This window comes from Serratia sp. T13T92 (assembly GCF_047530105.1).
GTDB lineage: Bacteria > Pseudomonadota > Gammaproteobacteria > Enterobacterales > Enterobacteriaceae > Chania > Chania fonticola.
On record NZ_JBLJAK010000044.1, the window covers coordinates 1 to 40897 of the forward strand.

34 protein-coding genes and 1 rRNA gene are annotated in these 40897 nt (G+C 55.5%); 12 read left to right on the forward strand and 23 right to left on the reverse strand.

Annotated elements, in window-relative coordinates:
* Positions 1 to 6 precede the first annotated feature (6 nt).
* Positions 7 to 122: ribosomal RNA gene (gene rrf, locus ACMV5I_RS24650) — 5S ribosomal RNA — on the forward strand.
* 345 nt (positions 123 to 467) lie between these two features.
* Here rrf and ACMV5I_RS24655 read toward each other — a convergent pair.
* The 5 genes from ACMV5I_RS24655 to trxC form a co-directional block, all read right to left on the reverse strand.
* Positions 468 to 800, reverse strand: a complete 333-nt coding sequence (locus ACMV5I_RS24655; protein ID WP_202728906.1) for a YfiM family lipoprotein — start codon at positions 798 to 800, stop codon at positions 468 to 470.
* A 237-nt stretch (positions 801 to 1037) separates the two neighbouring features.
* A complete protein-coding gene (gene pssA, locus ACMV5I_RS24660) occupies positions 1038 to 2393 on the reverse strand; it encodes a CDP-diacylglycerol--serine O-phosphatidyltransferase (RefSeq protein WP_414825495.1) in 1356 nt (451 codons plus the stop codon).
* Between the two features lie 153 nt (positions 2394 to 2546).
* The gene (locus ACMV5I_RS24665; RefSeq protein ID WP_414825496.1) at positions 2547 to 5198 is read right to left on the reverse strand and encodes a bifunctional acetate--CoA ligase family protein/GNAT family N-acetyltransferase; all 2652 of its coding nucleotides are present in this window, start codon (positions 5196 to 5198) and stop codon (positions 2547 to 2549) included.
* 55 nt (positions 5199 to 5253) lie between these two features.
* Positions 5254 to 5958, reverse strand: a complete 705-nt coding sequence (locus ACMV5I_RS24670; protein WP_414825497.1) for a tRNA-uridine aminocarboxypropyltransferase — start codon at positions 5956 to 5958, stop codon at positions 5254 to 5256.
* A 116-nt stretch (positions 5959 to 6074) separates the two neighbouring features.
* Positions 6075 to 6494, reverse strand: coding sequence for a thioredoxin TrxC (trxC, locus tag ACMV5I_RS24675; protein ID WP_024484851.1), 420 nt, complete (start codon positions 6492 to 6494; stop codon positions 6075 to 6077).
* Positions 6495 to 6690: 196 nt separating this feature from the next.
* Here trxC and ACMV5I_RS24680 point away from each other — a divergent pair, with 196 nt between their 5' ends.
* Entirely contained in the window at positions 6691 to 7782 is a 1092-nt protein-coding gene (locus ACMV5I_RS24680) for a tRNA/rRNA methyltransferase (protein ID WP_121607650.1), read from the forward strand.
* Between the two features lie 99 nt (positions 7783 to 7881).
* Here ACMV5I_RS24680 and ACMV5I_RS24685 read toward each other — a convergent pair whose 3' ends face one another.
* The 6 genes from ACMV5I_RS24685 to ACMV5I_RS24710 form a co-directional block, all read right to left on the reverse strand.
* Complete coding sequence (locus ACMV5I_RS24685) at positions 7882 to 8319, reverse strand: hypothetical protein (protein WP_414825498.1); 438 nt, start codon at positions 8317 to 8319, stop codon at positions 7882 to 7884.
* A 219-nt stretch (positions 8320 to 8538) separates the two neighbouring features.
* On the reverse strand, positions 8539 to 10074 hold the full coding sequence (gene emrB / locus ACMV5I_RS24690; protein ID WP_024484848.1) for a multidrug efflux MFS transporter permease subunit EmrB: 1536 nt from the start codon (positions 10072 to 10074) through the stop codon (positions 8539 to 8541).
* Between the two features lie 17 nt (positions 10075 to 10091).
* Positions 10092 to 11264: a multidrug efflux MFS transporter periplasmic adaptor subunit EmrA gene (emrA, locus tag ACMV5I_RS24695; RefSeq protein ID WP_121607648.1), complete on the reverse strand. Its 1173-nt coding sequence runs from the start codon at positions 11262 to 11264 to the stop codon at positions 10092 to 10094.
* A gap of 21 nt (positions 11265 to 11285) precedes the next feature.
* Positions 11286 to 12737 carry an efflux transporter outer membrane subunit gene (locus ACMV5I_RS24700; RefSeq protein WP_202673257.1) on the reverse strand — a complete coding sequence of 484 codons (1452 nt, stop codon included), beginning with the start codon at positions 12735 to 12737 and terminating at the stop codon, positions 11286 to 11288.
* Positions 12738 to 12759: 22 nt separating this feature from the next.
* Entirely contained in the window at positions 12760 to 13281 is a 522-nt protein-coding gene (gene mprA, locus ACMV5I_RS24705) for a transcriptional repressor MprA (RefSeq protein WP_021178983.1), read from the reverse strand.
* Between the two features lie 393 nt (positions 13282 to 13674).
* On the reverse strand, positions 13675 to 14874 hold the full coding sequence (locus ACMV5I_RS24710; protein WP_202673256.1) for an MFS transporter: 1200 nt from the start codon (positions 14872 to 14874) through the stop codon (positions 13675 to 13677).
* 103 nt (positions 14875 to 14977) lie between these two features.
* Between ACMV5I_RS24710 and ACMV5I_RS24715 the strand changes: the two genes are divergently transcribed.
* Complete coding sequence (locus ACMV5I_RS24715) at positions 14978 to 15856, forward strand: LysR family transcriptional regulator (protein WP_024484844.1); 879 nt, start codon at positions 14978 to 14980, stop codon at positions 15854 to 15856.
* Positions 15857 to 15889: 33 nt separating this feature from the next.
* On the opposite strand, the gene proX is transcribed toward ACMV5I_RS24715, so the two are convergent.
* From proX to ACMV5I_RS24740, 5 genes are all read right to left on the reverse strand, one after another.
* Complete coding sequence (gene proX / locus ACMV5I_RS24720) at positions 15890 to 16891, reverse strand: glycine betaine/L-proline ABC transporter substrate-binding protein ProX (RefSeq protein WP_121607646.1); 1002 nt, start codon at positions 16889 to 16891, stop codon at positions 15890 to 15892.
* 72 nt (positions 16892 to 16963) lie between these two features.
* Positions 16964 to 18073 (reverse strand): glycine betaine/L-proline ABC transporter permease ProW, encoded by a 1110-nt coding sequence (proW, locus tag ACMV5I_RS24725; RefSeq protein WP_024484842.1) that lies wholly within the window; start codon positions 18071 to 18073, stop codon positions 16964 to 16966.
* Entirely contained in the window at positions 18066 to 19268 is a 1203-nt protein-coding gene (gene proV / locus ACMV5I_RS24730; protein ID WP_021807606.1) for a glycine betaine/L-proline ABC transporter ATP-binding protein ProV, read from the reverse strand. The genes proW and proV overlap by 8 nt, the downstream gene beginning before the upstream one ends.
* Positions 19269 to 19611: 343 nt before the next feature.
* A complete protein-coding gene (locus tag ACMV5I_RS24735) occupies positions 19612 to 20412 on the reverse strand; it encodes a DeoR/GlpR family DNA-binding transcription regulator (protein WP_024530699.1) in 801 nt (266 codons plus the stop codon).
* Between the two features lie 36 nt (positions 20413 to 20448).
* A complete protein-coding gene (locus tag ACMV5I_RS24740; protein ID WP_261445956.1) occupies positions 20449 to 21345 on the reverse strand; it encodes a sugar kinase in 897 nt (298 codons plus the stop codon).
* 235 nt (positions 21346 to 21580) lie between these two features.
* Between ACMV5I_RS24740 and yihU the strand changes: the two genes are divergently transcribed.
* The 8 genes from yihU to ompL all read left to right on the forward strand — a co-directional run bounded on the left by yihU (position 21581) and on the right by ompL (position 31872).
* Entirely contained in the window at positions 21581 to 22471 is an 891-nt protein-coding gene (yihU, locus tag ACMV5I_RS24745) for a sulfolactaldehyde 3-reductase (RefSeq protein WP_414825499.1), read from the forward strand.
* Positions 22472 to 22519: 48 nt separating this feature from the next.
* The gene (locus ACMV5I_RS24750; RefSeq protein ID WP_021807611.1) at positions 22520 to 23383 is read left to right on the forward strand and encodes a class II fructose-bisphosphate aldolase; all 864 of its coding nucleotides are present in this window, start codon (positions 22520 to 22522) and stop codon (positions 23381 to 23383) included.
* Between the two features lie 47 nt (positions 23384 to 23430).
* The gene (locus tag ACMV5I_RS24755) at positions 23431 to 24474 is read left to right on the forward strand and encodes an aldose epimerase family protein (RefSeq protein ID WP_024484837.1); all 1044 of its coding nucleotides are present in this window, start codon (positions 23431 to 23433) and stop codon (positions 24472 to 24474) included.
* Positions 24475 to 24498: 24 nt separating this feature from the next.
* The gene (locus ACMV5I_RS24760; RefSeq protein WP_414825500.1) at positions 24499 to 25845 is read left to right on the forward strand and encodes an L-fucose/L-arabinose isomerase family protein; all 1347 of its coding nucleotides are present in this window, start codon (positions 24499 to 24501) and stop codon (positions 25843 to 25845) included.
* A 54-nt stretch (positions 25846 to 25899) separates the two neighbouring features.
* Entirely contained in the window at positions 25900 to 27927 is a 2028-nt protein-coding gene (locus tag ACMV5I_RS24765) for an alpha-glucosidase (RefSeq protein ID WP_202728900.1), read from the forward strand.
* Positions 27928 to 28007: 80 nt separating this feature from the next.
* Positions 28008 to 29405 carry an MFS transporter gene (locus tag ACMV5I_RS24770; RefSeq protein ID WP_414825501.1) on the forward strand — a complete coding sequence of 466 codons (1398 nt, stop codon included), beginning with the start codon at positions 28008 to 28010 and terminating at the stop codon, positions 29403 to 29405.
* A 206-nt stretch (positions 29406 to 29611) separates the two neighbouring features.
* Complete coding sequence (locus ACMV5I_RS24775; RefSeq protein WP_414825502.1) at positions 29612 to 31048, forward strand: MFS transporter; 1437 nt, start codon at positions 29612 to 29614, stop codon at positions 31046 to 31048.
* Positions 31049 to 31191: 143 nt separating this feature from the next.
* Positions 31192 to 31872 carry a porin OmpL gene (gene ompL / locus ACMV5I_RS24780; RefSeq protein WP_414825507.1) on the forward strand — a complete coding sequence of 227 codons (681 nt, stop codon included), beginning with the start codon at positions 31192 to 31194 and terminating at the stop codon, positions 31870 to 31872.
* Positions 31873 to 32000: 128 nt separating this feature from the next.
* Here ompL and ACMV5I_RS24785 read toward each other — a convergent pair whose 3' ends face one another.
* Both ACMV5I_RS24785 and ACMV5I_RS24790 read right to left on the reverse strand, forming a co-directional pair.
* On the reverse strand, positions 32001 to 32687 hold the full coding sequence (locus ACMV5I_RS24785; RefSeq protein WP_024484831.1) for a response regulator: 687 nt from the start codon (positions 32685 to 32687) through the stop codon (positions 32001 to 32003).
* A 17-nt stretch (positions 32688 to 32704) separates the two neighbouring features.
* Positions 32705 to 34297: a sensor histidine kinase gene (locus ACMV5I_RS24790; RefSeq protein ID WP_024484830.1), complete on the reverse strand. Its 1593-nt coding sequence runs from the start codon at positions 34295 to 34297 to the stop codon at positions 32705 to 32707.
* Between the two features lie 343 nt (positions 34298 to 34640).
* On the opposite strand from ACMV5I_RS24790, the gene ACMV5I_RS24795 reads away from it, so the two are divergent.
* A complete protein-coding gene (locus tag ACMV5I_RS24795; protein ID WP_414825503.1) occupies positions 34641 to 35993 on the forward strand; it encodes a 2-hydroxycarboxylate transporter family protein in 1353 nt (450 codons plus the stop codon).
* Between the two features lie 66 nt (positions 35994 to 36059).
* Here the strand turns inward: ACMV5I_RS24795 and nrdF are convergent, their stop codons facing one another.
* From nrdF to ACMV5I_RS24820, 5 genes are all read right to left on the reverse strand, one after another.
* Positions 36060 to 37019 (reverse strand): class 1b ribonucleoside-diphosphate reductase subunit beta, encoded by a 960-nt coding sequence (gene nrdF / locus ACMV5I_RS24800; RefSeq protein ID WP_414825504.1) that lies wholly within the window; start codon positions 37017 to 37019, stop codon positions 36060 to 36062.
* An 8-nt stretch (positions 37020 to 37027) separates the two neighbouring features.
* Positions 37028 to 39172 carry a class 1b ribonucleoside-diphosphate reductase subunit alpha gene (nrdE, locus tag ACMV5I_RS24805; RefSeq protein WP_414825505.1) on the reverse strand — a complete coding sequence of 715 codons (2145 nt, stop codon included), beginning with the start codon at positions 39170 to 39172 and terminating at the stop codon, positions 37028 to 37030.
* Positions 39154 to 39555, reverse strand: a complete 402-nt coding sequence (gene nrdI, locus ACMV5I_RS24810; RefSeq protein WP_202673248.1) for a class Ib ribonucleoside-diphosphate reductase assembly flavoprotein NrdI — start codon at positions 39553 to 39555, stop codon at positions 39154 to 39156. Before nrdI ends, nrdE begins: the two co-directional genes overlap by 19 nt.
* A gap of 8 nt (positions 39556 to 39563) precedes the next feature.
* On the reverse strand, positions 39564 to 39800 hold the full coding sequence (gene nrdH, locus ACMV5I_RS24815; RefSeq protein ID WP_024484825.1) for a glutaredoxin-like protein NrdH: 237 nt from the start codon (positions 39798 to 39800) through the stop codon (positions 39564 to 39566).
* Positions 39801 to 40067: 267 nt separating this feature from the next.
* Positions 40068 to 40499 carry a carboxymuconolactone decarboxylase family protein gene (locus tag ACMV5I_RS24820; RefSeq protein ID WP_414825506.1) on the reverse strand — a complete coding sequence of 144 codons (432 nt, stop codon included), beginning with the start codon at positions 40497 to 40499 and terminating at the stop codon, positions 40068 to 40070.
* Between the last annotated feature and the right edge of the window lie 398 nt (positions 40500 to 40897).

Consider the following 40897-nt stretch of genomic DNA (forward strand, 5'->3'; position numbering starts at 1 on the left):
AATTTGCCTGGCGGCAATAGCGCGGTGGTCCCACCTGACCCCATGCCGAACTCAGAAGTGAAACGCCGTAGCGCCGATGGTAGTGTGGGGTCTCCCCATGCGAGAGTAGGACACTGCCAGGCATCAATTAAGCCAAGAGGCCATCCGCAAGGATGGCCTTTTTGCTATGCGCAGAAAACAGGAAATAACAGTGAAAACCCCTCACCCCAGCCCTCTCCCAGAGTACCCACCGAGAACATCCTGAACCCCCGTGTGAGGGAGAGGGAGCTGTCCGGCATCGTGGGTGAGCCTGTGCGGCTTCGGAAAGTCGGAACCTTTGATTAGCCCATGCCGTTTCGGCAGTGATGAGTAAGCAGAAAGATGGGTATTTCTGAGGAATATCAGCGGACTCGATCGGTTCCCTCTCCCTGTGGGAGAGGGTTAGGGTGAGGGGGTCATTACTCGATCTGGCTTAAATTAACTGACCCTCAACGGGCCAGATGATAAATACTGTACCCTGTCGCAGCCCCTGCCACATCCCAGGCAAAATCCTTCCAGCTCCAGCCCGTACCGCCTTCCCGGCTGTCATACAGCTCTTTCGCCGCGCCCAAGCCTATCGAAAATAGCAGGCCAAAACTGCGGCTACGTGCCTCATTCCAGTTCTGGTGATCGCCATAGGCCGCGCCAGCGGCCGCAAATGCTGCGGAAGCGACAAAGTGTTGAGCCTTGTCTTTGCCGGTCCAGCTATCATTGGCCATGTGGGTACAGCCACTGGAGAACAACAGTACCGGAAGGAGGAGAAGCGGGCGGAGTGGGCGCATAGTGAAAACATCCCGTCTCAAAATGTACAAAAAAGCCCGGCATTGCCATACCCGTCGCCTTTCAAGCTGCAGCGTTGTTACCTGCGTGCGTGAACCCCAGTCACTTACTAAAGTAAGCTCCTGGGGATGCACGCACTTGTCGCCTAGCTGTGCTGTACAGGGATGTACGAATGCCACGAGCGCATGGATGCGCAAGAGCGGCCAACTTGAAATTCATAGGGTATCTGTGACATGAAATTACAATATACGGCTAATCAAGCGATCGATACGGATCCGACGCAGACGACGGATCAGCTTGCGCACCTTGACCGGATATTCCTGAATGCTTTGCAATTCGAGATAGTGGCCCACCACCGTGGTATGGGTGCGGATCGTTTCCAACTCTTTATGCCGCTGTTCCTGCATTTCGTGCTTGGGATCGTGGAACAGAATGGCGTTTTCCAGATCCAGCCTCCAGGCGCGCGGGTTGAGGTTGTTACCGGTGACCAACTGCCACTCGTCATCGACCCACATCCCTTTCAGGTGATAGCTGTTATCGCCGTCTTTCCACAGGCGCACAATCAGCTGCCCGGTATCAACATAGCGTTGCAGGCGGCTCAGGAAGCGGCGCAGGTTGATTTCGTAAAGATAAGGCAACGCACCGATAATCTTGAACGGCTGATCTTCAGGGATGTAGAAGTCATTGGCCGTCTTGTCACCCACGATGATCTCTACCTGTTTCCCTTGGCGCAGCAGATAAATGATATTGCGCACCAGCAAGGCTGGCAGGTTGAAGTAAGGCGTGCACAGCGTCAGTTTCTGATCGGTGCAGGACATCAGGTGGTGGATCGTTTTGTTCAGAATGCTCTGTTTACCCAGGCCGACTAATGGGGTGACGGCCAGCTCATCATTACTGGCATTCCCCTGAAATTGATAGGCGGCACGGCGTAGGGCAAAGCGGAACAGGCGGATTTCGTTTTTGATCTCGAGGCTTTTGGGTCTGTCATCACGATCAAGGCGCTGCACGGCACCGGCGGTTAACAGATGCTGTTTGATGTAATCGCACAGGGTCACCGCCAACAGATTATTGGTGATCAACTGATAGCGATCGTAACGATACTTCTCATGCTGATGCAGATAGACATCATTAATGCTGGCACCACTATAGAACACCGTATCGTCAACGACAAAGCCCTTCAAATGCAGTACGCCCAGCGCTTCGCGAGTATTGACCGGAACGCCGTAAATCGGCACCGAAACCTGCGGGTGCTGTGCAGCCATAGCGCAGTACCAGTCGGCATTGGTATTGGCCGCTGCCGCACCAATACGCCCACGTTGAGCGCGATGCCAGTCAACCAACACGCAGATCTCCAGCTCAGGGCGCTGCTGCTTGGCTTGATAGAGCGCATTGAGGATATCGCGGCCCGCATCGTCATGCTCCAGATAGAGCGCTACCAGATAAATACGGGTTGTTGCGTTAGCGATCGATTCCAGCAGCGTTGCACGGAAATCTGCCGGCGTATAAAGGGTACGGACATCAGCAACCGTCTGGGGGAGTTTGGGCAGTTGTGCAAGGTGTTGTTGATGTTTGCTACGTTTAAATTTTGACAACATCACAGTGCGCTTCTTCTCTCATATTTGGATGGCCGGAACGCCACTTCCATGAATAAAATGCTTCGAACAATCGGGCGATAATACCACTAGTTGTCTCGATTGTGCGTATGTTTTGGCGTTAACTAGTGGATTCGTATTACATTGCGACAGCGGTCACGGCGTCGCTCCATCCTGTAGCGGCAGGGTTAAATTGACAATCCCCTCGTCAATTTGCACATCGACCTTGAACCCCAGCTTTTGTGCCAGCGTGACCATTCCGCGGTTATTCGGCATGGTAATGCCTGTCAAGCGGGTCAGGCCCTGCGCTCGCGCATAGCCAATCATTTTCAGCAAGAGCTGTCGGCCCAGACCCAGGCCTTTCAGATCGGAACGTACCAGTACGGCGAACTCGGCGTCAGTGTTGTCCGGATCTGACAAGGCACGCGTCACGCCGATGATCTCTTCACCATCGCGTACCGCTACGAAAGCCATTTCTCGATCGTAGTCGATTTGGGTCATGTTAGCCAAATCGTCGTGGCTAAACTCGTTGATCTCACTAAAGTAGCGGTAATAGAGATCTTCCTTGGTGACGCGGTCGATAAAGTGCTTCAGCGCCGGTTCATCCTCCGGCAGGATCGGGCGGAACAGGCATTGTGAACCGTCTTTTAATTCAATGGTTTCTTCCAGTTCATGGGGATAAGGGCGGATCGCCAACCGCGCCTGTGGATCGCCACTGAAAGGCGTTAACTGCATGGAAACGTCCAGCAGGGTAAATTCGCTGCCGGAGGCTAACACCGGATGAATATCGAGGCGTGAGATCTCCGGGCAGTCGAGGATCAGGTTGGAAACCTGCACCAACAGGCGGCTTAAGCCGGGGATATCAAGCGGCCGCAGTGCGCTGCGCCCACGGATTTTGCCTCCTTTCACTGCCTGCAACACCAGATAACGCGCCAGAGCCATATTCAGTGGCGGCAGGGCAACGGCGACCTGGTTTTCCTTGCGCCATTCGATGCCGCCTTCGCCGAGCATTATCAGCGGGCCGAAGGTCGCGTCCTGTTCAACGGCAATCCGCAATTCTTGTGCTCCGGCACGGTTGGCCATGCTTTGCACTAACAGACCGTGGATGCGCGCCTGCGGATAAGTACGCTTCACCCGATCGAGGATCGCTTCCGCCGCACGCTGCACCTCGGTGGCGGTACGTAAATAAAGCATGACCCCCTGAACTTCGGATTTATGCGAGATATCTGGAGAGCGCAGTTTCAGCGCCACCGGGTAGCCAATCTGTTCGGCAATGTGCACTGCTTCGGCGCTGTCACTGGCAATCCAGGTTGGCAGGGTGCTGAGGCCGTAAGCCTGCAGAATCGGCTGGACTTCATGGGTATCCAACTGGCTCGCCCCTTCGGCCAATGCCTGATGGATTAACTGGTGCGCGGCAGCGGTATTGGCCGTAAGCCCAATCGGTAGCGCCGGGGTTTCCTTCAGCTGCTTCTGGTTACGGCGGTATTCCACCATATGCATAAACGCGGTGACCGCGCCTTCTGGCGTGCGATAAGTTGGGATACCGGCCTCGGTAAACAGGCGCCGGGCCTCCTGAGAGGAGTATTCACCACACCAGTTGGTTAACAGCGTAATGCGTTTCCCACGGGGGTGCTGGCGGATGGCCTCGATCAGCCGTTCGGCGGTCTCAGTGCCCGGAGAGGCTGCGCTAGGGGCATGGATCAGCAGCAGGGCGTCATAGTCGTGGCTGTCGAGCAGCGGTTGCAGAGCTGCCAGATAGCGCTTGGGGGTTGCATCATCACGCAGATCGATAGGATTTCCTGGCCGGATAAACTCCGGCAGGGCAGCGCTCAGCTTCTCCTGAGTCTCATCTGTCAACGTTGCCAGCTTACCGTTGCGGGAGAGTAATTGGTCCAGCGCCATGGCTGCGGGGGCCGCGCCGTTGCTGATAATCATTAGCCGCTCACCGCGCAGCGGGTGCATATGGCTTAAGGTTTCCACGGCGGAAAACAGCTCGTGAGTATCCTGCACGCGCAGCAAACCGGCGCGTTGGATGGCTGCATCGTAGGCGGCGTCTAATCCCTGCTGGCTGTTGAGTAGCTGCTGTGCCTGTTGGCTCCGGCCACTTTTGATCACCAGGATCGGTTTATTGCGTGAGGCACTGCGGGAGGCGGAAAGGAAACGCCGCGCGTCGTTGATGTTTTCCAGATACAGCAGAATTGCGCTGGTTTTGCTGTCGCGGGCCAGGAAGTCGAGCAAATCGTCGACGTCGATATCCAGGCTATCCCCTAACGCGATGAAGTAGGAGAAGCCAACTTCCCGTTGTTGCGCCCAGTCCAGAATGGTGTTCGCCACGGCGGCAGACTGGGAGATAAACGCCAGCTTGCCTTTCTGAATGGGGACCGGCGAAAAGCTGGCGTTGATACCTTGCCAAGGCGCCAGTAAGCCCAGGCTGTTTGGCCCCAGCAGACGCATTGAGTAACGTTGTGCGGTGGCCTTCAGCTCGGCGAATTGTTCCACGGGGGAGGAAAGTACGATGGCGGTTTTGCAGCCGCGCTCACCTAGGGCTTCGATCAGTGCCAGGTTACGCTGGGCATTGGTACACAGCACGGCCAAGTCGGGAGTTAACGGCAGGCTGGCCACGTCGGGATAGGCCATTACGCCGCAGACTGCCTTGTAGCGGGGTGTGACCGGCAGTATCGGGCCGGTAAACCCGCCAGCCAGCAGATTGCGCATCATCAGGTAGCCAGCCCGGCCAGGCTGTTGCGAAGCGCCGAGCACGGCAATCGATTTGGGACGTAATAGCGCTTCTAACCCTCTCTGGCTCATGTGCGGCTCCTGCTCCTGATCGGTTTGCCTGAAAGAGGCAAATTATCGTCTGATTCTAGGCGCTTTGTGGCAGATTTGCTGTGACCGGTGCCTCTGGGCGGTGAGGTTTCCCGGCCAGATACTGTTCACGGAAGTAATTGAAATGTTGGCTCAGCCCGGTCGCGGCCTGTTCATCCCCCGCCTGTTGCAGCAGGGCGGCAGCGACTTCTGCCGTACAGTGCTGTTCGGGGCGGCTGGCAACACGTAGCAAATAGTCCGATGAGGCCAACACGTTCAGTGAAAAGACCGGGAACTGATTCAGATAGGGGCTTTTACGGAACATTTTGCGCGCTTCCGACCAGGTACCGTCGAGCATGATAAATAAAGGCGGCTTGCCACCTACGGGCAGGCTGCTAACCACCGGGCGATCCGCATCGGCATAAGAGGCCGGGAATACCACGTAGGGCTGACGAGTGGGATCGTTGATGGCTGCCAGCAGGCCCGGATCGATTTCGGTGCGTGACCAGGTATACGCCTGGGTATCAGGCAGGATATCGGCGATCAGGCGGCCGGTATTGCTGGGCTTTAACGGCTCTGCGCCGAACATGATCAGGCAAAAGCGGCTGTTGGCCTGCTGCGGTTTGATGGTGGCACACAGGCAGTTTTGCTGCGGCAGCAAACAACCCTGACAGCGTACGGCGCGGCTACCTCTGGCCAGAAACGGGCGGGTGGCGCGGTCTAAACGGTCTTGGCGCAGACGAAGTACGGCGTTGTCAGTCATAACGATCCTGAAAAACCGCCATTGTAGCGCAGAAAAAAGCCCGGCGGGAGAGGCGCACGGGCTATCTAGGCGATGTTATGCCGACAACAACTGGCGGCATAGTAAGCGCTTTTGCGTTAAACTAGCTCGTCAAGCCAGTTATCGAACGGCGCTTTCGGCATCGCGCCGTTGAGCATATCGACCATCTTGCCTTCACGGAACACCATGATGGTAGGGATGCTGCGAATGCGGAAGCGGGCGCTCAACTCGGGTTCGGCTTCGGTGTTGACCTTCACGAAACGCACCTTGCCAGCACGCTCCTGTGCCACGTCTTCAAAGATCGGCGCGAAGCTGCGGCACGGGCCACACCACGGGGCCCAAAAATCGACCACGATCGGCAAGTCGTCTTGCAGGAGCTGGTCCAGCGTGGCGGCGGTGGCGTTAATCACTTCACCGTCGAACAATTCATGGCCGCAGCGGCCACATTTAGCGCCGTCCGCCAGACGTTCTTCCGGCACGCGGTTGGTGGCATTACAAGCTGCACAAACTGTATTCATGGTTACCTCTGGGGCTGACGCAGCATGTTAGCCGCGTATATGTATCCTTAATGTTGCTTATTATCGGTAAAAGCGTGGCATTCGACCAAGTGATTTGTTCGATGAATTTGATAGATGCCAGCTTTTAGCGCAAGTTGGTGGCTTAGCGCACCAACATCAGGTAATCTTCGCGCCCTGCGCGTTGGTGGAGAAGACAATGAACGATTCATTTAGTGGCAAGAACGGTAAGGTTAAAGTGATGTTCGTCCGTAGTGACGACGATAGCGGCGACAACCGTAACAAGAATAAACGACCTGACGGCAAAGGCCGCCCGGCTGACAATGCACGCTCTGGCCGTGCCGGTCAGGATAAGGCGCGCGGTGGCGACCGTCGGGGTACCGATCCCCGTCGCAGCAGCAGTGAAAGCGATCGTCCTCGCCGTCCGGCGCGCACCGAAGACAGCGGTGGTTATGAATCACCGTGGAAAACCGTGTCCCGTCCTCCGCAAGAAGAACCGGCGTTCGATCATGGTGGCATCAGTGGCAAAAGCTTTATCGATCCCGAGCAGTTGCGCCGCCAACGTGCGGAAGAAACCCGTGTTTACGGCGAGAACGCCTGTAAAGCCCTGTTCGCCAGCCGTCCAGATGCCATCGTCCGTGCCTGGTTTGTGCAATCCGTAACCCCACGTTTCCGTGAGGCACTGCGTTGGATGGCGGCTAACCGCAAGGCTTACCATGTGGTGGATGAAGAGGAACTGGCCAAAGCGTCCGGTACCGAACATCACGGCGGCGTGTGCTTCCTGATTAAAAAGCGTCAAGGTCTGGATGCGCAGGCTTACCTGCAGAATGCACCGGCCAAAGATTGCGTGCTGGCACTGGAAGAAGTGGGCAACCCACACAACCTGGGTGCGATCGTTCGTTCTTGTGCTCACTTTGGCGTGAACGGCGTATTGCTTCAGGATCCAGCGGTGCTGGAGTCTGGTGCCGCGGTGCGTACGGCTGAAGGCGGGGCGGAACACATCAAGGCAATCAATGCCGATGATTTCCTCTCCGTGCTGGATACGTTCCGCAAAGCGGGTTACACCATCGTCACCACCTCCAGCCATAAAGGCACGCCGTTGGCGCAGGCTAAACTGCCAACCAAGATGGTGCTGGTATTGGGCCAGGAACGTGATGGCCTGAGTGACAGCGCTTGGCAACAGGGTGATATGAGCGTGTCTATCGGCGGGACCGGCAAAGTAGAAAGCCTGAACGTCTCGGTAGCTACCGGTATTCTGTTGGCCGACTGGTGGCGTCAGAATCAGGCGTAATCTGTTACGCAATAAAAGCTCGTTCGATTGCTGACAAAGCCCTGGCCGTAAGGTCAGGGTTTTGATCTATGTGACTAAATATGTCTGCAACTCTAGCCCTTAAAAATCAGCTTTCCCAGTTTTCTCAACTTTCATGTTGTCGGAAAATTTCTTTTGTGTCGCATAAAAGCTGCCAAGGGTAAAAGCTTTCAGCTGTTGATCCGTATCAGCCCGGCACGAAGCGCTGTCGCAAGCAGCATTGATTATCCCAAAAGTTACGGCCTTTTGTTTCATATCAAATTTGGCCTCTTCTAGACTGTTTTTTCCCATAGCGATCACACATCCAGTCACAATGGCCTGAGCTTTTTGCTCGTTCATGCGCAGTATCGTGTCATTGACGAGCTTGCTGTACCCATCATTGTTATACACATCGACGGCGAACTCGCGGCATTCATCATAATACGGACTGGCTTTGACTTCTGCGTAGGCAGGTATTTTCATGGCAGCACAACCCACCATACCAAGGCTTAAGGCTGCAATCAGCGTTTTTTTTATCATGCTTTAGCCCAGAGATTCCCTGTTAGAAAAGTTTATAAATTCAACTAATATCCATTCTGGCACTGCGGCATTATTGTTGTCTTTTATGTACCCAAAATCCACAAAAATAGGTCGATGGGGAAAGCATCATTCAATTCTATGAGGCGGTCCATCTTTGAACCGCCCCATATCACAGAAGCTCTTTAGCCACTTCCATTGGAGTTTATGGACGTGACTCGATCAGTGGGCTCCGCCCCCACCGCCCCCGGAACTGAACGGTGGTTTGGCGAACCAGACCAGCGCCAGCAATATCAGAAACACCCCCGCCGAAAGCCAGAATATCTCGTTGGCCGAGATGATCAGCCCCTGCGCGGTGATCTCGTTGGCGATATACGCCGAAGCCTGCTGCTTGCTCATGCCTAGCTGCTCCAGCTTGCTGTACATCTCCTGCGACTGCGGGTTGAACGGATTCACAAACTCGGTCAGGTGCGAGTGGTGCATCGCCTCTCTGCTGGTCCACAAGGTGGTGGTGATCGAGGTGCCGATAGAACCCGCCAAGGTACGGGTAAAGTTCGACAGGCTCGATGCTGCCGCTATGCGCTCCGGAGGCAACCCGGACAGGGTAATGGTCGTCAGCGGCATAAAGAAGCAGGCGATGGCAAAGCCCTGGAAGAATTGCGGCCAGGCGGAAGCACCAAAATCCATCCCCGGTTCAAACGTGTAGGCGCGCCAGTAGAAGCACACGGCATACATGATGAAGCTGAAGGTGACCAACCGGCGCATATCCAGACGGTTACCGAAGCGGCCGATAATCGGTGACAAGATCACCGGCAGCAACCCGATCGGCGCAGACGCCAAGCCGGCCCAGGTGGCGGTGTAGCCATATACCTCCTGTAGCAACTGTGGCAACAGCACGATCGCCCCGAAATACAGCATGTAGGCCAGGCTGATACACAGACAGCCGATGGTAAAGTTGCGCGATTTGAACAGCGACAAATCCACCACCGGGTGATCGTCCGTCAGCTCCCACACCACCAGGAACACCAACGCCACCACGGCCACGACGGTCAGGACAATGATCTCGGTCGAGTTGAACCAGTCCAGCTCCTTGCCCTGATCGAGCATGATCTGCAGCGCACCGATGCCAACCACCAGCAGCACCAGCCCGACGGTATCGATAGGTTTGATCTCGGTTTTGGTCTCCCGGCCTTTCAGCGTCGACATTGCAATCAGGATCACGAACAGCCCAATCGGGATGTTGATAAAGAAGATCCAGCCCCAGTGATAGTTATCGCTGATATAACCGCCCAGGATCGGCCCGAAAATCGGCGCGACGATCACGGTCATCGACCATAGCGCCAGGGCCATCGATCGTTTGGCGGGGGGATAGTTATTCAGCAACAAGCTCTGCGACAACGGGATCAGCGGCCCGGCGACGATGCCCTGGATCACGCGGAAGAAGATCAGCATGCCCAGACTGTTGGAGATACCGCACAGCCAGGAGGCCAGGGCGAACAGCGCCGTGGACCACAGGAACAGGCGAACTTCACCTACGCGTTTCGCCAACCAGCCGGTGATCGGAATGGAGATGGCGTTGGCCACCCCAAACGAGGTGATCACCCAGGTGCCCTGCGAGTTGGAAGACCCGAGGTTACCCGAAATGGTCGGTATCGCCACGTTGGCAATGGTGGAGTCCAGCACCTGCATAAAGGTCGCCATGGCGAGCGCGACCGTCATCCAGGCGAGCTGGGCACCTTCAAGCGGTTTCTGTGCCAAGGTAGCCTCCCGCTCGCTTAACCGGCGTTTGCATGGATCACATCGGCGATCATCTGATTCACCGGCGCCAGATCCAGCGTCAGCGCGCTGGTTTCAAACAGCGGTTTTTGTCGTACCGTATCGGAGAGCACCAGGCCGTCCAGATTGGTGGTGTCGACTTTGACCAGCGTAGAAAGACCGATACGCAGAGGATGCTCAGCAACCTGTTGCGCATCCAGTTCGATACGCACGGGTAAACGCTGCACCACTTTGATCCAGTTGCCGGTAGCGTTCTGTGCAGGCAGCAATGAGAACGCGCTGCCGGTACCCATATCGATACCCACGACCTTACCCTTGAACACCACGTCGCTACCGTACAGGTCACTCACCACGGTGGCCTCTTGGCCGATACGCATGTTGGCGATCTGCGTTTCTTTAAAGTTGGCATCCACCCAGACATGGTCTGGTGCCACTATGGCCATCAGAGGCGTCCCAGGGGAGATCTGTGCCCCCACCTGCACGCTACGGCGTGAAACGAAGCCGGTGATTGGGCTGACGATACGGGTACGCTGCAGCGCCATCCAGGCGTCGCGCATCTGTGCGGCGGCTTGCAGCACGGCGGGCTGTTTATCCAACGGGGTATTCAGCACCATCGCCTGATTGGCATTGTATTGTTGCACCGCGACTTCCAATGCCGCTTTGGCATTGTCTACCGCGTCACGCGCATGTTGCAGCTCTTCGCGGCCAATGGCATCGGCGTTGCCCAGCACGATACGACGCTTGAGATCGTTTTCTACCTTGCTAAGCTCGGATTTGCGCAGCGCAATGTTAGCCTGATACTGCTTACCGTTGATCACCAACTGATGCGTTTGGCGCACGCTGTTGGCCAGCGCGGTTTTGGCCCGCTCAAACGCCTGTTCGGCGTCGGTAGGATCCAGCGTTAACAGCACATCGCCTTTGCGGACAAAGTCGGTGTTATCGAAGGTAACGCTGTTCACGCTACCGGAAACCTGGGCCATGATCTGCACCTGATTGCCGGCCACGTAAGCATCGTCGGTTTCTTGGTGATGACGCAGCACCAGGAACCAATAGACTAAATAGGCCACCCCAATAATCACAAAAATAAACGTCAACAGCAGCAGCCAGAATTTACGCTGCCGTTTTTTGCCAGCCGGTTGCTGCGGGGTTTGAGTTTCCGCGCTTGCACTCATGGTCTTCTCCACGCTCTAAAATTATGCTTTAGGTTCCGCTGCCGCCGGGGCCTGGTAGCCACCCCCCAACGCGCGTACCAATGCTATCTTCGCCTGCATCAAGTTGCTGCTGGCATTCAGTTGTGCCTGTTGCTGCTGTAATAGCTGCGTCTGGCTGGTCAACAGTTCATCACGCCCAATAATCCCTGCCTGGTATTTGGCGTTGGCGACCCGGTACACATCCTGCATGGATTGGGAGGCAGAGGTTGCCTGCAGCAGCTGCTTGCTACTGCTCTGTTGAATGGTGATGGCGTCGGCCGTTTCCTGTAACGCATTGACGAGCGTTTGGTTATAGGAACCCACCGCCTGATCGTAGAGTGCGGACTCTTCACCCAGCTTGCTGCGTAGCGCACCGGCATGGAAGATAGGCAGGGAAATGGCTGGAACCACGCCCCACGCCTGGCTGGCGGCTTCAAACAGATTTGGGCTGGTACCGCCGACGTTGGTGGTGGTCAAGCCAGCAAAGGCCGAGATCGACAGGCTAGGGTAGAACTCTTTGCGTGCCGCACTGACCCGTTGGTTATAGGACTCTACCAGTTGGCGTTGTGCCACGATATCCGGGCGTTTGCCCAGCAAATCCGCGGTGAGTTCGCCTTTGGGGGCTAACTGTTCTTCGCTTGGCATGGCCACCGGATGCAGAGACTGCATCGCATTCGGGCCAAGACCGGCCAGGGCGGCCAACTGGTGTTTCAGTTGTTCAATCTGTGACTGCAGCTGGATGATCTGCTGCTTGGCACTGTCTGCTTGAGCCTGGGTCTGTTGCGGGATTTCCACGCCGTAGATCCCGGCTTTATATTGTTTTTGGCGCAGGTCTGCCAGGCGTTGATTGTTATCCACCTCTTGTTGCAGCACATTCTCAAGCGCGTAATTCGCCTGTAACTGGTAATAAGCAGAGGCTACCGAACTGGTTAGCGTCAGAGCGGCCTGTGCCTGCTCGGCACGAGCGGCATCGATCTGCGCTTTTGCCGCATTGACCTGATTGCGATATTTGCCCCACCAGTCAAACTCATAAGCCAGATTCAAACCCAGCGAGTTGGTGGACTCATACACCGGGTTGGGCAGATAGCCAAAGCCCAGGTTGGTGTTTTGCGCCAGACGCTGACGGTTGATGCTGGCATTCAGATCCAGGTTAGGGCCGTTAGCGGCACTGGCTTCCCCCGCCACGCTTTGGGCTTCACGCACGCGAGCGCCCGCCTGTTGCAGCGAAGGCGAGTTTTGCAACGTCTGGGTCATCAGGCTATCAAGCTGGGGATCGTTAAGCGTGCGCCACCATTGCGGGCTGATGGCAAGCGAGCTGACTTTTGGCTGGTCAAGCTGTAGCTGCTGCGGATCCATCATCTTGGATTGCGGGGCAATATTATCGGTAGATGCGCACCCCGCCAGCAACAGAACGGCGAACAGCGGGGTGAATCTCCAGTTTAACGGGGATCGCATAAATTGATTACCTGAACAGGAATTATTGGGATAACTGTTCTGAAACTTCCATCTGATCCAAACGGGTCAACAATTTGCGCGTCAGCATTTCAAGCTGTTGCTGCTCCTCGTCGTTCAGCGTAGACCACAGAAAGTGCAGACATTTATGCTGCGGTGGCAGCAATTGTTCGAGAAACGCTTCCCCAGCCTGGGTCATATGCAGATGCAGGCAGCGGCGATCGTGATCGCTTTCCCGGCGCTCAATCCAACCGCGTTTCTCTAGTTCATCGGCAATGCGGGTGGCATTGGTGCGTGACGAACCTAGGGCCGAGCTTAGCTCAGAAGGCTGAATACTGTGGTTTTCCTGCGCATCCAGCGTAATGAGAGCCATAAACAAGGTTTCGTTGATTCCCTGTGCTTTCAGCATTTTATTGCGATTTTCCAACAGCTTGCCTTGCATATGCATGCATAGGCGGGTCAGCAGGATTTCCTGGTATGGGAAGTCTTTCTGACGTTTGGCGCGGAAATTCAGCATTTGCTCTATGGGGGTAAACGAGCTTTCCATAATTTAGTGCCTCATTAATTTCGTTCGGTATAGTAACGATAGTGATTAATAATGTAAATCTTCAGCAAGGGGAATAATTTAGCAATTCGTGTCATTTGTAAGTTGTTTGTAAATGCTTAACGCCACAGACCCTAAGGTCTTGTGATTGAAGGCACAAATTTTGCCGTTCCGCAGGCTGAGATAGGTAAGGTTTGTTTATGTAACTGGGCGGGGCACTACGGCATCCTGCGGAGGGGATAGAAAGAAAACTTACCTGAGTAAGGTCGTTCATGGTGGTCCGGGGCGCAGGGTGTATAGGTCGCCAATAATTTACCGCGACAATATTACCAGAGTGTAAGTAATTTTCACACCCTGCGGCCTAATAAATTTCCTGGGTTATTATTTTCTTGCTAACTAGATAATGGCCGGACCCTGCGGGTCATAGCGCTTGCCACGCCACCAGGTCAGCAGATTCAGCACGCACAATACGCCACCAATCGCCGCTACGCCGTTCCAACCAGCATGTTGATAAGCGGCGGCGGAAAGCACTGAACCCACGGCACCCCCGATAAAATAGCTGGTCATGTAACCGGCGGTCAGGCGATTACGTGCCTCCGGCATGATGCGGTAAATCACGCTTTGGTTGGTGACATGCACCCCCTGCACCGCCAGATCCAGCACCAGAATGCCGATAATCAGCGCCCAGAGAGAGTACGGTGCCAACGCAATCGGGATCCAGGACAGCAACAGCAGTACCAGCCCGACGCTGGTGGTTAGCCCCGCTTTGCCCTTATCGGCCAGATGACCGGCACGTGAGGCAGCCAGCGCGCCGGCAGCACCCACCAGGCCAAATAACCCAATCACGCCCTCGGAATAGTTGAAAGGTGGGGAAGCCAGCAGGAAAGCCATTGAGGTCCACAGCACGCTGAAGTTGGCGAACGACAAGGCGCCGATGATGGCGCGGGTACGCAGCAACGGGGTGAAGCAGAACAGGGAAAAGATGGACTTCAGCAGCTGCGGGTAATTCAGGCCAGAATGCAGCTTATAGCGCGGCAAGGCACGCCACAGCAGAAGGGCCATCAGGATCATCAACACGCTGGCCACCCAGTAGATGGTACGCCAGCCGCCGAGGGCCGCCAAAGCACCGGCGACGGTACGTGCCAGCAGAATGCCGAGCAACAGGCCGCTCATGATCACGCCGACGGTTTTTCCGCGTTTTGCCGGGTGTGCCAAGGTGGCGGCGAGTGGTACTAAAAGCTGGGCCACGACGGAGAACAAGCCGGTGAGAGCCGTACCGAGGATCATCATCGATAAGGTGCTGGAGGACGCAGTGATCAGCATGCCCCCGGCGGCTAACAGCGTCATAAAGACGATCAGCCCACGGCGTTCAAACATATCGCCCAACGGCACCAGAAACAGCAGGCCAACCGCATAGCCTAGCTGGGCCGCGGTGACGATAAATCCGGCTTGGTTAACCGATAGATTAAAGTTTTGTGCGATGGTTTCCAGCAGCGGCTGGGCGTAGTAGTTGCTGGCAACCGCCAGGCCGGTGGCCATCGCGATTAACAGCGTCAGTGCAGGGCTAAGGCCCGGGTGTTCGGTTGGTTGGTTCATAGGTCTTCAATAATGGAAATCTGTGATCGAAGTATCAGGCAGAACAGAATGTTAAACCAATGTATAATTTTCATCTGATCCATCTCATTTCGCGATAGATAGTATGAATCTGAAACAGATCCGTTATGCCCTGGCGGTGGCCGAGGAGCAGAGCTTTACCCGTGCCGCCCAGCGCTGCCATACGGTGCAGTCAGCCCTGAGTCATCAGGTCGCCAAACTGGAAGAAGAACTCGGTTGTACGCTGTTTGAGCGAACTTCGCGTCGCGTTGAGCTTACCACCGCCGGACGGGCCTTCATTCAACCGGCGCAGCGGTTGTTGGCCGCCAAGCAGACGTTGGTGGAGGAAGTGGTGGCGGCCGCTGGTACGGTATCCGGTACGTTAACGATTGGCACCATTTCAACCATCAACGCGATTGACCTCACCGAAAAGCTGGGGGAATTCCACCGTCATCATCCGGCGGTGAATATCCGGCTGTACGTTGGCATTAGCGAGGTGTTGCTGGAAGATATTCGCCAGCAGAAGACCGATGTGGCATTTGTTGGCATCTGGCCGGGCGATAAAGACATGCTGCCAGAGTCGCATCGGCAGTTGACCGATGAGCCGCTGGTTGCGTTGGTGGCCGCAGAACATGCGCTGGCGGGGCATCAACGCATCAATCTGCAAACGCTGTCAGAAGTGCCGCTGGTGGATTTCTATAGCGGAACCGGAGCGCGGCGGCAGACCGACCGAGCCTTTCAGGCGGCAGGGATCAAACGGCATGTGAGCTTTGAGATCGACCATATCGAATGGTTGGAGAATCTGGTACGGCGAGGCCTGGCTGCGGGGATCGTGCCGATTTCCACGGCCCAGCGTTTGAGTTCGCTGGTGGCTATTCCGATCGTCGATGGTCCACGTCGTCAGGTGTATTGCGTGTGGAACCCACCTCTGTCGAAGACGGCAGAACGATTTTTACAGTTTACCGAGATGATGTTGCCGGAATGAGGGCGCAGCGTATAAGCCGCGCCCATGGGGATATTATGACTTGGCGGCTTCGGCGGCGGTTTTCACCCAACCGTCAAACGTGGCCTGGTGAGCCTTGATCCAGCCATTGACATGGTTTTGGATGTCAGCCTCGGAGGACTGGCCTGCATGCATCCGCAGGTTCTGCGCGTTGACGTCGGCAATCGGCAGTTTCATGATGGCAAACAGCTTGGCGGCGGCAGGGTTGGCCTGCGCCCACTGCTTATTGGCGGCAATATGCATGGTGTTGACCGGGAAGCCATAATTGGCCCCGTTCGGCAGCTTGGTATCGACATCTTTCAGCTCGCCCGGCAGGGAAGAGAACGGCACCTGCAGCCAGACAACGTCACGCCCAGGCACCATCACATCGCTGACCCAGTACGGCGTCCAGGTGTAATACAGCACCGGTTTGCCTTCTTTGAAGCGGGTGATGGTATCGGAAATCATGGCGGCGTAGTTGCCCTGATTGTGCTCCACGGTTTTGCCCAAGCCATAGGCTTCGATATGGTGATTAATCACCGTTTCACAGCCCCAGCCCGGGGTACAGCCGGTCAAGTCGGCCTTGCCGTCACCGTTGGTATCAAACAGCTTGGCAATTTTCGGATCTTTTAGCTGTTCAACGTTGGTGATGTGATACTGGTCGGCGGTTTTTTTGTCGATCAGGTAGCCCTGAGCAGCGCCGCTGACGTAAGCCCCTTCACGATAGAATTTTTTATCACCCCCGGCGGCCTGATACTGATCGGCGTGCAACTGATCCCAGTTCACTGCCAGAAAAGTAGCATCCCCTGCGGCGATGGAAGTGTAGGCCACGTTGTAGTCCACCTCACGCGGCTCTTTGACGTCATAACCGAGTTTTTCCAATGCCTTGCTGACCAGCAGCGTTTGGAAGGTCTCCTCGGAGATGGTGCTCTGTATCGGTTGTACCGAAATACCTTTTCCTGGCAAATCAGCAGCGGAAGCAACCTGTGAACCAAGCAGTGTGGTAAGGGCGATCGCCCAGATCCCTGTAGTGCGCATAGTTTTTCCTCTGTTATTGATGTTGTTTGGAGATAGCCCGCCAGGGCAGTAAGCCGCTGGCGGGTAGAACGATCAGGCTTTTTTGATAAACGGGCGAGCGATCAACCCGATTGGGCCGTGGGTATACCAGCGGCCTAGCCCTTTACTGCGGCGATCGCGCCCCAGCGACTGGGTGAGACGATCGAGAATAATGGCCAGAATAACGATACCGACGCCACCTACGGCGGCCAGCCCCATATCCAGGCGGCCGATGCCACGCAGCACCATCTGGCCCAGACCGCCTACGGCGATCATCGAGGCGATAACCACCATCGACAGCGCCAGCATCAGCGTTTGGTTAACCCCGGCCATGATGGTTGGCATGGCCAGCGGCAACTGCACTTTAAACAGCAGTTGGCGCGGGCTGGAGCCGAAGGATTCGGCGGCTTCGATCAGATCTTCCGGCACCTGTTTGATGCCCAGGATCGTCAGACGTACGATGGGCGGCAGGGCGAAGATGATTGTTACCACCACCCCCGGCACGTTACCGATACCGAACAGCATGACGATTGGCACCAGATAGACGAAGGCTGGCGTGGTCTGCATGGCGTCAAGCAGTGGCCGGATCACCTTGGCGGCATGTTTGCTGCGGGCCAACCATATGCCCAACGGCAGGCCTATCAAGATGCAGAAGAACAGGGCGGTGAGCACCAGCGCCAGCGTGACCATCGCCTGTGACCAGGCCCCGATAGCGCCGATGGCGACTAACGACAGCAGCGTGGCGGCCCCCATGCCGAGGCTGGATATCTGCCAGGCGATCAGCGAGAACAGCAAAATGGCGACTGGAGCAGGCATACCCAGCAAAAACTGCTGGAAACCGCTGAGGATGAAATCCACCGGCACGCGAATGCCCTGGAACAGCGGACGGAAGTGCAGCACCAGCCAATCAATGGCGTGGGTGACCCAGCTGTCAAACGGCACCCAAGCCTTGTGGAACGGATCCAGCAGGCTAAAGTGCTCGGGCTCCACTGGGGCGCTGTTAAGCCAGTCAGCGCTCGATGCGGCCTGATTAGCGGCATCATGGGGCACACTGTCTGCAGGTGCGCCGGTTGCCCAGGGATCGCTGCTGGTGGCAGCCTGGGTTGCCGGGGCGTCGTTAGGGGATGTGGCAGCTGTTGCCCATGGATCCTGATTATCACTCATTCGTAGGGCCCTCTTTATCTAAAGCCTGCAGCAGCATGCCTTTGGAAATAATACCGATATAGTTGTTGTCTTCCCCGACCACCGGCACGGCGCAAGGGGCCTGTGCTACCAGTGAGATCAGCTCGCTCAGCGGCATATCCGCCGGAACGGGCAGTGGGGCATCCAGCAAGGCGTCGTCCAGCGTTTGATTGGCCGCCAGCGCCTGCTTGAGAGAGTCTATCGATACCACGCCGATAAATTTCTGGCCGCGTTCAAGCACGTAGCCATAGTCACGGTCTTCATCACGCAGGATCTGCAACGCAGAGCGCGGACCAAAACCGGGGGTCTTACGGATCAGGGTCACCGGGCGACGTTTGGCGATATCTTTGGCACTGAATACGTGGCTGATATCGACGCCGCGGAAGAAGGTACGCACATAATCGTTGGCCGGATTATTTAATATCTCATCCGGGGTACCCACCTGGATCACTTCGCCGCCCTGCATAATGGCAATACGATCGCCAATACGCATTGCTTCATCCAGATCGTGGGAAATAAAGACGATGGTGCGCTGATGTTTCGCCTGTAATTTGACGAGTTCATCCTGCATTTCGGCACGAATTAATGGGTCCAGCGCAGAGAAGGCTTCATCCATTAACAATATATCCGGATCGTTAGCCATGGCGCGGGCTAAGCCGACACGCTGGCGCATACCACCGGACAGTTCATCGGGATAAGCATTGGCATAATTTTCCAGCCCAACCTGACGCAACGCGTCCAGCGCTTTTTCCTGGCGCTCCTGTAAAGGAATGCCCGCTAATTCCATGCCGAACGCAGTATTATTTAATACGTTCATATGCGGCATTAAGGCGAATGACTGGAACACCATGCTGATCTTATTACGCCGTACGGTGCGCAGCGCAGCATCGGATATTTTGGATATATCCTCGCCGTCAATCAGCACCTCACCGCGGGTGGGTTCTATCAGACGATTGAGAAGGCGTACCAAGGTGGATTTACCGGAACCGGAAAGCCCCATGATGACAAATATCTCGCCTTCTTCAATGGCCAGAGAGGCGTTCTTGACGCCAAGTGATAACCCCGTTTTTTCCAGCAGCTGGTCTTTCGTCAAACCTTTGTCTATCAGCTTAAATGCGCGTTCCGGGTGCTCACCAAATATCTTATATAAATTTTTAACTTCTAGTTTAATTGCCATGCAATTCGCTGTTTCCTTTGGTTTATTATCAAACGCTAAAATTGTCCTAATAGAAAATAAGAGTGCCCTATACCCTAACACACTGACATTCTGAGACAACCCTCAATGTTCATATCGTAAGATTTTTCTAGTGATATCAGCTTTGATGATTGGGCATAATTACCCGACTTTTACGCGGTTATTTAACCGTAATGAGCAACAGGAAATGGCAGGATATATTGGCGACTATGGCAACTATTTGCAGGGAATATTGGCAGCGTCAAATGGGTAATTAATGCACGCATAGTAAAGTTCTGCGTGCATTGACGAACGGCAGGAAAATCAGCAGGTTTACCACCTTAGATCAGAGCGTGGGTTCTTCGCTGCTGGTGGGAATAACGACCAATTCCACTTGCTGCTGCTGTAACACCGATCCCATTGCAGAGGGGGGAGGTAGGTCGGTAAACAACGCGGTCGCCTGTCGGGTATTGCCGATTTCTACTGCCGCCGAAGCATGGAACTTGGTGTGGTCCGCAGCCAGCAGAATATGACGCGAATGCGCCATCATCGCTTTCACCACGCTGGACTCATTCACGTCAAATTCCAGCAGATCGCCGTTGGCTTCGATTGCCCCTACGCTGGTGATCAAATAGTCGGCGCGAAAGCCTTCCACAAAGCTTACGGCGCTGGGGCCGATGATACCGCCGTTATTGGGGCGCAGCGTGCCGCCCGGCACCATCACTTCGAACTCGGTGTTTTTATACAGGATATGTGCCACCCGCAGGCTATTGGTAATGATGCGCAGGTGGCTGTGGTTCATCAGCGCCCGGGCAACATGCTCAACGGTGGTGCCGATGGTGATAAAAATGGTGGAACGATCGGGAATGTAATCGGCAATGGCCTCCGCAATGGCTATCTTCTCTTGTGTGTAAGAGAGTTCCCGTTGCTCAAAGGCCGTGTTGACCACGCTAGAGGCACGACCTGCGCCCCCATGATGGCGGCTAATCAGCCCCTGCTCGCTCAATTTGCGGATATCGCGCCTGACCGTCTGTGTAGACACTTCCAGCAATTGCGCCAGCTCGTCGATGTTCATATAGCCGCGCTTGGCGATCAACTGGATCAGCTGATCGTGGCGTGGGTTGCCGGTAAGTTCAGTCAGACTCATGCTCCACTCCCTTAATATTGTCATGGGCCAACCATATTATACAAAACTGGCCAGGAAAGAGTCAGTTTGATCACAATTGGGAATGCCAGCGCGCCCGCCAGGACGGGTACACTTCAATGCGGCAACTGCATTGGCGTAACGTACCGCCTGAGCTATATCGGGTTGTGAACCCAGGGCTACCGCCAGCGCACCGTGGAAAACGTCGCCAGCCCCCGTGGTATCCACCACCTCAACTGAAAAGCCTGGCTGATGTTTCAGTTGAGCGTTTTCCAGCCAGAAACAGCCATGTTTACCCTGAGTGACATAAACTTGTCCGTTTTTGTCATTTTTTGCTGCACGCAATCCCTGCTCAATATCTGTTTTTCCTGTCATCCGCAGCAAACCCGGTTCGGAGAAGGCGGCATGGTCGGCCAAAGCAACCAGCGGGCGGATATCCTGCGGTGTGACATCGGCGTCCAACAGGGTAGTGACACCCGCGCGCCGGGCCAAGGTGAAGGCAGTCAGCGCGCCCTGATGCCAACGCACGTCCGCCAACACCACATCGTACTGGCTAAAGTCGATGTTATGCAGCCATTCGGCATCCTCGGGTAAATCTGGGCTGGGATGGTTGATGATCATGCGTTCTCCCTGAGCATCCACCAGCACAGCCGATTGTGATGAGCGCGCCTGTGGGCAACGGCGGGCATGTCTGACATTCACACCATAGCTGCCTAACTCGGCCAACAGGGTTTGCCCGGTGGCATCGTCCCCGACCCGGCCAATGAAATCTACCTCTGCGCCCAATCTGGCTGCGGCCACCGCAGCCGTTGCCGCCGGGCCTCCGCCAATTTCGCGGTAGTCGGTAGCAACATATTTCCCCCCGCCTTCAGGCAGTTTCTCTACGTAATACAGGCGGTCTTGCACTGCAATGCCTACGCATGCGATTCGAGTCATGGTCTGGATCCCTGGATGTTGATCTGTGTAAGCGAACGGTTTTCAGCAAAAAGTGGCTGCCGATCACGCTGCCACCATTTTAATTCACTCAAATGTTAAAAGAGTGACGGCTGTCAATTTTTTGACCATAAATTACAAATACGATCAAAAACAGACAAAAATGGTCTAATTTGTGGTCGGTGAGATGACACAGAGATGACACAGAGATGACACAGGTAACCAACAGGAGAGAACCATGGCACAGATCGCATTTATCGGGCTAGGGCAAATGGGCGCGCCGATGGCCAGCAACCTGATCAAGCAGGGGCACCGGCTGAACGTTTTTGATATCAGCCCGGCGGCGGTCAGCGCTTTGGTAGCTCAGGGGGCCAAGGCGGCAGCCAGCCCGGCGCAGGCGGCACTGGACGCGGAGTTCGTCATCACCATGTTGCCTAACGGCGAACTGGTGCATGAGGTGCTGTTTGGTGGCGAGGGGGTGTGCTGCACCTTATCGCCTGCGGCATTGGTGATGGATATGTCCACCATCCACCCACTGCAAACGGACCGGCTGATTGCCCAGATGCAGGCACGGGGCTTTGGCCTGATGGATGCCCCGGTCGGGCGAACTTCAGACCATGCTCAGGCTGGCACGTTGCTGATCCTGGCAGGTGGGACTGCCGAGCAGGTGGAGCGTGCGACGCCAGTGCTGATGGCGATGGGCTCGGAACTGATCAACGCCGGTGGGCCGGGCATGGGGATCCGCGTGAAGCTGATCAACAACTACATGAGCATCGCCCTCAACGCGCTGTCTGCCGAGGCTGCGGTGCTGTGCGAGGCGCTAGGGCTGTCATTTGACGTTGCGCTGCAAGTCATGAGCGGCACACCGGCAGGTAAGGGGCATTTCACCACCACCTGGCCAAACAAGGTGCTAAAGGGCGATCTCAGCCCGGCGTTCATGATCGATCTGGCGCACAAGGATCTGGGCATAGCGCTGGATGTGGCCAATCAGTTGCACGTTGCCATGCCGATGGGCGCAGCCTCACGCGAGGTTTATAGCCAGGCGCGGGCCAGCGGGCGCGGGCGTCAGGATTGGAGTGCCATTTTAGAACAGGTTCGGGCTGCTTCGGGCAGAGCGAATAACGCGTAACACTTAACGTAATTGCGCTTGCTATGCAGCGCGCAGAGGGGAGAAGAAATGCCTTATTTATCTGGTAACACCATGATCCAACATGCATGGGAAAACGGCTATGCCATCGGCGCGTTCAGCGCACACAACGCCGAAACCATTCGCGCCATTTTGCTGGCAGCCGAACAGGAGCAGGCCCCGATCATGATCCAGGTGGGGCAGAAAGTGATTAGCGTGATGGGTCTGGAGCCCATGAAGGCGATGATCGATGCGTTTATGCACGATATCACGGTGCCGGTGTGCATCCACCTGGATCACAGCCGCAGCTTTGAACAGACCATGCAGGCGGTGCAGGCCGGGTTCCAGTCGGTGATGTTTGACGGCTCTCACCTGTCATTTGACGAAAACGTGCGGATCACCCGTGCCGTGGCGGACGTTGCCCATGCGCTGAACATTGGGGTCGAAGGCGAAATTGGCAAGATCGGCGGCACCGAGGATGATATTTCGGTCGACGAAAAAGACGCCCTGATCACCAGCAGTGACGAAGCGCTGCAGTTTGCTCAATCGACCACGGTGGATTATCTGGCAGTGTCCATCGGCACCGCTCACGGCCTGTACAAACAGGAGCCCAAGCTGGCGTTCGAACGCCTGCAAGAGATCCGCGAGATCGTCAAAAAGCCGATTGTCCTGCACGGCGGCTCCGGCGTACCGGATGACCAGATCCGCAAGGCTGTCTCACTGGGGGTCGCCAAGGTGAACGTGGACACCGAACTGCGGCAGGCCTTCACCCAGGGGATGGCTGAAGTGCTCGACAAGGATCCTCACGAGTTTGTCTTGGCGGTGTCGCTCGGGCATGGCCGTGATGTGATGCAGGCCAAAGTCGCCGAAAAAATCAGGCTGTTTGGCAGCCAGGGCAAAGCCGCTCAGTTTTAAGCATCCGTTGCGCGGCAAGCTGCCGCGCTAACCATAGGGCATCGATTATGACAACCATTCAACGCCAGCATTTTGGCGAACATCAGGGGCAGGCCGTTTCCCTTTTCACGCTGACCAATGCCAACGGGATGCGGCTGTGTGTGACCGATTACGGCTGCATCATTACTCAGCTTTGGGTGCCGGATCGCCATGGGCAAGCGGAAGATGTCGTGATGGGTTTCGACAATTTGGCGGCTTATCAGGCTGGGCATCCGTTCTTCGGCGCGATTGCCGGGCGCTGCGCCAACCGTATCGCTGGTGGACGTTTCAGCATCGACGGTCAGGAATATATTCTGGCCACCAATGAACTCCCTACCGGGCAACACCTGCACGGCGGACGTCGGGGTTTTGACAAGTATGTCTGGCAGGCACAGGAAGACGGCGACGGTATTATTTTCAGCCGTACCTCTATCGATGGTGAGGAAGGCTATCCGGGCAATCTGCAGGTTCGTCACCGCATCGGCCTGACGGAAGATAACGTGATGACGCTGAGCTTTGAGGCACAGACGGACAAGCCGACGTTGGTCAATCTGGTCAATCACAGCCACTACAACCTGCGTGGGCATCAGCATCTGATCCACGATCAGCAGCTCAAGATCGACGCCGACTTTATGACGCCGGTAGATGAAACCACCATGCTGCCCACCGGTGAAATCCGCCGCGTTGCCGGGACGGCATTTGATTTCCGCAACGCCCGTCGTCTTGGGGACGCCATGCTGCACCGCCCGGCGCAGGATTTTGATATGAACTACGTGCTCAAGCCGGCTGAGGGGGCTTTGCATCCCGCCGCCAGCCTGATTTGCCCACAGACCGGGCGGGTGATGGAAGTGCACACCTCGCTGCCGGGCGTGCAGTTTTATAACGCCTTTAAGCTTTCCAACAAGATCTGGAATGGCAAGGCTGGCCATCGCTATCAGGCGTTTTCCGGCATCTGCCTTGAAACCCAGGCGTTCCCAGACAGCATTCACCACGCCCATTTTGGCAACGTAGTGCTGCGCCCAGGGGAAAACTATTACAGCCAGACTGAACACCGCTTCAGCACCGTGGCATAGATTTATTCGATTACTGGAAGCAATATGATGAAAAATAAAGCAAAAGTAGGTGTGTTGGCACTTGGCCGCGCGACCTTCGACGTCCCCTACGCGCAAGAGATGCTGGCGCAAGCCTGGCAGACGTTGAGCGGGATGGATATCGAGCTGGTGGGGGAGCCGGTATTGCAGTTTGATGCCGAATCGGCTCTGCAAATACTGCCCGCACTTAAACAGGCCGATCCCGATCTGCTGCTGATCCTGCAAGTGACCTTTACCGATGCTTCCCTCACCACCGAAGTGGTGCGTGATTTCCCGGTGCCCACGGCGATGTGGTCATTCCCGGAGGCCCGTACCGGTGGCCGTTTGCGCCTGAACTCTTTCTGCGGGGTGAATCTGGCTTGCCATGCCCTGAGCCGTGAAGCCATCAACGTGCAAACGCTGCACGGCCTGCCGGACGACAGCCGGGTGATTAACGAATTACAGCAGTTGGCGCAGGCCGCGGCGATCGTTAAGCGCTTCAAACAGGCCAAGGTGATGGTGATTGGTGAACACCCGCTGGGTTTTGACGCCTGTAACTACAACCAGCAGCAGCTGACGCAGCACTTTGGCGTTGAGGTGACTCGCCAGCCGGTGCTGGAGTTTATTGAAGAGGTGAAGGCGCTGCCGGACAGCGTGGCCGATGCGCCTTATGCCCGCCGTGCCAAGGATTTCCCTAACCTGGCAGAGATGGATCAAACGGCCACCCGCAAAACGCTCAAGGTTTACTCTGCCCTGCGTGAAAAAGCGCAGCGTGAAGGTTACACCGGCATTGCCGTGCGCTGCTGGCCGGATTTCTTTACCGATTACGGCTGCGCTGCCTGCGGGGCGTTGGCGTTGATGAACGAAGATAAAGTGCCGTGTGGCTGTGAAGCCGACATGTTTGGCGTGCTCTCTTCGCTGATGGCGCAGTGGGCCTCTGGCAATGCGGCGTTCAATACCGACCTGGTGGATATCGATCCGCAGGATAACAGCGTGGTGTTCTGGCACTGCGGGCAGGCACCGATCGAAATGGCCGATCGCGATGGCCCGGTGCAGGCCACCATCCACTCCAACCGCAAGCTTCCTCTGCTGTCTGAATTTGCTCTGAAACCGGGGCGCATCACGCTATGCCGCATCACTCAGGGCGAGGGCAAGCTACGCCTGATGCTGGCCGGCGGCGAAATGATCAAGGCTCCGCTGGCCTTTTCCGGCACTGCCGGGACCGCGCGCCTGGATGTGGATGCAGACACTTATCGCCAGCGTCTGATTGCGGCGGGTATGGAGCACCACACCTCGCTGGTTTACGGCGAGCACCGTCCGCTGCTGCGTAAAGTGGCCGATCTGCTTGGTTTGGACGTGATTGAACTGACCTGAGCGGGCGACCAACGCTTGGAAAAATACGGCATTTAACCTTTTGGAGAATGGATCATGGCTTCTCAGCAAGGCTTGGAACTCACGCAACACGCAGGTGGATTTACGTTGACCTTTCAGCAGCGGGTGCTGATACAGCACTCGGCTGCAGCTCCGTGCCTGTGGATTGGGCGCGGCAAGGCAGATATCGAGATGTTCCGCGGCAACTTCAGCATTAAAGACCAGCTCAGTGAAAAACTGGCGCTGACCGAAACCCAGATCGTCCCGCAGGGCAAAGGCTGGCTGATCCGCTTTAGCCGGGGCGATGTGGCCCAATGCACGCTGGCAATCACTACCGATGCGCAAGGGCGGTTGGAAATGCAGCTGCGCAACAGCGACGAGCAGAACAACCGCATGTGGCTGCGTCTGGCGGCGCAGCCGGAAGATCACGTTTATGGCTGCGGTGAACAGTTTTCCTACTTCGACCTGCGCGGCAAGCCTTTCCCGTTATGGACCAGTGAGCAGGGGGTTGGCCGTAACAAGCAGACCTACGTTACCTGGCAGGCAGACTGCCAGGAGAACGCCGGTGGTGATTACTACTGGACCTTCTTCCCGCAGCCGACGTTTGTCAGCAGCCAGAAATATTACTGCCACGTAGAAAACAGCTGCTACATGAACTTCGATTTTTCTGCCCCAGAGTTCCATGAGTTGGCGATCTGGCAGGATCAGGCGGTGTTGCGCTTTGACTGCGCCGACAGCTACATCAGCCTGCTGGAAAAGCTGACCGCGTTACTTGGCCGCCAGCCAGAACTGCCGGACTGGGTGTATGACGGCGTCATCCTGGGCATTCAGGGGGGCACCGAAGTCTGCCAACAGAAGCTGGACGTGATGCGTGAGCACGGTGTCAAGGTCAGCGGGATCTGGGCGCAGGACTGGGAAGGACGGCGGATCACCTCTTTTGGCAAACGCCTGATGTGGAACTGGCGCTGGGACAGTGAGCTGTATCCGGAGCTGGATAAACGCATCCCGCAGTGGAAGAAGGAGGGGGTACATTTTCTGGGGTACATCAACCCTTACGTGGCCATCGAGAAAGAGCTGTATGCCGAGGCGGCAGAAAAAGGCTATCTGACCAAGGATTACGATGGTAAAGATTATCAGGTCGAATTTGGCGAGTTTTATGCTGGCGTAGTCGATCTTACCAAGCCCGAAGCCTATGACTGGTACAAGAACGTCATCAAAAAGAACCTGATCGAGTTTGGCCTCGACGGCTGGATGGCGGACTTCGGCGAATATCTGCCGACCGATACCGTTTTGCATAACGGCATCGATGCGGAAATCATGCATAACGCCTGGCCAGCGCTGTGGGCCAAGTGCAACTACGATGCGCTGGAAGAATGCGGCAAGCTGGGCGAGATCCTGTTCTTTATGCGCGCGGGCTATACCGGCAGCCAGAAGTATTCGGTGATGATGTGGGCGGGCGATCAGAACGTGGATTGGAGCCTGGACGACGGCCTGGCTTCGGTGATCCCGGCGGCGCTGTCGTTGGCGATGACTGGCCACGGCCTGCACCACAGCGATATTGGCGGTTACACCACGCTGTTTGAGATGAAACGCAGCAAAGAACTGCTGATGCGCTGGTGCGAGTTCTGCGCTTTTACGCCGATGATGCGTACCCACGAAGGCAACCGCCCGGATGATAACTGGCAGTTCGATCATGACGTGGAAACCATCCGTCAGTTTGCCCGCATGAGCCAGGTATTCACCTCCCTCAAGCCGTATATCAAGCAGGCGGTGGCGCTCAATGCGCAGTCCGGCTTACCGGTGATGCGCCCGCTGTTCCTGCATTATGAAGACGATGCTCACACCTACAGCCTGAAATACCAATACCTGTTTGGCCGTGATCTGCTGGTGGCCCCGGTGCATGAAGAAGGGCGCACCGACTGGACGCTCTACCTGCCGCAGGATAGCTGGATCAACCTGTGGACCGGTGAACGGCATAGCGGAGGGGCCGAGGTGACGATAGCAGCACCAATGGGTCAACCGCCGGTGTTCTATCGGGCGGATAGCGAGTGGGCGGAGTTGTTTGCCTCGCTTCGCACGCTGTAATCACCAACTGTCAGCCGCCCGTTGCCCAACCGGCAAGGGCGGCTATCTCTGGGAATAGGTGTTTTCCAAGGAGAATCACCATGAGTGAAGCTAACCAGGATCCGGTGAAGCTGATATTGCCCCTGCGCGAGAAATTCGCCTATGGCATGGGCGATGTCGGTTCCAACCTGCTGTTGTGTGTCGGCACGCTGTATCTGCTGAAATTCTATACCGACGTGTTGGGTATCCCCGCTGCGTGGGGCGGGCTGATCTTTCTCATCTCGCGTTTCTTTACCGCCTTTACCGACATGGGCACCGGGCTGATGCTCGATTCCCGGCGCAATATTGGCCCCAAAGGCAAGTTCCGGCCGTTTATCCTTTATGCCTCAATGCCGGTGGCGTTACTGGTGGTGGCCAACTTTATAGGCGTTGGCGCCTCGTTTGATGTCACCGTTAAAACAGTGATCGCCACGCTGATCTTTATGGCGTTCGGGCTATTCTTCAGCATGATGAACTGCTCCTACGGCGCGATGGTGCCAGCGATGACCAAAAACCCGCAAGAACGTGCGCAACTGGCTGCCTGGCGGCAGGGGGGGGCGACGGTGGGTCTGTTGTTATGTACCGTAGCGTTTGTGCCGATCCTGTCGCTGTTTGACGGGCGCCCACAGGTGGGTTATCTGGTGGGGGCGGCTATCTTCGCCTTCGTCGGCATGCTGTGCATGTGGTGGTGCTATTCTGGCGTCAAAGAGCGTTATGTCGAGATCCCGAAACCGGGCGCACCCAAGCCGGGTCTGTTGCAGTCCTTCAAGGCGATCGCCGGTAATAAACCGCTGTTTGTGCTGTGCGTGGCCAACCTGTGCACGCTGGCGGGCTTCAACATCAAGCTGGCGATCCAGATTTACTACACCCAATACGTCCTCAACGATATCACCCTGCTGTCCTATATGGGCTTCTTCAGCATGGGCTGCATCCTGCTTGGGGTACTGCTGGTTCCGACGGTGGTGAAACGCTTTGGCAAGAAAAACGTCTATCTGGGCGGCCTGTCGCTGTGGATCCTGGGCGATGCCATGAACTATATGTGGGGCAATACCTCCACGCTGTTTGTGTTGTTCTCCTGTCTGGCGTTCTTCGGGACGGCCTTCGTCAACAGCCTCAACTGGGCGCTGGTATCGGATACCGTGGAATACGGTGAGTGGAAAACCGGCGTGCGTTCGGAAGGCACGGTTTATACCGGTTTTACCTTCTTTCGCAAGGTTTCCCAAGGGCTGGCGGGCTTCTTCCCTGGCGTGATGCTGGCGTATATCGGCTATGTTCCCAACGTGGCGCAGGGGCCTGGCACACTGGAAGGCTTGCGGCAGCTGATCTTCCTCTATCCGTGTGGCCTGGCCGTGCTGACCGCATTGACCATGGGGCTGTTCTATCACCTGACGGAGAAGAACTATCTCAAGATCGTCGGTGAGCTGGAAAAGCGCAAGCGTGTGGTAAGCCCGGCTATGTAAACAGATAAAACCAACCCGTTTATGGCTGATCATTCTTGCAGCAGAAATACCCTATGGATTTCAAGTTGCAGCTAGGCGACAAGCTATCTCATCCCCAGGAGCTTACTTTTGGGTAAGTGACTGGGGTGAGATAGTGCAGGTAACAACGCTGCGGCTTGAAAGACGACGGGTATTTAAGGGTTAAGACAATAATAAGGATCTGCCAGATGGCCAACTCTTTATCCTACCAAGACCCCGTTACGCTGCGGTTGCCGCTGCGCGAAAAGTTTGCCTACGGCATGGGGGACTTCGGTTCCAACCTGATGCTGTGTATCGGTACCCTGTATTTGCTGAAGTTCTATACCGATATTCTGGGGTTGCCCGCCATCTACGGCGGCGTGATCTTTTTGATCGCCAAATTCTTTACCGCCTTCACCGATATGTTGACTGGCGTCCTGCTGGATTCGCGGCGAAATATCGGTGCCAAAGGCAAGTTCAGGCCGTTTATCTTCTATGCCTCGCTACCGGTGGCTTTGCTGGCCGTGGCCAACTTCCTCAATAGCGGGCTCAGCCTGAATACCAAAACCGTCCTGGCTACCGTGCTGTTTATGCTGTTCGGCCTGTTCTACAGCCTGATGAACTGCTCCTATGGAGCGATGGTGCCAGCCATGACCAAAAACCCGCAGGAGCGCGCGCAGCTGGCCGCTTGGCGGCAGGGAGGTGCAACGCTGGGGCTGCTGTTATGCACCGTGGGCTTTGTCCCGATCCAGATGCTGTTTACTTCACGTCCGGAGATGGGCTATCTGGTTGCCGCGGTAGTGTTTGCGACCTGTGGCGTGTTTTGCATGTGGTGGTGCCATGGCGGGGTCAAAGAGCGCTACGTTGACGTGGTACCGGCACATCATAAACCTGGCATCTTCAAATCCTTCCGCGCCATTTTCCAAAACCCGCCATTGCTGGTGCTGTGCATTGCCAACCTGTGTACGCTGGCGGCGTTTAATATCAAGCTGGCGATCCAGGTCTATTACACCCAATACGTGTTGCACGATATCCATTTGCTGTCCTATATGGGTTTTTTCAGCATGGGCTGTATTCTGATTGGCGTGCTGATGGTGCCAGCGGCGGTGAAGCGTTTTGGCAAAAAGCGGGTCTACCTTGGTGGCCTGTTGCTGTGGTGCCTGGGCGATCTGTGTAACTACGCCTGGGGCGACAGCTCGCTCTCTTTCGTAGCGTTCTCCTGCATGGCCTTCTTCGGGACGGCCTTCGTCAACAGCCTGAACTGGGCGCTGGTGCCCGATACCGTTGATTACGGCGAATGGAAAACCGGCATCCGCGCGGAAGGCTCGGTGTATACCGGCTATACCTTTTCACGCAAGATCTCCGCCGCACTAGCCGGATTGTTACCCGGCATTATGCTGACGCAGATCGGCTATATTCCGAATATTGAGCAGTCTGCCTCGGTGCTGAAAGGCCTGCGCGAGTTAATCTTTATTTATCCCTGCGTATTGGCGATGGTTGCCGCCGTCATGATGGGTTTTTTCTATAAGTTAAATGAACAGTTATTTATGCAAATCATCACCGAGATTAATAACAAAAAAGGAAACCGTGACGAACAGGCCGAGCTTCATCCGGCAATCAATACGACAATAATCAAAGAAGTCTAAGCCAGGGCATTACCAATAATAACGCACAGCTGTCATGCCTAACGGCATGGCGGCGGGATTTCTGCATGCTTTTATCAGGATCAATTTCACAAGGAAACTCAACCATGTCTACTCTCTGGGGTTCTAGCAGCAATAAAACCAATATGATACTACTGGTAGCGGCGTTGTTTGCCTCAGCCAGCGCTCAGGCCGGACGTGCCTATCTGGAAACTCGTGAGGCTTATAATACCGCCTCTGAATTAAACGAAATCATCCTGCGCGGCGGCTATAATTTTGATGGTGGAGCCGGTGTGATGGCCACCAACGCCTATAACATTGGCAAGTTTGATCAGCTCAAGCACAGCTATAACGAGCTGGAGGGCTGGTATCCATTGTTCCGGCCAACGGATAAATGGACGGTGTCCCCTGGCGGGTTGGTCAACTCGAGCAGTGCGGGATCCGGCGGTGCCATCTACCTGGACAACAACTATAAATTCCTGCCGTTTTTCAACCTGACCGTGCGTTATCGCTATAACCATAATAACTATGATTCCATCGATTTTAACGGCAACCCGGCGCGTAATGATACCCATGAAATTGCCAACTACTGGAACTTTAAGCTCAGCGATGAGTTAAATTATACCTTCGAGCCACATTACTTTATCCGGGTAAACGACTTTAACAGCAAAAATGGCAAGAGCCACCATTGGGAGATCACCAATAAGTTCAGCTATAAAATTGATACCCATTGGATGCCCTATCTGGAGCTGCAATGGCTGGATCGCTGGAACGATTATAATAAGGAGCAGTATCGTATCCGCGTAGGGCTGCGGTATACCTTTTAAGCCACACGAATAAAAAACCCGGCCAAGTCTTGGCCGGGTAAAAAGAGCTGAATGTAACATTGATGCCGATATCGAAGGGGATATCTAGGAGCCAGCATAGCCCCGCAATGTGACAGGCAGATGTCAGCCTACGCCTTGCGGTATAAACGACGCGGATGACCGATATTACCGTAGAGCATTTCAACGTGCACAAACTGGGTTGCTACGCAGTATTCCAGATAGCGGCGTGCGGTGGTTTTGCTAATGCCAGCGTGTGACACCACGTCTTCCACCGCGTGGGCTACCTCCGGCTGCTCGATGAACAACGCCTGCACCAACTCCAGGGTGATGGTTTCAATCCCTTTGGCGCTGGGCTCGTTGGAAAACTGCTTGGACTGCAGGTTATACAACGCATCGACGCTGCTCTGGTCGATGACCTTGAAGGTGCGCTGGGTCTGCACAAACTGCATAAAGCGTTCCAGTGAATTGCGCAGCCGCTTATAGGATACCGGTTTGATGATGTAGTCGAAGGCCCCGTTGCGGATCGCCTGGCTACAGGTATTCATGTCGCTGGCGGCGGTGATAAAAATCACCGAGCAACCGGGCTTTTTCACCGCGGCTTCTTCCATTAGTGCAATCCCCTGGCCGTCTGGCAGAAAGTTGTCCAGCAGGATCAGTCGGGGCTGGTGAGCATTCACTTTTGCTCTGGCTTCCGCCAGGGTAGCGGCATAGGCCACCACCCGCAGGTTGAAATTTTTCTCAAGAAATTCGGCGTGTAGCGTGGCCAGTTGCGGCTCGTCTTCCACGATCAGAACGTCCAGTGTCTCAGGTTGCATAGGTCGGATCCGGGTGCTTAAGCTTTGGGGATAAACAGCGAGAAAATGGCGCCGTGCGGATCGTTGTCCGACACTTCGATGCTGCCATGCGCCTGAGCGACGTGGCTAGCCACCAGGTGCAGGCCGATACCGTGGTCGCCCTTATCTTTGGTTGTCACGCCTTGTTCAAACAGCGTATCACGAACCTGCGGTGCAATCCCGGTGCCGCGATCGGCAACTTCGATCACCAGCTCGTTGCTGCTGTCATTGATATAGAGTTCTACCGCTTCGTGCGGTGCTGCGCATTGCAGCGTAGCATCGAACGCGTTATCCAGCAGGTTGCCAATAATCGACATCAGCTCGGTTTCATTCAGCGCGGCGGGGATTTGGCGCAGTTGGCAAGCGGGATCGAAACGGAGCTCGATGCCTTTTTCTCGCGCGCTGGAGTATTTGCCCAACAGCAGGCCACACAACGCGGCGGAGCTGAAGCGCTGGGAAATAAAATCGAGGATCTCCTGTGCGCCTTCCGACTGGGCTTCCACATAGCGGATAGCTTCGTCATAACGTTGCATATGCAGTAATCCGGCGAGCGTGGCTGTCCAGTTCAGCTGTTCGTGGCGCATGATGCGCAGGTTATCGGCATAGCGTTTTACCTGGCTAAGCTGGCTGCTGAGGGTGTTGATGTCGTTCTTGTCGCGGAAACTGATCACCCAGCCCTGTAGCTCCTCTTCCTGCATGATCCGCACCCGGCTGGCAATCACTCGCACATGGTTGAAACGGCACACCTCATCATGGGTGTCGTGCCCCAGTTGCGCTGCGGCAAAGAAATCGGGCTGCGACTGGATGATCTCACCGATGTGCTGGCCCAACAGATTATTGGCCGGTTGACGCAGATCCAGCAGCTCACGCGCGGCGTGGTTAATCGTGATGATGCGCAGTTGCGGATCTATGGCGATCACCCCTTCATAGATGGCTTCCAGCAGGGCTTTTTGCTGGCGCACCAGCAGCGCGATCTCTTTCGGCTCTAATGAAAACATCTGGCGTTTCAGGTTCTTCGATAACAGCCAGGAAAAGATAAACAGCGCCATCAATAGCAAGACGATCGAGGCCACGATCTGGGTCAGCGTATGGGCATTTAAACTGTCGATATGGGATTTAAGATAACCGACGGAAACAATACCGATCACCTGGTTATTGTCATCGACAATCGGTGCCTTGCTGCGTAATGAAATACCGATCCCCCCATTGCGGATCGAGATAATACTTTTGCCTTCCAGCACTTCTTTATTATCACCCCCGACCATGGGGGTTCCCAAACGATCGGCATGTTCGGAATGGTAAAGGTGCATGGTATGGCTATCGCCGATCACAATATAGCTGGCATCGCTGCTGGCGCGGATTTTTTTCATCAGCGCAGCAATGTATTGCGTGTCGTTATTTTCAACTGCGGTGACTAGGGAGGGGATCAGCGCAATCTCACGTGCCTGCACTTGGGCACGGGCACCCAGGTCCCGGTGCAACTGCGCATCCAGTTTGTAGTAAGTGTAACCCCCGATCAGCGTCAGCAACACGCAGGAAAAGGCGACCAGGCACAGGAACAGTTTGATATGAAAAGAGAGTTTGATGTGCATGGTTTGCCGCGGATCCTGGTGTCTGTTTGGGTGACTACCCTATCATGAGTCGCCCTTGAAGTAATATTGCCCAAGATCAAGTTGTGAGCATCGGCACGGCTTTATTGTAAGGAGGAATATTTCACAGCGGCGTAGTGAACACTGAACGTGCGATAAAATCAGTAAAACTTAAAATAAGCCTATTATTAACGCCATTAACTCCACGGGTTATTTTACATAAAGGGTATTAACACCATAGAAACCATAACCCCCATTAAAAACCCTTTTTTATTTTGAACAAAATCACAGCGGTGACTCCAAGCGTTTCTCTATGATGGCCGAACAAACAATAAGAGGCCAGATTATGAGCACAACCGATGATTCCTACCTCGTTGCCAAAGATAAAACTGCCGATATTCCGCTGCGTGAGAAGTGGTGGCATATTCTGGATAATTACAAAATAGGGATTATACCGCTGCCATTCTTCGTGCTGGCCGGAGTGCTGATCCTGCTCGATTGCCTGGCAGGGAAATTACCCAGCGATATCGTGGTGATGGTGGCAACCCTGGCGTTCTTTGGCTTTGCCTGCGGTGAGTTTGGCAAGCGACTGCCGCTGGTGGGGAAAATGGGGGCTGCCGCCATCTGCGCCACCTTTATTCCCTCCGCACTGGTGCACTATGGTTTGCTGCCGGACGTGGTGGTTGAATCCACCACCAAATTCTACAAGTCGACCAATATTCTTTATCTCTACATCTGCTGCATCATCGTCGGCAGCATTATGAGCATGAACCGCCAGGTGCTGATCCAGGGCTTCCTGCGTATCTTTGTGCCGATGTTGTGCGGTGAAGTGGCCGGTATGCTGGTCGGGATGGCGGTGGGCATGGCGTTGGGCCTGGATCCGTTCCAGATCTTCTTCTTCCTGATCCTGCCGATCATGGCCGGGGGCGTGGGGGAAGGGGCGATCCCATTATCGATGGGCTATGCCGCCATTTTGCATATGGAGCAGGGCGTGGCCTTGGGGCGTATCCTGCCGATCGTAATGTTGGGCAGCCTGACGGCGATCGTGATTGCTGGCCTGCTGAACCAATTGGGGAAACGCTATCCACATCTTACCGGCGAAGGTAGCCTGATGCCGAGCAAGCAGGGCGATAGCGAGGTCGCAGCAACGGAGAAACTGAGCGGTAACGTGGATGTCGCTACTATCGCCTGCGGCGCGCTGCTGGCCATCCTGCTGTATATGGTGGGCATGTTGTTACACCGGCTGATCGGCTTGCCGGCCCCGGTGGGGATGCTGTTTGCCGCAGTGGCGGTGAAGCTGGCACACGGCGTTTCGCCACGCATTCAGCAAGGATCGCAGGTGGTGTATAAATTCTTCCGCACTGCCGTCACCTACCCGATCCTGTTTGCCGTGGGCGTAGCCATCACGCCGTGGCAAGAGCTGGTGGATGCCTTCACCGTGCAGAACCTGATTGTGATCGTTGTCACGGTAAGCACGCTGGTGGCCACTGGTTTCCTGGTTGGCAAGAAGATTGGTATGCATCCGATCGACGTGGCCATTGTTTCCTGCTGCCAGAGCGGGCAAGGCGGAACCGGTGACGTGGCGATCCTGACGGCGGGCAACCGGATGTCGCTGATGCCCTTTGCCCAGATCGCAACGCGCATCGGCGGGGCGATCAACGTTTCGCTGTCGCTGCTGGTGCTGTCGCATTTCTATTGAGTAGTGTGTTGCCGATTTGCCCCGCGAGGATGCGGGGCTTTTTTTATGCTAGATGGAGTCAGGCATTTAGAACGCCCAGTCCTCATCCTCGGTATTCACCGCTTTGCCCATTACGTAGGAAGAGCCGGAGCCGGAGAAGAAATCGTGGTTCTCATCGGCGTTAGGGGACAGCGCCGACAGGATCGCCGGATCCACTTGTGCCATTGCGGGTGGGAACAGCGCCTCGTAGCCCAGATTCATCAGCGCCTTGTTGGCGTTATAGTGCAGGAAGGTTTTGACCTCTTCCGTCCAGCCCACCCCGTCGTAGAGCTCTTCGGTATAACGCACCTCGTTGTCGTACAGATCCTGCAACAAATCAAAGGCAAAGTTCTTCACCTGCTTGCGGCGGGCCGGGCTGGCCTGTTCAAGGCCTTTCTGGAACTTGTAACCGATATAGTAGCCATGCACTGCCTCATCGCGAATGATCAGGCGGATCAGATCGGCGGTGTTGGTCAGCTTGGCCCGGCTCGACCAGTACATGGGCAGGTAAAAGCCGGAATAGAACAGGAACGACTCCAGAAACACGCTGGCGACCTTTTTCAACAGCGGATCGTCGCTGCGATAGTGCGCCAGAATAATGCTGGCTTTTTTCTGCAGCGTGGCGTTTTCCTCACTCCAACGGTAAGCCTCATCGACATCCCGGGTTTGGCACAGGGTGGAGAATATCGAGCTATAGGAACGGGCGTGTACCGCCTCCATAAAGCTGATGTTGGAATACACCGCCTCTTCGTGCGGGGTGATGGAATCGGCGATCAGCGCCGGAGCGCCAACGGTATTCTGGATGGTATCCAGCAGCGTCAGCCCGGTAAATACGCGGATGGTAAGCTGTTGCTCCTTGGCGCTCAGGGTGGCCCAGGACGGAATATCGTTCGACAGCGGCACCTTTTCCGGCAGCCAGAAGTTGCTGGTCAGGCGGTTCCATACCTCCAGATCCTTGTCGTCATCAATCTTGTTCCAGTTGATGGCCTGCACTCGTCGCATTGTCATAATTTTCCTCACAGCGCGCAGGACACGCAGCCCTGCACCTCAGTCCCTTCCAACGCCATCTGGCGCAGGCGGATGTAATAAATGGTCTTGATACCTTTACGCCAGGCGTAGATTTGCGCGCGGTTAATATCGCGGGTGGTGGCGGTATCGCGGAAGAACAGCGTCAGCGACAGCCCCTGATCCACATGCTGTGTGGCGGCGGCGTAGGTATCGATGATCTTTTCCGGGCCAATTTCGTAGGCGTCCTGGTAATACTCCAGGTTGTCGTTGGTCATGTAAGGGGCAGGGTAATAGACCCGACCAATCTTGCCCTCCTTGCGGATCTCGATGCGTGAGACGATCGGATGGATGCTGGAGGTCGAGTTATTGATGTAGGAGATGGAGCCGGTAGGCGGCACCGCCTGCAGGTTCTGGTTATACAGCCCGTGCATCATCACCGCAGCGCGCAATGCCAACCATTCCTCACGCCCAGGTATGGCGATCTTGGCGTTGGCGAACAGCTCACGCACCCGCGCGGTTTTTGGCTGCCACGCCTGCTCGATGTATTTGCTGAAATACTCTCCGCTGGCGTAGGTGGAGTCCTCGAAACCGGTAAAACTGCTGCCGCGAGCTATTGCCAGCCGGTTGGAGGCGAGCAGGGCGTGGTAGGTCACGGTGTAGAAATAGATATTGGTGAAATCGATCCCTTCGTCCGAACCGTAGAAGATGCGTTCGCGCGCCAGATAGCCGTGCAGATTCATCTGGCCGAGGCCGATGGCATGGGAGGCCTGATTTCCGGCGGCGATAGATGGCACCGAGCCGATATCGCTCATATCCGCTACCGCCGTCAGCCCGTAGATCGCGGTTTCCACCGCCTTGCCGAAATCGGGGGCATCCATGACTTTGGCAATGTTCAGCGAACCCAGGTTGCAGGAGATATCTTTGCCGATCTCGGCATAGCTCAGATCCTGATGATAACGGCTGGCGCTGTTGACCTGTAGGATCTCTGAGCACAGGTTGCTCATATTAATGCGCCCGGCGATCGGATTGCTGCGGTTGACCGTATCTTCAAACATCATGTACGGATAACCGGATTCGAACTGGATCTCCGCCAGCAGTTGGAAAAACTCACGGGCGTTGATGCGGGATTTGCGGATGCGCTTGTCATCCACCATCTCACGGTATTTTTCGCTGACGCTAATCTCAGACAGCGGCACGCCATACACCTGCTGCACGTCATAAGGAGAGAACAGGTACATCTCTTCGTTATTCTTTGCCAATTCGAAGGTGATATCCGGGATCACCACCCCCAGCGACAGGGTTTTAATGCGGATTTTTTCGTCGGCATTTTCCCGCTTGGTATCCAGGAAGCGCAGAATATCGGGGTGATGAGCGTGCAGATACACCGCCCCGGCCCCTTGGCGTGCCCCCAGCTGATTGGCGTAAGAAAAGGCATCTTCCAGCATTTTCATTATCGGGATCACCCCGGAAGACTGGTTCTCAATGCGCTTGATTGGCGCACCAACCTCGCGGATATTGCTCAGCAGAAAGGCCACACCGCCGCCGCGTTTGGAGAGTTGCAGCGCCGAATTCACCGCGCGGCCAATCGACTCCATATTGTCTTCAATACGCAGCAGGAAGCAGGAAACCAGCTCGCCACGCTGCTGTTTGCCGCAGTTGAGGAAGGTGGGCGTCGCGGGTTGGAAGCGCCCGGAGATGATCTCTTCCACCAGATCCTGCGCCAGAGCGGTATCACCCACTGCCAGCCGCAACGCCACCATGCACACCCGGTCTTCATAGCGTTCCAGATAGCGCTGGCCATCGAAGGTTTTCAGCGTATAGCTGGTGTAATACTTGAAGGCGCCGAGGAAGGTCTCGAAGCGGAATTTCTTGGCATAAGCCTGTTGGAACAGCTGCTTGATAAAGGCGAACTCATACTGCTCCAGCACCGTCGCTTCGTAATATCCCTCATCCACCAGATAGCGCAATTTTTCCGCCAGATTGTGGAAGAACACGGTGTTTTGGTTCACGTGCTGCAAAAAGTATTGCCTGGCGGCCAGCCGATCCTTATCGAACTGGATGCGCCCTTCGGCGTCGTAAAGGTTGAGCATCGCGTTGAGCGAATGGTAATCCAGCGTGGCGCTGGCGGGCCTGGTCAGTTCTGTCGTTGCCAAAATGCGGTGACTCCCTGTTGAACGATAGCGACGTCTTGTGTAGTGCCGAGTAGCTCAAAACGATAAAGCACCGGTACCTGGCATTTTTTGGCGATGATGTCACCGGCGATGCCATACGCTGCGCCGAAATTGGTGTTACCTGCGGCAATCACACCACGCAGGTAACCGCGATTTTGCGGATCATTGAGAAAACGGATCACCTGGATCGGTACGGCACCGACGCTGCTGCCGCCGCCGTAACTGGGCACGATCAGGATATAAGGCTGCTCCATCAGTACTTTTTTACTGCCAGCGATCGGGATGCGTATCGCTGGCAGTGCCAGCTTCTCAACGAATCTGTGGGTGTTCTCCGAACTGCTGGAGAAGTAGACCAGCGGATCCATGGCACACCTCAGGAGGTTAGGGCGTTGGCTAACGCGCCGATCTTGTCCGGGCGGAAACCAGACCAGTGATCGTCACCGGCAATAATCACCGGAACCTGCTGATAGCCCAGTGATTTAACGTGGTTCAGCGCTTGCTGATCCTGGGTCAGATCGACCACGCGATAGTCGATCCCTTGTCTATCCAGGGCACGGTAGGTGGCATTGCACTGGACACAATCTGGTTTAGTGTAAATAATAATACTCATGATTCGCATTTACCTTTTGTGTTGAAGGAAAGGCGGATAAGTCAGAAAGTTGAGCATGATAGGGCGTTTCTGACGGCGTCACCAACCCAAGCGTTTCCCCCTGTGTTGATGAATGAATACTATATGTTGATGTTTATATTATCAACATCACTATATGTGGTGTTTTTCGGTTTTTGGTGCGCAGGCCGCGCCGAGGCTGGAAAAGCGGTGGGGAAATATTTTTTTGCGATGCGGATCGAGCAGGCCGGGTTGCCCCGGCCAGCAAAATTACTGCCGCATGCTGACTGCCAGGCGGTTAAAGGCGTTCATAATGCTGATGGCAAAGGTCAGGTCGCTGATTTCGGCATCGCTGAAATGGGCTTTCAGGGCGTCAAAGGCGCTGTCCGGTGCGCCGGTTGCCGCAATCAGGGTGACCGCTTCGGCCCATTCCAACGCGGCACGTTCTGCCTCGCTGAATTCATGGCTGGCGCGCCAGCCGGCCAGCGTATCCAGCTTGGCGTGGCTCGCTCCCCCTGCACGCAGCGCCTTGCCGTGCATATCCAGGCAGAAAGCGCAGCCGTTGATCTGCGAAACGCGCATAAACATCAGCTCAATGATCGCTTTATCCAGCGGGCCTTTCTCTAACCCGCCCAATGCGCTCACCATGGCTTTATAAGGGGCCGGTGACAGTTCGGCGTACTGCAAACGTTGCTTGATCATGTTCAAACCTCGGATTAATGACGTAACCAATGTATGGCGCTACTTTAGCCGCGATATGGTCTATGCTATAGAGCCATAAAATGATTATTTAACCAGGCCATGACACGTAGTGCTCATCAATTCAGACGGCCCATTTTCCCCTCACCCCAACCCTCTCCCAATGTACGGTTCGAGGTTCGTCACGAACACTTGTGTGGGGAGAGGGAGCCAGTCCGGAGTCGCCGTTGGGCGCAGGTGGTCATTTGTGGCACGGTATGTCCCCTCTCCCTGTGCTGTCTCTTATACACAACTCGGCATCTTACTGTTTTTTATGGGAATTATTTCAAGCGAATCAATAGGGCACTCGGAAAAATTCTCTTTAAAATCAGCCTGCTATGTTTCTCAAATTACGGCCATTT

Coding starts and splice junctions, on each gene's coding strand:
- ACMV5I_RS24655 (WP_202728906.1), bottom strand. CDS start 800: ATGCGCCCACTCCGCCCGCTTCTCCTCCTTCCGGTACTGTTGTTCTCC.
- pssA (WP_414825495.1), bottom strand. CDS start 2,393: ATGTTGTCAAAATTTAAACGTAGCAAACATCAACAACACCTTGCACAA.
- ACMV5I_RS24665 (WP_414825496.1), bottom strand. CDS start 5,198: ATGAGCCAGAGAGGGTTAGAAGCGCTATTACGTCCCAAATCGATTGCC.
- ACMV5I_RS24670 (WP_414825497.1), bottom strand. CDS start 5,958: ATGACTGACAACGCCGTACTTCGTCTGCGCCAAGACCGTTTAGACCGC.
- trxC (WP_024484851.1), bottom strand. CDS start 6,494: ATGAATACAGTTTGTGCAGCTTGTAATGCCACCAACCGCGTGCCGGAA.
- ACMV5I_RS24680 (WP_121607650.1), top strand. CDS start 6,691: ATGAACGATTCATTTAGTGGCAAGAACGGTAAGGTTAAAGTGATGTTC.
- ACMV5I_RS24685 (WP_414825498.1), bottom strand. CDS start 8,319: ATGATAAAAAAAACGCTGATTGCAGCCTTAAGCCTTGGTATGGTGGGT.
- emrA (WP_121607648.1), bottom strand. CDS start 11,264: ATGAGTGCAAGCGCGGAAACTCAAACCCCGCAGCAACCGGCTGGCAAA.
- ACMV5I_RS24700 (WP_202673257.1), bottom strand. CDS start 12,737: ATGCGATCCCCGTTAAACTGGAGATTCACCCCGCTGTTCGCCGTTCTG.
- mprA (WP_021178983.1), bottom strand. CDS start 13,281: ATGGAAAGCTCGTTTACCCCCATAGAGCAAATGCTGAATTTCCGCGCC.
- ACMV5I_RS24710 (WP_202673256.1), bottom strand. CDS start 14,874: ATGAACCAACCAACCGAACACCCGGGCCTTAGCCCTGCACTGACGCTG.
- ACMV5I_RS24715 (WP_024484844.1), top strand. CDS start 14,978: ATGAATCTGAAACAGATCCGTTATGCCCTGGCGGTGGCCGAGGAGCAG.
- proX (WP_121607646.1), bottom strand. CDS start 16,891: ATGCGCACTACAGGGATCTGGGCGATCGCCCTTACCACACTGCTTGGT.
- proW (WP_024484842.1), bottom strand. CDS start 18,073: ATGAGTGATAATCAGGATCCATGGGCAACAGCTGCCACATCCCCTAAC.
- proV (WP_021807606.1), bottom strand. CDS start 19,268: ATGGCAATTAAACTAGAAGTTAAAAATTTATATAAGATATTTGGTGAG.
- ACMV5I_RS24735 (WP_024530699.1), bottom strand. CDS start 20,412: ATGAGTCTGACTGAACTTACCGGCAACCCACGCCACGATCAGCTGATC.
- ACMV5I_RS24740 (WP_261445956.1), bottom strand. CDS start 21,345: ATGACTCGAATCGCATGCGTAGGCATTGCAGTGCAAGACCGCCTGTAT.
- yihU (WP_414825499.1), top strand. CDS start 21,581: ATGGCACAGATCGCATTTATCGGGCTAGGGCAAATGGGCGCGCCGATG.
- ACMV5I_RS24750 (WP_021807611.1), top strand. CDS start 22,520: ATGCCTTATTTATCTGGTAACACCATGATCCAACATGCATGGGAAAAC.
- ACMV5I_RS24755 (WP_024484837.1), top strand. CDS start 23,431: ATGACAACCATTCAACGCCAGCATTTTGGCGAACATCAGGGGCAGGCC.
- ACMV5I_RS24760 (WP_414825500.1), top strand. CDS start 24,499: ATGATGAAAAATAAAGCAAAAGTAGGTGTGTTGGCACTTGGCCGCGCG.
- ACMV5I_RS24765 (WP_202728900.1), top strand. CDS start 25,900: ATGGCTTCTCAGCAAGGCTTGGAACTCACGCAACACGCAGGTGGATTT.
- ACMV5I_RS24770 (WP_414825501.1), top strand. CDS start 28,008: ATGAGTGAAGCTAACCAGGATCCGGTGAAGCTGATATTGCCCCTGCGC.
- ACMV5I_RS24775 (WP_414825502.1), top strand. CDS start 29,612: ATGGCCAACTCTTTATCCTACCAAGACCCCGTTACGCTGCGGTTGCCG.
- ompL (WP_414825507.1), top strand. CDS start 31,192: ATGATACTACTGGTAGCGGCGTTGTTTGCCTCAGCCAGCGCTCAGGCC.
- ACMV5I_RS24785 (WP_024484831.1), bottom strand. CDS start 32,687: ATGCAACCTGAGACACTGGACGTTCTGATCGTGGAAGACGAGCCGCAA.
- ACMV5I_RS24790 (WP_024484830.1), bottom strand. CDS start 34,297: ATGCACATCAAACTCTCTTTTCATATCAAACTGTTCCTGTGCCTGGTC.
- ACMV5I_RS24795 (WP_414825503.1), top strand. CDS start 34,641: ATGAGCACAACCGATGATTCCTACCTCGTTGCCAAAGATAAAACTGCC.
- nrdF (WP_414825504.1), bottom strand. CDS start 37,019: ATGACAATGCGACGAGTGCAGGCCATCAACTGGAACAAGATTGATGAC.
- nrdI (WP_202673248.1), bottom strand. CDS start 39,555: ATGGATCCGCTGGTCTACTTCTCCAGCAGTTCGGAGAACACCCACAGA.
- nrdH (WP_024484825.1), bottom strand. CDS start 39,800: ATGAGTATTATTATTTACACTAAACCAGATTGTGTCCAGTGCAATGCC.
- ACMV5I_RS24820 (WP_414825506.1), bottom strand. CDS start 40,499: ATGATCAAGCAACGTTTGCAGTACGCCGAACTGTCACCGGCCCCTTAT.